The following is a 57,671-nucleotide window of genomic DNA, read 5'->3' on the forward strand; positions in this document are numbered from 1 at the left end:
GAGGCTGGGGGTTTTGTTTTTGTGGGGTTGAATTGCCCTCAAAAAGCGTAGCACTTGCGAATTGATTGGCTTGGGTTTCAAATAGAAGATTATTTGGAAGTAAGGCCGTGTGTGCTGAGCATGCTCTGGTTTTTGAATGTTCTGAAATGGATTGCGCAGGGCAATCGTGTGAGGTGGTGTTATGCAGTTGCAAGATATTCTGTATTCCCAGGGTTTTGGCATTCGCCGTGTGTGTTCTGGGCTGGTGCAGCAAGGCTGGGTCGAGGTGTGTGTCGATGGCGAGATGCAACGCGTGACCGACTCCACGCTGGATCTGGATCCGGAGGGTTTGAAATTCCGTGTGCAGGGCGTGGACTGGGAATACCACGAAAAAGGCTATGTGCTGCTGTACAAGCCGGCTGGCACGGAATGCTCGCAGAAGCCTTCAGCCCATCCCAGCATTTACACCTTGCTGCCACTGCCGCTGCGCCAGCGACCGAACAAGAATGCGATCCAGGGCCTGCAGGCGGTGGGGCGTCTGGACCAGGATACAACGGGCTTGCTGCTGCTCAGCGATGATGGCCAGTTCATTCACCGCATGAGTTCGCCCAAAAAGCATGTGCCCAAGGTCTACCGGGTACAGGCCAAGCATGCGGTGACGGCGCAGATGGTGGAGCGTCTGCTGGCCGGTGTGGTGCTGGACGATGACCCCAAGCCGGTGCGGGCGGCTGCCTGTGTACAGGTGGATGAATGCACGCTGGATTTGACGCTGACCGAAGGTAAATACCACCAGGTCAAGCGCATGCTGGCGGCGGTGGGCAACCGTGTGGAAGGCCTGCACCGCTGGAAGATCGGCGGTCTGGAGTTGCCGGCAGCCATGGAGCCGGGGCAGTGGCGCTGGTTGACGGCCGCTGATCTGGAGCTGCTGCGCCCCTGAAGATGCCGTGCATGGCATGCGAGGCCTGCCATTGATGACAAAGCCCATTCCTGTTTGGCAGGCAATGGGCTTTTTTCATGCTGTGTGCTGTGTGCTGGGCCACTGCGTGCGCACGGCGGTGGAAAGTTGCCGCAATCCTGTCCCAGTGCTGTCTGGCAGGGGCTTTTCCCGGGGTGGCTTGCCCCTGGCGTCTCGCATTGGCCAATGCACCGTGGGAGGGGAGTGGTGGAGTGTGCAGGCGACAAAAAAGGCGATTGCTGAAACAGCAATCGCCTGATGTGTCTGGTGCCCAGGAGAGGACTCGAACCTCCACGGAGTTACCCGCTAGTACCTGAAACTAGTGCGTCTACCAATTCCGCCACCTGGGCAAAAACAGATTGTGTTGAATGGGGTGTGGTAGCACGCCGCAATCTGCTTTTGGGTGATGTTTGCCGAAAAGCAAGCATCGCAAATTTTTGGTGCCCAGGAGAGGACTCGAACCTCCACGGAGTTACCCGCTAGTACCTGAAACTAGTGCGTCTACCAATTCCGCCACCTGGGCAAAAACAGACTGTGTTGAATGGGTGTGGTAGCACCCGCAATCCGTTTTTGGGTGATGTTTGCCAAAAGCAAGCATCGCAAATTTTTGGTGCCCAGGAGAGGACTCGAACCTCCACGGAGTTACCCGCTAGTACCTGAAACTAGTGCGTCTACCAATTCCGCCACCTGGGCAAAAGACAAATTGTGTTGAATGAAGTGTGGTAGCACCCCACAATTTGCTTTTGGTGATGTCTGCTGAACAAGCAAGCATCGCAAATTTTGGTGCCCAGGAGAGGACTCGAACCTCCACGGAGTTACCCGCTAGTACCTGAAACTAGTGCGTCTACCAATTCCGCCACCTGGGCTTGCATCTGTCAAAGACAGATCCATTTTTTCCTAAAGCGTCTCCGCCTTTATGCAAAACATGCTCACTGTGGTAGCAATGAACCTTGTTTTTACGAAAACCACAGCTGGTTGTCGTTAAACTTGGTGCCCAGGAGAGGACTCGAACCTCCACGGAGTTACCCGCTAGTACCTGAAACTAGTGCGTCTACCAATTCCGCCACCTGGGCGCCTCAGGAAAGATTTAGATTGTATAGTAAAAAAATGAACCTCCGCACAAAGACAGCCAACTTGTCCAAAGAAATTGAAGGTACCGTGCAGGGGCACCGCGATGGCCATGGCTTTGTCCTGCGCGACGACGGCGAAGGTGACATCTTTCTTCCTCCCAATGAGATGCGCGCGGTGCTGCACAAGGACCAGGTGCGGGTGCGCATCGTGGGCCAGGATCGCCGCGGCCGGCCCGAAGGCCATGTGCTGGAGATCGTCGAGCGTCCTACCAAGACCCTCATCGGCCGGCTGCTGCAGGAAAGCGGCGTGTGGCTGGTAGCGCCGGAAGACAAGCGCTATGGCCAGGATGTGCTGGTGCCGGGCACTGGCATCGGCACGGCCAAGGCTGGCCAGGTGGTGGTGGTGGAACTGACCGAGGCCCCGGCCTTGTTTGGCCAGCCGGTGGGTCGGGTGATTGAAGTGCTGGGCGAAGTGGATGACCCAGGCATGGAGATCGAGATCGCCGTGCGCAAGTATGGCGTGCCCCATATCTTCAGTGATGCCTGTCTGGCGGAAGCCAAGGCGCTGCCCGACAAGGTGCGTGCCGCGGACCGCAAGAATCGCGTGGACCTGCGCGATGTGCCCCTGGTCACCATCGACGGCGAAGACGCCCGGGACTTTGACGATGCCGTGTACTGCGAGCCCGCCAAGGTGGGGCGCAGCAAGGGCTGGCGCCTGCTGGTGGCGATTGCCGATGTGAGCCACTATGTGCAGAACGGCAATGCCATCGATATCGATGCCTACGACCGCGCCACCAGCGTGTACTTTCCGCGCCGCGTGATCCCCATGCTGCCGGAGAAGCTGAGCAACGGTCTGTGTTCATTGAATCCCGCCGTAGACCGCCTGTGCATGGTGTGCGACATGCTGGTCAACAGCAAGGGAGAGGTGCAGGCCTACCAGTTCTACCCGGCGGTGATGCACAGCCATGCCCGCTTCACCTATACCGAGGTGGCGGCCATTCTGTCCAACACCCGTGGGCCGGAAGCCGCGCAGCGCAAGGAACGCGTACAGGATCTGCTGAACCTGCACGATGTGTACCGTGCCCTGCTGCAGGCGCGCCAGGCGCGCGGTGCGGTGGACTTTGATACGGTGGAGACGCAGATCGTCTGCGACGACAACGGCCGGATTGAAAAAATCATCCCCCGCACCCGCAACGATGCCCACCGTCTGATCGAAGAAGCCATGCTGGCCGCGAATGTGTGCTCGGCCGATTTCATCGAAGAGAACGGCCAGAACGGTCTGTTCCGTGTGCATGACCGTCCTTCGGCGGAGAAGATCGACATCCTGCGTGGCTATCTGAAGGCGCTTGGTGTGGGTCTGTCGGTCAGCGACACACCGCACCCGCGTGAATTCCAGGCCATTGCCGATGCCACCAAGGACCGTCCGGACTCGCAGCAGATTCACACCATGCTGCTGCGCTCCATGATGCAGGCTTTCTACACGCCCGAGAATAATGGCCACTTCGGTCTGGCGTTCGAGGCCTACACCCACTTCACCAGCCCCATCCGCCGCTACCCCGACTTGCTGGTGCACCGTGTCATCAAGTCCATCTTGGCCGGTTCGCACTACCGCCTGCCGACCTTGCCGACGCCGGGGGAGGCCCAGGCCAAGCTGGCCAAGCGCTTGGCATCGCGCGTGACAGAGCCGAAGCAAAAATCCCGCAGTCGTGCTGCCCTGGCCGAGCTGCAAGGCTGGGAGGCCGCCGGCCTGCACTGCAGTGCCAACGAGCGGCGTGCCGACGAGGCCAGCCGCGACGTGGAAGCCTGGCTCAAGTGCAAATACATGCGCGACCATCTGGGCGAGGAGTTTGCGGGTACGGTGTCCTCGGTCACCACCTTCGGCATCTTTGTCACGCTGGATGCCATGTATGTGGAAGGTCTGGTGCACATCACCGAGCTGGGGGGCGATTACTTCCGCTTTGATGAGCACCGCCAGGAGCTGCGCGGCGAGCGCACCGGCATCCGCTACACCATCGGCACCCGCATGCGGGTGCAGGTGAGCCGTGTGGACCTGGATGGCCGCAAGATCGACTTCCGCATCGTGCACGATGAGGAAGAGATGGTCTTGCGCAATGCCACCCGCAGCCGTGCTGGCAAACGTGCCCGCCGTGAAACGGTCGGCGGCGACGACAACAACGAGGAAGCAGCGGCACCAGCCCGCGCTCCGGCGGAGGCCACGGACAACTGGAACCATGGCAAGTCCGGCCATTCCGGTTCCGGCAAGCCCGCGCGGCGTGACAACCGCAATGCCCACCAGGCGCCGCGTGAAGCGGCGGCGCCCGATATGCAGGATCTGCGTGCATCGGTGCAACAGGCTGCAGTGGCCAAACAGGGCAAGGCCACTGCCAAAGCCGTCAAAAACTCCCGGGCCAGCAAGCGCAAGCCAAGATCGGGCCGCTGAGGCGTTGGAGGGGCGGCCGCTTCGGCGGCTTGCACCAGGGCGGCTTCTGTGCCTGGCACCAGGGATTCACCAGCGGGATGCGGTGGATCCTTTTTTTTGTGTGCAGCCGCTCACATCGGGTGGATGGTGTGTACGGAGTCTGCTTGCCAGGCTGGCCTGTTGCTTGCCATTTGCCACTTGCCCGCTCTGGTGGTGGTGTTGCGGTGTGGGTCTTCTTGGTGGCCGGCCGGGAAGGTTGGAGCGCTTGGCGCTTATTCAGCCTGTGATCGCGGCTGTTTCTGGCCTGGGAAGCGTGGGTGAATTCACCGGCGCTGTGCTTTTTGTGTTCCAAAAAGATGGGTGGATCCAGCGGCATGGCAAGAAACCTGTTGATCGGCAGTGCCAGCGCTGTTGGATAGTGCAGCGCTGGTGCAGGGCGGTTGCTGCATCCACGGCAGGTATGGAGGCACTAGGGCGCACCATCGAGTCTGTGGCGGCAACTGCAGCAGCATCTGCTGCCAGCGTGTTCGCGGGCAGTGTGCATGCGGGATGGTGCAGTGGCCTGCGGTTTCAGCTGCAACGCGCCAGTGCACCGGCCGTCAGTGCCTGACCGGTCGGCCACTGGTCGGCCAGATGGCCATGGCGCCACACGGCCCATTGTGCGGCGGTGTGGGGCGGCAGGCCCTGTGCCCAGGCGGCACCCACCATGCCGGCCAGCACGTCGCCGGTGCCGGCCGTGGCCAGCAGTGCATTGCCGCTGCCATTGATGCACGGCAGCTGGTGGGGGCTGGCAATGATACTGCCCGAGCCTTTGAGCACCACGGTGCTGGACGTCTGTTGCGACAGCTGGTGCGCGGCCAGCAAGCGGTCGGCCTGCACGGCAGCGGTGTCGCTGCCCAGCAGGCGCGCGGCTTCCAGCGGGTGGGGGGTGAGGATGGTGTGCAGGCCGATGTGGGCGCGGCTGGCCAGCAAGTGCTGCAAGGCGCTGTCGGCGGCAATGGCGTTGAGGGCATCGGCATCCAGCACCAGGCGGTGGGCTTGTTCCAGCGCCTGGGGCAGCACGGTGGCCACGGCCTGACCACCGCCGCAGCCGCACACCACCACGCCCTGGTCCCAGTGCAGGGCGCTGACCTGGCGCAGCATCAGCTCGGGCTGGTGGGGCAGCAACTGGCAGGCGCCTTCGTCCAGCAAAGCCAGCATCACGCGGCCAGCGCCATGGTGCAGCGCCGCCGTGGCCGCCAGCACAGCGGCCCCCCCCATGCCCATGCCGCGCAGGTACAGGCCTTCGCCACCGATCACAGCCACATCGCCATAGCTGCCCTTGTGGCTGGCGTGGGCCCGGCTGCGCAGTGCCACGGCGCCGCCCAGCTGGGCGCAGGGGTGGTGGCCGGGGTGCTGGTTCAGGTCGATGCCCAGCTCATCCCACCAGATCTCGCCCGCCGCATCCCGGCCGGCGCCGGTGAAGAGGCCGGGTTTCAGGGTCAGAAAGCTCAGCGTGTGGCGCGGGCTGCGCGGGGCGCGCTCGAAGGCCATGCCAGGCAGATACTGGCCGGTGTCGGCCTGCAGGCCCGAAGGCAGGTCGGCACACAGTACCGGCGCCGGGCACAGGTGCAGCCATTGCAGCAATTGCACCAGCGGGTCGTTGGGGGGAAGGTGGCGTGTGCTGGCGCCAATGCCCAGCAGTGCGTCCACCGCCAGGTCATGGGCGTCCAGAACGGGTGGCGCACTGCCCAGAAAGCGCACGCCGGCCTGCTGGGCGGCCATCCATGCGGCGCGGGTGTCGCTGCTGCAGCGCTGCGGGTCCCCCAGCCAGTGCACGCTGGTGGCATAGCCGGAAGCCTGGAAGGCGGCGGCTGCCTGCAGCCCGTCTCCGCCGTTGTTGCCTGCGCCGCAGGCCAGCCAGACCTGGCGGGCATGGGGGGCAATGGCGCGACCCAGTTGGGCCAGTGCCGCACCTGCGCGCTGCATCAGGCTGGGGCTGGGGGCGGCATCCAGTGCGTGGGCTTCAATCAGGCGGGTGGTGGCCGTGTCATACAGCGGTTGACCGCCGGCAGCGCGTTGCAGACGGCGTGCTGCCGGGGGGAGGGAGGAGAGGGAGCGCATACCCCGCAGTGTGCACCCGATGGGTGCCGGGACAGGTGTGGGCTGTGGCAGATCGCCAACGGCCGAGCAAGCAAGCCGTGTGGCGGCGCTGGCCGCAGAAGTGCGGCGCGGAGCGTCGGCTGAAAAAGGGGGGGGAGGGGGGCGATCCACCCCGTCTGGGGTGGATCGCGTCACCGCGTCAGCTGGAAAACCGCATCGGCGACAAGGCCTGCACTTCCTGTGGCACTGCACGGCCGGCAATCTGGTCGGCCAGGATGCGGGCGCAGCCATTGGCCAGCGATGCGCCGTGGGCGCCATGGGCCAGGTTGAGCCAGATTTGGGGTTGCGAGCCCCGGCCCAGCAGCGGCGCACCGTCGGGCATGACGCCGCGGGTGCCGCGCCAGATCTGCACCTGGGGCGAGGACAGCTGGGCTGCCCCGGGGTACCAGTCGTTCAGCGCTTCGTACATGCGTGTCAGCGTGGCCTGGTTGTGGGTCTCGGGCGCGGTGCCCAGTTCGGCACCTCCGCTGATGCGGATGCGCTGGCCGATGCGGCTGATGACCAGTTGCTGGCCCCAGTCTAGTGCCGCCGCGCGGGGCGCATGGGTGGGCTCACGCAGCGGCGCGCTGATGGAGTAGCCGTGCAGCGGCATCATGGGCAGGCGCAGGCCGCTGGCGGCCAGCAGATCGGGGCTGGCGCCCGTGCACAGCACCACGGCATCGTGCAGGTGGGCGGCGTTGTCGCCTTCCTGTAGCAGGTGCACCTGCTTGCCCACACTTTGCACGCTGCGGATGGTGGTGTGGGGCTGCAGGCGCACACCGCGGTGCATGGCCAGCTGGCGCAACTGCTGCGTCCACTGGCGGCAGTTGATGGTCTCGCCTTCGCTCAGTTGCAGGGCGCCGGCCAGCGTGGCCTCGGGGGACAGACCGGGTTCCACGGCACGGGCGTCGGCTGCGTCCAGCAACTGGGCGGACACGTCCATCTCACCCAGTGCGGCCAGCAGCGGTTGCATGGCTTGCACCTCCTTGGCACTGCGCAGCAGCACCAGGTGGCCCTGGTGGGATTCGGTGCTCAGTTCATGGGCGGCCGAGATTTCGTGGCGCAGCTGCTGGCTGAATGCGCTGAGCTGTTCCAGCGCACTGGCGGTGGTGGTGAGCAGGCCAGTCTTGTGGGCACTGCGCTCGGCGGTCTTCCAGCGGCGCAGCCAGCGCCAGTTCTGTCCCAGCCAGGGGCCGGCAGCCTGCACCAATGTCTGGCTGGTGCCGCCCGGGGTCCAGCCGGGGGTGGACCAGGGTTGCAGCAGGGTGGGGGACAGCCAGCCCGCATTGGCAAAGCTGGCACCTTCGGCGGCAGCATTGTGTTGTTCATAGACCGTCACCGTATGGCCGTCCTGGGCCAGTTCGTAAGCGGTCGCAATGCCGGCAATGCCGGCACCGACTATGGCGATGTCCATGGAAAAGGGTGTGACGCCGGGCGGTCCAGGCCGCCGGCAACATGTATCAATACGAAAGAAGCACGGATTCTGCCTGCAAAGCCAGGTCCAGGATCGCATCATCGTGCATGGCACTGTGCCAAAGCATGACGCCCATAGGCAATTCCCCTGGCATATGGCAGGGCAGGCTGATGGCGCAGCCATCCAGCTGATTGACCACACTGGTGTTGCGCAGCAGCAGCATATTGGTGCGGGTGAACGCGGCGTCGCGCTGGGCATCGCGTGCGGCGTCCTGTCCATCAGCCGGTGCCACATCGGCAATCAGCGGAGCGGTGATGGGCACGGTGGGCGAGATCAGGGCGTCAAAACCCTGGAGGGTGGCTTCCATGCGCTGCTGCCAGTCGCGGCGCAAATGCAACAGGTCGATATAGTCGGCTGCGCTCAGCAGTTCACCCTTCTCGATGCGGCTGCGCACACGGGGGTCGTACAGATCGGCCTTGCTGGCCAGCAGGTGGCGGTGCCAGGCATAGCTTTCCGCAGCGGTCAGGCCGCCGGCCGCGTTGATGGCGGCCAGTTCGGCGGTCTCGGGCAGGTCGATCTCCACCAGCTCGGCGCCGGCGTCACGCAAGCGCTGCAGGCTGCGGGCAAAGGCGGTGGCCACAGCGGGCTCCAGCTCATTCAGGAACACCGTGGTGGGCACGGCCAGGCGGCTGCCGCGCAGGCTGCGCCGGCCGGTGTGTACGGGCTGTGCGGTCAGTATCTGGTGGGCGAGCACGGCGTCGCGCACGCTGCGGGTCAGGGCGCAGGCTGTGTCCAGCGAGGGGGCCAGCGGCACCGTGCCATCCAGCAGGGAGAGGCGGGCTGTGGGCTTGAATCCCACCAGGCCGTTGAGGGCGGCGGGGATGCGGATGGAGCCGCCGGTGTCTGACCCCAAAGCCAGCCAGGCGGCACCGGTGGCGACCGAGACCCCTGCACCGGAGGATGAGCCGCCCGGAATGCGTGCTGTATACCCTGGTGTGGCGTCGCCATGCAGGGCATCCACTGCCGCCGGTGTGCCGAAATGCGGGTTGACTCCCACGCCTGCGTAGGCAAACTCCACCATGTGGGTGCGACCGATGATGCTGGCGCCGGCGCGGCGCAGGCGGGTCACGGCACCGCTGTCCTGGCGGGCGGCGGGCGCGTGGGCCAGCACGCAGGAGCTGGCGGTGCTGGTGCAGCCCTGCATGTCAAACAGGTCCTTGACCGAGACAGCCAGGCCTGCCAGCGGCAGGGCGGGGTCGGTTGTCGCCGCGGTGGCGCGCGCGCTGTCGAGCAGCGTCTGTGCAAACACATGCTGGCAGGCTGGGGATTGGGCGGCGGCGATGGATTTTTCCAGCTCCCGGGAGGCGGTGGAGCGGCCTTCGCGCAGCAAAGCACGCGTGGCAAGGAGGTCAGGCTTCATGGGCTGTGCTAAAATCTTTCGGCTTTGCGCAATGCGACCCGGCTTGCTTTCAGGTTTTGAAGGAAGGCTGTGGGCTGCAGGGATGCAAAGTAAATCGCAAACCAGTCTCTTCAAGGTGTTGCAGTCACGCAGTGGCTGCAATGGTTGGGCTGGATTTTAGACACAACCTTTGAGGTAATTTTCATGGCAGTAACAATGCGCGAGATGCTGGAAGCTGGCGTCCACTTCGGTCACCAAACCCGCTTCTGGAACCCCAAGATGGCTCCGTTCATCTTCGGTCACCGCAACAAGATCCACATCATCAACCTGGAAAAGTCGCTGCCGATGTTCCAGGATGCCCAGAAGTTCGCCAAGCAACTGGCTTCGAACGGTGGCACCGTGCTGATGGTGGGTACCAAGCGCCAAGCTCGTGAGCTGGTGGCTGCAGAAGCCCAGCGCGCTGGCGTGCCTTTCGTGGACCAACGCTGGTTGGGTGGCATGCTGACCAACTTCAAGACGGTCAAGACCTCCATCAAGCGCCTGAAGGACATGAAGGCTCAGCAAGAAGCTGGTCTGGAATCCATGTCCAAGAAGGAACAGCTGATGTTCGTGCGCGAACTGGAAAAGCTGGAAAAGGACATCGGCGGTATCCAGGACATGAACACCCTGCCCGATGCCATCTTCGTGATCGACGTGGGTTACCACAAGATTGCCATTTCCGAAGCCAAGAAGCTGGGCATTCCTCTGATCGGTGTGGTGGACTCCAACCACAACCCCGAAGGCATCGACTATGTGATCCCCGGTAACGACGACTCGGCCAAGGCCGTGGAACTGTACGCCCGCGGCATGGCAGACGCGATCCTGGAAGGCCGCGAAGCCCGTCTGAACGACGTGGCCAAGGCTGCTGCTGGCGAAGGCTCCGACGAATTCGTGGAAGTGGAAAACACCGCTGCCTAATTCCCGGCTGCGCGATACGTCGCGATAAAAAAGCGGGGCTCTGGTAGCCCCCTTTTTTTAGCTGAAATCCTGTAACGAACTGAATACTGAAGACGGAGAAACAAGATGGCTGCAATTACCGCAAGCATGGTCGCCGAACTGCGCGCCAAGACCGACGCCCCGATGATGGAATGCAAGAAGGCACTGACTGAAGCCGAAGGCGACATGGCCAAGGCGGAAGAGCTGCTGCGCGTCAAGCTGGGCACCAAGGCTGGCAAGGCTGCTTCGCGCGTGACCGCCGAAGGCGTGATCACTGCCTTCATCGAAGGTGGCAAGGGTGGCATGATCGAAGTCAACAGCGAAACCGACTTCGTCTCCAAGAACGACAGCTTCATCAACATGGCCAACGCTGCTGCCAAGCTGGTGGCTGAGCACAACCCTGCTGACGTGGAAGCCCTGGGCGCTCTGGCCTACGAGCAAGACGGCTACGGCCCCACCCTGGAAGATGTGCGCAAGGGCCTGATCGGCAAGATCGGCGAAAACATGTCTTTCCGCCGCTTCAAGCGCTTCGAAGGCACGCTGGCTTCCTACCTGCACGGCACCCGTATCGGTGTGATCGTCGAGTTCGACGGTGACGCAGTGGCTGCCAAGGACGTGGCCATGCACATCGCTGCCATGAAGCCCGTGGCCGTGACTTCCGCCGACGTGCCTGCCGACCTGATCGCCAAGGAGCGTTCGGTGGCCGAAGCCAAGGCAGCCGAATCCGGCAAGCCCGCAGACATCGTCGCCAAGATGGTGGAAGGCTCTGTGCAGAAGTACCTGAAGGAAGTGTCCCTGGCTGACCAGGTCTTCGTGAAGGCTGCCGACGGCAAGCAGACCGTGGCCCAGATGCTCAAGGCTGCCAACACCAATGTGAAGGGCTTCACCATGTTCGTGGTGGGCGAAGGCATTGAGAAGAAGGTGGACGACTTCGCCGCCGAAGTGGCTGCCCAAGTGGCTGCAGCCAAGGGCGCCTAAAGCGCCGAAGCCGCACCGCTGATTACCCCGCAACCACCCCCTCACTTATTTGAATCGAACGGAGTTCCCCATGTCCCAAGCCAAACCAGCCCACAAGCGTATCTTGCTCAAGCTGTCAGGCGAAGCGCTGATGGGGGATGACCAGTTCGGTATCAACCGCGCCACGATCGAGCGCATGGTCTCCGAGATCGTCGAGGTGACCAAGGTGGGGGTGGAAGTGGCGGTGGTCATCGGCGGCGGCAACATCTTCCGTGGTGTGGCGGGCGGCTCTGCCGGCATGGACCGCGCCACGGCAGATTACATGGGCATGCTGGCCACCGTGATGAACGCGCTGGCTCTGGCCGATGCCATGAACAAGCAAGGCCTGACGGCCCGCGTGATGTCGGCCATCGGCATCGAGCAGGTGGTCGAGCCCTATGTGCGCCCCAAGGCGCTGCAATATCTCGAAGAGGGCAAGGTGGTGGTTTTCGCTGCCGGCACCGGCAATCCCTTCTTCACGACCGACACTGCCGCTGCACTGCGTGGCGCAGAAATCGGTGCCGAGGTGGTGCTCAAGGCCACCAAGGTGGACGGTGTGTACACTGCAGACCCCGTCAAGGATCCTTCCGCGACACGCTATTCCTCGCTGTCGTTTGATGAAGCGATCTCGCGCAACCTGGGCATCATGGATGCCACGGCTTTCGCTCTGTGCCGTGACCAGAAGCTGCCTATCCGCGTGTTTTCCATCGTTAAGCCCGGCGCATTGCTGCGCGTGGTGATGGGGAATGACGAAGGCACCCTGGTGTCCGCTTAATTGCGAAGACCGCGCGCCCGCCCGGTGAGTGCGGGCGGACATTGGCTTCCCGAGGTAAACACATGACGATCGCTGACATCAAGAAGAGTACCGAAACCAAGATGGGCCAGTCCATCGAGGCGCTCAAGAACAATCTCTCGCGCATCCGCACCGGCCGTGCCAATCCGGCCTTGCTGGATGCCATCCATGTCGAGTACTACGGCTCCATGGTGCCGCTGTCCCAGGTGGCGAATGTGTCGCTGCTGGACTCGCGCACCATCAGCGTGCAGCCCTGGGAAAAGAACATGGCCGCCAAGGTGGAAAAGGCCATCCGCGAAAGCGATCTGGGTCTGAACCCCGCCTCGCTGGGCGACCTGATCCGCGTGCCGCTGCCGCCGATGAGCGAAGAGCGCCGCAAGGAAATGACCAAGCTGGCGCGTACCGAGGGTGAAAACTCCAAGATCGCCATCCGCAACCTGCGCCGCGACGCCAACGAAGGTGTGAAGAAGCTGGTCAAGGACAAGGAAGCTTCGGAAGACGATCAAAAGCGTTCGGAAGCCGAAGTGCAGAAGCTGACGGACAAGTTCATTGCCGAAGTGGACACCCTGGTGGCCGCCAAGGAACAGGACATCCTGGCTGTCTGAGCCTGGCTTGTTAGCGATTTCGACTGCATGACCGTGTCATCCGTGGTGCCGCACCACGTAGCCATCGTGATGGATGGCAATGGCCGCTGGGCCACCAAACGCTTTCTGCCGCGGCTGGCGGGGCACAAGCAGGGTGTGGATGCACTGCGCCGCTGCGTGCGGGCCTGCATCCAGCGTGGCGTGCGCGTACTGACCGTGTTCGCGTTCTCGTCAGAGAACTGGAATCGTCCTGCGGATGAGGTGTCGGGCCTGATGTCGCTGCTGGCGACGGCGCTGGGCCATGAAGTGCCCAGCCTGTCCAAGGAAGGTGTACAACTGCACTTTGTGGGTGAGCGCCAGGGCCTGAGTGCCAAGGTGGCGGCTGGCCTGGTACAGGCCGAGCAGGCCACCGCGCACAATGAGCGCCTGATCCTGAACGTCTGCTTCAACTACGGCGGCCGCTGGGATGTGGCCCAGGCGGCAGCGCAGCTGGCTGCGCGTGGCGAAGCCATCACCGAAGCCAGTCTGAACGCTGCCATGGCCCTGGCCCATGTGCCCGATCCGGACCTGTTCATCCGTACCGGGGGCGAGCACCGCATCAGCAATTTTTTGCTGTGGCAGTGTGCCTACTCCGAGCTGTTCTTCAGCCCCAGCCTGTGGCCCGACTTTGACGACGCGGCCCTGGATGCGGCGCTTCATGATTACGCCAGCCGGGAGCGACGCTTCGGCAAGACTTCCGCGCAGGTGCAGACAACCGACGCATCCACGATGCGCGCCTGAAAGGGGAGTGCAACATGCTCAAGCAGCGTGTGATTACCGCCATGGTCCTTCTGGCCATCTTGCTGCCCGCGCTGTTCGCCAGCACGCCCCTGCCCTTCACCTTGCTGGTGCTGGTCATGGTGGCGGCTGCTGCCTGGGAGTGGGGGCGCCTGAATGGCCTGGGGCGGGCGGGCAGCGTGCTGACGGCAGTCGTTTGCCTTGCGCTCTGTGGTCTGGCATGGCAACAAGGCTGGCTGGCGCGCAATCTGCAGGTGCTGTGGATCGTGGCGGGCGCCGCCTGGGTGCTGGGCAGTGTGGCACTGATACGGGCAGGGGTACCGGGCTGGTCTACCATCCCCCGCAGCATCCGGCTGGTGGGCGGCGTGCTGGCGTTGTGGGCGACCTGGCTGGCCGTGGCCCAGGCCCGGGCGATGGGCGTGAATTTTCTGCTGTCCATCATGGTCCTGGTCTGGGTGGCCGATATCTTTGCCTATTTCGCCGGTCGCACGTTCGGTCTGAAGTTCACCAAAAACAAGCTGGCGCCAGCAATCAGTCCCGGCAAGAGCTGGGAAGGGGTGTGGGGTGGTGCTGCCGGTGTGCTGGTGCTGGCGGTGGGCTGGGCCTTGCTGGACCGCCACTACGGCGCGACCGTGCCGAGTTTTTACAGCCATCTGGTGCAGGCCGGCTGGCCGCTGCTGCTGGTGGCAGCCTTGTTCATGGCGGCCATGAGCGTGGTCGGGGATCTGATTGAGTCTCTGATCAAGCGCAGTGCAGGTGTCAAGGACAGCAGCAACCTGCTGCCTGGCCATGGTGGCGTGCTGGACCGCATCGACGCGCTGCTGCCCACGCTGCCGCTTGCCATGATGCTGACAACTTTGGTGCATTGATGAAACAACGTTTGACGGTGCTGGGCTCCACGGGCTCGATTGGCACCAATACCCTGGACGTGGTGCGCAGGCACCGCGCCGAATACGAGATTTATGCGCTGAGCGCCGCCACCCAGGTGGACCTGATGCTGGCGCAATGCGCGGAATTCGCGCCCCGGTTTGCCGTGATGGCCAGCGCACCGCATGCACGCCAACTGGAAGAGAAGCTGAAGGCCAACGGGCTTGCGACGCAGGTTTTGCATGCGGTGGATGCCCTGGAGCGCATCGCATCCGACGCACCTGTCGATGCGGTGATGGGTGCCATTGTGGGGGCCGCGGGTCTGGCGCCTTGCCTGGCGGCTGCCAAGGCGGGCAAGCGCCTGCTGCTGGCCAACAAGGAGGCCCTGGTGGTCGGGGGCGCGCTGTTCATGGACACGGTGCAGCAGCACGGCTGTACCCTGCTGCCGATTGACAGTGAGCACTCCGCCATCTTCCAGTGTCTGCCGGAAGATCGCAGCACCTGGGCGAGCCGTGTGGACAGCCTGCTGCTGACCGCATCGGGCGGACCTTTCCGCCAGCGCGACCCGGCCACACTGGCGCAGATCACGCCGGACCAGGCGTGTGCCCACCCGAACTTCGCCATGGGGCGCAAGATTTCGGTGGACTCCGCCACGATGATGAACAAGGCGCTGGAAGTGATCGAGGCGCGCTGGCTGTTCGGCATGGAGCCGGACCGCATCAAGGTGGTGGTGCACCCGCAGCAGATCGTGCACTCCATGGTGCAGTTCAAGGATGCGTCCATCCTGGCCCAGCTGGGAACGCCCGACATGCGCGTGCCCATCGCCTGCGGTCTGGCCTGGCCCGAGCGCATCGACAGCGGTGTACAACCGCTGGACTTTGCGAAGCTGACCGCACTCACCTTTGAAGAAGCCGATGCACAGCGCTTCCCGGGCCTGCACCTGTCCTGGCACGCGCTGAAGGCGCCGGAAGGCACGACCACGGTGCTGAATGCGGCCAACGAGGTGGCGGTGGCCGCATTCCTGGGCGGCAAACTGCGTTTTGACCGCATCCATGCGGTGAACCTGGAGGCGCTGGAGGCCGTGGTGCCGCCGCGTTGCCCGGGATCGCTGGGCGATCTGATGGCGCTGGACCAGGAAGCCCGCGCACGGGCCGCCCATACCGTTCAGCGCTGGGCCGCTTGATTGCTGCTGCCGCCCGCACGCTCAGTGAGCACTTCCTGAAAACCACCGCGAAAGAGACGCCCTCATGCTGACCGTACTTGCTTTTGTTGTGGCTCTGGGCATCCTGATTGCCGTGCATGAGTACGGCCACTACCGCATGGCTGTGGCCTGCGGGGTCAAGGTGCTGCGTTTTTCCGTGGGCTTTGGCAAACCCTTGCTGCGCTGGCAAAGCAAGAAATCGTCGACGGAATTCGTGCTGGGTGCACTGCCCCTGGGGGGCTATGTGCGCATGCTGGATGAGCGCGAAGCGCCGGTGGATTCCGACGAGCGGCATCTGGCCTTCAACCGCCAGCCCTTGCGCTCGCGGGTGGCCATCGTGGCCGCTGGTCCTGCCGCCAATCTGCTGTTGGCTGTGCTGTTGTATGCCTTGGTGAACTGGGTTGGGCTGGAAGAGCCGCGCGCCGTGCTGGCTGCTCCGGCGACCGGTTCGGTGGTGGCGCAGGCGGGGTTGCGCGGTGGTGAGCGAGTGACCGCTGTGCAGGTGGGGCAGGAGGCGGCGCAGGATGTGCGTTCCTTCGAGCACCTGCGCTGGGCGCTGACGCAGGCTGCGCTGGAAAAGCAGGATGCGCGCATCACCTGGCAGCGTGCCCTCGGCGAGGGGGTACAAACGACGGAATTGCCCTTGTCCACACTGCCAGGCACCGCGCTGGATGCCAGTTTGGGCGCTGCGATCGGTGTGCAGGTGCCCTGGACCCCGGCGCAGGTGGAGCGTGTGATGGACGCTGGAGCCGCCGCAGCTGCAGGCTTGCAGCCTGGCGATGTGGTGACGCAGGCTTTCGGCGTGCCGGTGATGGATGGCTTTCAGCTGCGCCAGCTGATACGCCAGCATCCCGAACAGGCCAGTGACTGGACGGTGGTGCGCAGCGGGCAGCCAATGCAGTTGTCGGTGAAGCCCGAAGCCGCGCAGGAACAGGATGTGCGCATCGGGCGTGTGGGGGCTTACATCGGCGGTGCGCCGGAGATGGTCATCGTGCGCCTGGGGGCTGTGGAGGGTCTGTGGGCCGGTGTGACCAAGACCTGGGACGTGTCGGTGCTCAGCCTGAAGATGATGGGACGGATGCTGATCGGTGAGGCGTCACTCAAGAATCTGAGCGGGCCTTTGACCATTGCGGATTACGCCGGAAAGTCGGCCAGCATGGGGTGGGTACAGTATCTGGCTTTCCTGGCGCTGATCAGCGTGAGTCTGGGTGTGCTCAACCTGTTGCCACTGCCTGTTCTGGATGGTGGGCACCTGATGTATTATCTTTGGGAAGGTGTCACAGGACGCGCCATCTCCGAATTGTGGATGGAACGGCTGCAAAGGGCCGGCGTCAGTGTGCTTCTCGTCATGATGTGCATCGCTTTTTTTAACGACATCAGCCGCATATTGGGCTAAATTTACGGCCTTCCAGAATTCTGGCGGCGTTCGCTTTCATTCATGAATCAACACTTCAAACGCTTCGGCGCACGCACGGCCACGGCTGCTGCTGCATTGCTTTGCCTGGCACAGGCTGCTTGGGCGCTTGCGCCTTTCAAGGTTCAGGATATTCGTGTGGAGGGCCTGCAGCGTGTGGAGGCAGGCACCATCTTCGCCTCCATGCCGCTGCGCGTCGGCGAACAGTACGATGACGAAAAAGGTGCAGCTGCGATCCGCTCGCTGTTTGCCCTGGGTCTGTTCAAGGATGTGCGCCTGGAAGCCGATGGCGACGTGCTGGTGGTGGTTGTGGAAGAGCGTCCATCGATTGCCGATGTGAACTTTGTCGGTACCAAGGAGTTCGACAAGGACACTTTGGTGAAGGCCATGCGCGATGTGGGCCTGGCCGAAGGGCGTCCTTTCGACAAGGCGCTGGCCGATCGCGCGGAGCAGGAACTCAAGCGCCAGTACATCAACCGCAGCCTGTATGGTGCGGACGTGGTGACCACGGTCACGCCGATCGAGCGCAACCGCGTGAATCTGACGTTCTCGGTCACCGAGGGCGAGCCGGCCAAGATCAGCGAAATCCACGTGGTGGGCAACAAGGCTTTCAGCGAATCCACGCTGAAGAAGCAGCTGGATCTGGATACCGGTGGCTGGATGAGCTGGTATACCAAGTCGGACCGCTATGCGCGCAGCAAGCTGAATGCCGACCTGGAAACCCTGCGCTCGTACTATCTGCAGCGCGGCTACCTGGATTTCCGCATCGATTCGACCCAGGTGGCGATCTCTCCGGACAAGGAAAAGATCACCCTGACCATCAATGTGCACGAAGGCGAGCGCTTCGTGGTCTCGGGCGTGTCGCTGGAAGGTAATTACCTCAACCGTGACGATGAGTTCAAATCGCTGGTGAAGGTGCGCCCCGGTGAGCCGTACAACGCAGACCTGGTGACCGAAACCACCAAGGCCTTCTCGGACCACTTCGGCAACTTTGGCTATGCCTTTGCACGGGTGGAAGCGGTGCCGGAAGTGGACCGTGAAAACAACCGCGTGCACTTTGTGCTGCGTGCTGATCCTTCGCGCCGTGCCTATGTGCGCCGCATCAATGTCAGCGGCAACGAGCGCACGCGCGATGAGGTGCTGCGCCGCGAATTCCGCCAGTACGAATCGTCCTGGTACGACGGTGACAAGATCAAGCTGTCGCGTGACCGCGTGGACCGTTTGGGCTATTTCACCGAAGTCGATGTGGAAACCCAGGAAGTCCCAGGCTCGCCCGACCAGGTGGACCTGGTGGTCAACGTGAAGGAAAAGCCCACCGGCTCCATCCAGCTGGGTGCAGGTTTCTCCAGCGCAGAAAAGGTGACGCTGAGCTTCGGTATCAAGCAGGAGAACGTGTTTGGCTCCGGCAACTACCTGGGTCTGGATGTCAACACCAGCAAGTACAACCGCAACCTGGTGGTGAGCACGACCGATCCCTACTTCACGCAAGACGGCATCTCGCGTACCGTGGATCTGTACTACCGTACCAGCCGCCCCTACTCGTACTACTACGATGGCGTGAGCGTGGATACGGACGATATGTACAAGATCGTCAGCAAGGGCGCATCGATCAAGTTTGGCGTGCCTTTCAGCGAGATCGATACCGTGTTTTTCGGTGTCGGCTTTGAACAGACCACCATCAAGGATGGTCTGTACATGCCGGTGGAGTACCAGAGCTACATCAACCAGTTTGGCTCTACCAGCAATGCCATTCCTTTGACGGTGGGCTGGTCGCGCGACAGCCGCGACAGCGCGCTGGCGCCCAATTCAGGTCGTTACCAACGTTTCAATGCTGACTGGTCTGCAGCCGGAGATGCACGCTACATTCGGGGTAACTACCAGATCCAGCAGTATGTGCCGCTGTCCAAGAGCTTCACCTTTGCCTTCAACGGTGAGCTGGGCTGGGGCAAGGGCTTGAATGGCCGTCCTTTCCCGCTGTTCAAGAATTTCTACTCCGGTGGTCTGGGGTCGGTGCGTGGTTTCGACCAGGGCAGCCTGGGTCCGCGTGGCCAATCCATCAATGGCTATGATGGTACGTATCTGGGTGGTGCCAAGAAGCTCACCTTGAATGCCGAATTCATCGCGCCTTTCCCCGGTGCGGGCAACGACAAGACGCTGCGCTGGTTCACTTTCGTGGACGTGGGTAATGTCTTCGGCGAGAATGAGAAATTCACGGCGAGTGATTTGCGTGCGTCGGCGGGTATTGGTCTGAGCTGGATTTCTCCCCTGGGGCCGCTGCGTTTGGCATGGGCCAATCCGATCCGTAAAAAGCCGGAAGATCGTCTGCAAAAAATTCAATTCCAAATCGGAACATCGTTTTAAACATGAAAATCTATCAACCCATCGCAGTGGCTTTGCTGTGCGGCGCAGCCGCTGTGTCGGCACAGGCTCAGGATTTCAAGGCCGGCTTTGTCAATACCGACCGCATTTTCCGCGAGGCCAATTCGGCCAAGGCTGCGCAAGCGAAGCTGGAGCAGGAGTTCTCCAAGCGCGAGCGTGAATTGGTGGATATCGGCAACCGTCTGAAGGCGGATTCCGAGAAGTTCGAGCGCGAAGCGCCCACCATGGCAGAAAGCCAGCGTTCGGCCAAGCAGCGTCAGCTGATCGAGCAGGACCGCGAATTCCAGCGCAAGCGCCGTGAATTCCAGGAAGACCTGAATGCCCGCAAGAACGAAGAGCTGTCGCAGGTGCTGGATCGCGCCAACAAGGTCGTGATGCAAGTGGCGGAAGCAGAGAAGTACGATGTGATCCTGCAAGAAGCCGTGTATGTGAACCCCAAGCTCGACATCACGGACAAGGTCATCAAGGCCTTGAACGGCGGCAAGTGATGTAAGTCAGGCTGTTCGACGTGAGTTTGACCTTAGGACAAATAGTCGAAAGCTTGGGGGGGACACTGGTGGAGGGGCAGCCGGATCGCTTGATCCGGCGTATCGCTCCACTGGAGTCTGCGGATGCCGATTCCATCAGCTTTCTCAGCAATCCCAAGTATTTGCCACAACTGGCCGCCTCTCAGGCGGCCTGTGTCGTTGTGGCGCCTGCCCAGCAGGCGGCTGCACAAGCCCGTGGCGCCTGCATCGTTGCAGACAATCCGTATCTGTACTTCGCACGACTGACGCAGCTGTGGAAGCGTGCGCACGCGGATGCAGCCGCTGCGGGCGTGCATGCCAGCGCTGTCGTTCACCCGGAGGCGGTGGTGCATCCCTCGGCCACGATCGGTCCGCTGTGTGTGGTCGAACGCGGTGCTGTCGTGGGGGCGGGCACGGTGCTGAAGTCGCGTGTCACCATCAGCGAATACTGCCAGGTGGGTGAGCGCTGCCTGTTGCACCCCGGTGTGGTGATCGGTGCGGATGGCTTTGGCTTTGCACAGGAGCGGGGCGTCTGGGTCAAGATCGAGCAACTGGGGCGCGTGCGCATCGGCAACGATGTGGAGATCGGGGCCAACACCTGTATCGACCGCGGTGCACTGGATGACACCGTGATCTCGGATGGGGTGAAGCTCGACAACCTGGTGCAGATCGGTCACAACGTCCATGTGGGTGAGCACACGGCCATTGCCGGCAATGCCGGTGTGGCCGGGAGTGCGCATATCGGCGCACATTGCAGCATCGGTGGTGCGTCCAATATCCTGGGGCATTTGAAAATTGCCGACGGTGTGGCGATTTCTCCGACTTCGGTCGTCATGCGCTCGGTCACGCAGCCGGGCCTGTACACTGGCATTTTTCCGCTGGCCACGAATGCCCAGTGGGAAAAAAACGCTGCAACACTCAAACAATTGCATGCACTGCGCGAGCGGATCAAGGCGCTGGAAAAAGCCTTGGACGTCCCGCGCAGCACAAACGGAAATTGATGATGGATATTCAAGAAATTCTCAAGCAACTGCCCCACCGCTATCCTTTTTTGCTGGTGGACCGCGTGCTGGAGCTTGAGCGCAATACGCGCATCAAGGCGATCAAGAACGTAACGTTCAACGAGCCCTTCTTTACCGGGCACTTCCCTGGCCGCCCGGTGATGCCGGGTGTGTTGATCCTGGAAGCGCTGGCCCAGGCTGCTGGCCTGCTGGCGTTCGACGCCATGGGGCAGGTGCCGGATGAAAACAATATCTACTATTTCGTAGGTATCGACTCCGCCCGTTTCAAGCGCCCCGTGGTGCCGGGTGACCAGCTGGCCCTGGAAATCACGATCGACCGTGTGCGTGGTGGTATCTGGAAGTTCAATGCCGTCGCCAGCGTGGACGGCGAAGTGGCTGCAGAAGCCCAGTTGATGTGCACCATGCGCCACGTGGGTTGAGTGAGGTCCTGTGGAACAAGACTGCCTGATTCATCCCAGTGCCATCGTCCATCCCCAGGCGCAGCTCGATAGCACTGTGCGGGTGGGGCCGTACGCCGTGGTGGGGCCCAAGCTGCGCATTGGTGCGCACACCACGGTGGGGCCGCATTGCGTGCTGGAAGGCGACACGGAAATTGGGTGCCATAACCAGATCTTTCAGTTCGCCTCGCTGGGGGCGCAGCCGCAAGACAAAAAGTATGCGGGCGAACCCACGCAACTGATCATCGGCGACCGCAACACCATCCGTGAGTTCTGCACCTTTAATACCGGAACGGTGCAGGATGGCGGTGTGACGCGCATCGGCAATGACAACTGGATCATGGCCTATGTGCACATAGCACACGACTGCGTTGTTGGCCACAACACCATTTTGGCCAACAACGCGACCCTGGCGGGCCATGTGCATGTGGGGGATTGGGTGATCCTGGGTGGCTTGACCGGAGTGCACCAGTTCACCCGGATCGGTGCCCATGCCATGGCCGGCTTTGCCAGCCATATCTCGCAGGATGTGCCGCCCTTCATGATGGTGGATGGCAATCCACTGGCCGTACGCGGTTTCAATATCGAAGGTCTGCGCCGCCGGGGCTTTGGCGAGCAGCGCCTGCGTGCGGTCAAGCAAATGCACCGTCTGTTGTACCGCCAGGGGCTGACCCTGGAGGCTGCGCGTGCAGCCATTGCGGCGCTGGCCGTCGAGTTGCCGGAGGCAGCAGCCGATGTGCAGGCCATGCTGGACTTTCTGGCGGCTTCCCAACGCGGCATTGCCCGCTGATAGCCTGTGACTAGCGATAGCAATGCCCGACTGGCCATGGTGGCCGGCGAGACATCCGGTGACCTGCTGGCCGGCTTGCTGCTGGACGGTGTGCACGCCCGCATGCCCCAGGTGCAGGCAGCGGGCATTGGTGGTCCGCAGATGGCGGCGCGTGGCTTCGATGCCTGGTGGCCCAGCGAAAAACTGGCCGTGCATGGCTACAGCTGGGAGCTGGTGCGCCGCTTGCGCGAAATCCTCTCCATCCGCAAGCAGTTGCGCCAACGCCTGCTGGTGGAAAAGCCTGCAGTGTTCGTGGGAGTGGATGCGCCGGACTTCAACCTGGGGCTGGAGCGGGATCTGCGCACTGCGGGCATCAAGACGGTGCACTTTGTGTGCCCTTCCATCTGGGCCTGGCGTGCCAACCGGATCGACAAGATCCGTGCTGCAGCAGACCATGTGCTGTGCCTGTTTCCGTTCGAGCCAGCCTTGCTGCAGCAGCATGGCATTGAGGCTACCTATGTCGGCCACCCGCTGGCGGCCGTGATCCCGATGGAGCCTGACAAGGCGGCGGCGCGTGCCAGACTGGGCCTGGCCTTGGACCGCAAGGTGCTGGCTTTGCTGCCGGGCAGCCGTTCTGCGGAAGTGCAGTACATCGCCAAACCGTTTTTTGCGGCGGCGGCGTTGGTGCGGGCGCAGATGCCGGAGGTCCAGGTGGTGGTGCCGGTCGTACCCCAGCATTGGCAGCGCATGCAGCAAGCCGTGCGTGAAGCCGGTGTGCAGGAGTGGGTGCAACTGGTGCAAGGGCAGTCACACGATGTGCTGGCCGCCTGCGATTGCACCTTGATCGCCAGCGGCACGGCCACGCTGGAGGCGGCGCTGTTCAAGCGACCGATGGTGATTTCTTACCGCATGCACCCCATCAGCTGGCGGCTGATGCGGCGCAAGCAATTGCAGCCCTGGGTGGGGCTGCCCAATATTTTGTGTTCTGATTTCGTGGTTCCCGAATTACTGCAAGACGCTGCCACGCCCGAGGCGCTGGCGGCTGCAAGCCTGGACTGGCTGCAGTCCTATGACCAGCAGCCTTCCAAGATTGCTGGGCTGCAAGCGCGTTTCAGCGCGCTGCACCACACCCTGTTCCGCGACACTTCTGCGCTGGCTGCCGATGCGATCCAAAAACTCATGTGCCGCTGAGCAGGCTTGCCTGCAGTGGCACGCGCCTGGCCTGGTGGCCGGTGTGGATGAAGCTGGACGCGGCCCCTTGGCGGGCCCGGTGGTGGCGGCGGCGGTGATTCTGGATGATCTGCATCCGATTGCCGGCCTGGCGGACTCCAAAAAGCTCACTGCTGCACGGCGTGAGGCCTTGTTCGATGAAATTCGTGCCAAGGCGCTGTGCTTCTGTATTGCCGAAGCGTCGGTGGAAGAGATCGATCGCCTCAACATCTTGCAGGCCACGATGCTGGCCATGCAGCGCGCCGTCCTCGGCCTGCGTCTGAAGCCTGTGCGTGCGCTGGTGGATGGCAACCGTCTGCCGGTGCTGGAGATGCAGGGCGAAGCCATTGTCAAAGGCGATGCACTGGTGCCGGCCATCTCGGCTGCGTCCATTCTGGCCAAGGTGCACCGCGATCGCTGGTGTGATGGATTGCACGCCCGCTTTCCGCACTACGGTTTTGCCACGCACAAGGGGTACGGGACAGCGGCGCATCTGCTGGCTTTGCGTGAGTTTGGCGCGTGCCCGGAGCACCGCACTTCATTTTCTCCGGTGACCAAGGTCTTGCAGGCTGCGGCGCTCTCAGTGGGGGTTGGCGCATGATGCAGCACACCATGATTCAGTCGCGTGACAACGCCTTCGTCAAAGAACTGCGCCGTCTCTCCCAGGAAAGTACCGCCTACCGCAAGCAAGGCCAGGTCTGGCTGGAGGGCGACCACCTGTGCCGTGCGGCACTGGCCCGGGGCTTGCGTCCCAAGGTGGCGGTGTTTGCCGAGTCGGTCTGGCCGCAGGTACCGGCGGAGTGGGTGCAGTCCGCCGGCAAGGCGGTGGTGCTGGCGGACAGCCTGTTTGCGGAGATCAGCAGCCTGGAGTCGCCTGCGCGCATGGGCTATGTGATGGAATGGGATGCGGGTGCACAGGTCCAGCCAGGTGTGGCCGCCGTGGTGCTGGACCGGGTGCAGGACGCGGGCAATGTGGGCTCCATTTTGCGCAGTGCGTCCGCCTTCGGTTTTGGCCAGATTGTGGCGCTGAAGGGGACGGCAGCGCTGTGGAGCCAGAAGGTGCTGCGTGCCGGCATGGGGGCGCATTTCGGCCTGCATCTGGTGGAGGCCGCTTCCATCGCGGAGGTGCAGGCCTTGCAGCTGCCGCTGGTGGTGACCAGCTCGCACCAGGGGACCTTGATCCACGAGGCGGCCTTGCCCTGGCCCTGCGCCTGGGCCATGGGGCACGAAGGGCAGGGTGTGGGCGATGCCCTGATGGAGATGGCTGAGCACCGCATCAGCATTGCCCAGCCCGGAGGGGAGGAGTCGCTGAATGTGGCTGCTGCAGCGGCGATCTGCCTGCATGCCAGCAGCGTAAGCATGTTGCGTGCGCTCGGGTAATCCCGCAGCAAGTCAAAGGGCTGAAGCGGAGAGAGCCTATAATGGGCGGCTTTCAAGCATTCCTTCATACGCCTAGCGACGCTCCCTCGCCATACCCTGCTGACACAAACACTGTCCCCACGCACGCGCGGGGGCTGCGTTGGGCGTAACCGTAATAAAAAACCGGAGAACCCAGTGCTTTTGTCTCTCAAGGGAGCCTTCCCACCCGCCATCCTGGCGCTCGCAGACGGCACGGTCTTTATTGGCAACTCGATTGGTGCGCAAGGCACCACGGTGGGTGAAGTCGTTTTCAACACTTCGCTGACCGGCTACCAGGAAATCCTCACCGACCCCAGCTATTGCCAGCAGATCGTGACGCTCACGTATCCGCACATCGGCAACTATGGTGTCAATCCTGAAGACGTCGAAGCCGACAAGATCCATGCCGCAGGTCTGATCATCAAGAACCTGCCATTGCTGGCCAGCAACTTCCGCAGCACCCAGACACTGTCCGAGTACCTGGTGGATGGCAAGACGGTCGCCATCGCCAATATCGATACCCGCAAGCTCACGCGTCTGCTGCGTGACAAGGGTGCGCAAAATGGCGCGATTGTCGGCCTGGCGGCTGGTGAGGAAGTGACCCAGGCCAAGATTGACGAAGCCATTGCTGCTGCCCAGGCTGCGCCCGATATGAAGGGTCTGGATCTGGCCAAGGTGGTGACCACGGCCAAGCCGTATCCCTGGACCGAGGCCGAGTGGACGCTGGGTGAAGGCTACGGCCAGCTCGAATCGCCCAAGTTCAAGGTCGTGGCCTATGACTTCGGCGTGAAGAAGAACATTCTGCGCATGCTGGCCGAGCGTGGCTGCGATGTGACCGTGGTGCCTGCCCAGACGCCCGCCAAGGATGTGCTGGCGCTGAATCCCGATGGCGTTTTCCTGTCCAACGGCCCTGGCGACCCGGCCCCCTGCGACTATGCGATTGCTGCGGCGCAAGAGATCATGGCCTCCGGCAAGCCGCTGTTCGGTATCTGCCTGGGGCACCAGATCATGGCCCTGGCCTCCGGTGCCAAGACCTTCAAGATGCAAAACAGCCACCACGGCGCCAACCATCCCGTGAAGGACCTGGATTCCGGCCGGGTGAGCATCACCAGCCAGAATCACGGTTTTGCGGTGGAGCTGGAGTCGCTGCCCGCCAACGTGCGCGCCACGCACATCAGCCTGTTTGACGGCACGCTGCAAGGTCTGGAGCGCACCGATGTGCCCGCCTTCTGCTTCCAGGGCCACCCCGAGGCATCGCCCGGCCCGCACGATATTGGCTACCTGTTCGACCGCTTCACAGCGCTGATGGAGAAACACAACAATGCCTAAGCGCAACGACCTTCAAAGCATTCTGATCATTGGCGCCGGTCCCATCGTGATCGGTCAGGCCTGCGAGTTTGACTACTCCGGCGTGCAGGCCTGCAAGGCCCTGCGCGAAGAGGGTTACAAAGTCATTCTGATCAACAGCAACCCTGCCACGATCATGACCGACCCGGCCACCGCCGACGTCACCTACATCGAGCCCATCACCTGGCAGACGGTCGAGAAGATCATCGCCAAGGAACGTCCTGATGCCATTTTGCCCACCATGGGTGGCCAGACCGCTCTGAACTGTGCGCTGGACTTGTGGAAGCACGGCGTGCTGGACAAGTACCAGGTGGAGCTGATCGGTGCCAAGCCGGAAGCCATCGACAAGGCCGAAGACCGCCTGAAGTTCAAGGACGCCATGACCAAGATCGGTCTGGGCTCCGCGCGCTCCGGTATCGCCCACACCATGGACGAAGCCTGGGATGTGCAAAAGAAGGTGGGCTTCCCCACCGTGATCCGCCCCAGCTTCACGCTGGGCGGCACGGGCGGCGGTATCGCCTACAACTCGGAAGAGTTCGAAACCATCTGCAAGCGCGGTCTGGAAGCCTCCCCCACCAATGAGCTGCTGATCGAAGAGTCGCTGCTTGGCTGGAAAGAGTACGAGATGGAAGTGGTGCGTGACACCGCGGACAACTGCATCATCGTCTGCTCCATCGAAAACCTGGACCCCATGGGGGTGCACACCGGTGACTCCATCACCGTGGCGCCGGCACAGACTCTGACCGACAAGGAATACCAGATCATGCGCAATGCATCGCTGGCGGTTCTGCGTGAAATCGGTGTGGACACCGGCGGCTCCAACGTGCAGTTCTCGGTGAACCCCAAGGACGGTCGCATGATCGTCATCGAGATGAATCCCCGCGTGTCGCGTTCCTCGGCGCTGGCGTCCAAGGCCACCGGCTTCCCCATCGCCAAGATCGCGGCCAAGCTGGCCGTGGGCTTCACGCTGGACGAGCTGAAGAACGAAATCACTGGCGGCAAGACCCCGGCGTCGTTCGAGCCCTCGATTGACTACGTGGTCACCAAGATCCCGCGTTTTGCGTTTGAGAAGTTCCCCGCTGCCGACAACCGCCTGACCACGCAGATGAAGTCCGTGGGCGAGGTGATGGCCATCGGCCGTACCTTCCAGGAATCCTTCCAGAAGGCCCTGCGCGGTCTGGAAGTGGGCGTGGACGGCATGAACGAAAAGACCCAGGACCGTGAAATCCTGGAAAAGGAACTGGGCGAGCCCGGTCCAGACCGCATCTGGTATGTGGGTGACGCGTTTGCGGCCGGCTGGACGCTGGACGAAGTGCACAGCATCACCAAGATCGACAAGTGGTTCCTGGTGCAGATCGAAGAGATCGTGAAGATCGAGCTCGAGCTGGACCAGTTGGCTGCAGCCAAGGGCGACGGCGCGCTGGCATCGCTGGATGCACAGACCTTGCGTACCCTGAAGCAAAAGGGCTTCTCGGACCGCCGTCTGGCCAAGCTGCTGCACACCACCGACCAAGCCGTGCGTGAAGCACGCAAGGCCCTGAAGGTGCGTCCCGTGTTCAAGCGCGTGGACACCTGCGCGGCCGAATTTGCCTCCAACACGGCGTACATGTACTCCACGTACGACGAGGAGTGCGAAGCCGCGCCCACGGACAAGAAGAAGATCATGGTGCTGGGCGGTGGCCCGAACCGCATCGGCCAGGGTATCGAGTTTGACTACTGCTGCGTGCACGCCGCCATGGCCATGCGCGAAGATGGTTATGAAACCATCATGGTCAACTGCAACCCCGAAACCGTGTCGACCGACTACGACACCTCCGATCGCCTGTACTTCGAACCGCTGACGCTGGAAGACGTACTGGAGATCGTGGCGGTCGAGCAGCCCGCTGGCGTGATCGTGCAGTACGGCGGCCAGACGCCGCTGAAGCTGGCCCTGGGGCTGGAAAAAGAAGGCGTACCCATCATCGGCACCTCGCCCGACATGATCGATGCGGCGGAAGACCGCGAGCGCTTCCAGCGCCTGCTGCAACAGCTGAACCTGCTGCAGCCGCCCAACGCCACGGCCCGTACCGAAGCCGAAGCGCTGGAAAAGGCGGCCGGCCTGGGTTATCCGCTGGTGGTGCGTCCTTCCTATGTGCTGGGTGGCCGTGCGATGGAAATCGTGCACGAGCAGCGCGATCTGGAGCGCTACATGCGCGAAGCCGTGAAGGTCTCCAACGACTCTCCCGTGCTGCTGGACCACTTCCTGTCCAACGCCATCGAGTGCGATGTGGACTGCGTGCGCGACCGCGAAGGCAAGGTGTTCATCGGTGGCGTGATGGAGCACATCGAGCAAGCTGGCGTGCACTCCGGTGACTCTGCCTGCTCGCTGCCCCCTTACTACCTGAAGGCCGAGACCGTGGCCGAGATCAAGCGCCAGACGGCCGAGATGGCCCATGGCCTGAACGTGGTCGGTCTGATGAACGTGCAGTTCGCCATCAAGGAAGTGGACGGCAAGGACGTGATCTACGTGCTGGAAGTGAACCCCCGCGCGTCGCGCACGGTGCCGTTCGTCTCCAAGGCCACGGGCATCCAGCTGGCCAAGGTGGCTGCACGCTGCATGGTGGGCGATACGCTGGCCGAGCAGGGCATCACCAAGGAAGTGACGCCGCCGTACTTCAGCGTCAAGGAAGCCGTGTTCCCGTTCGTGAAGTTCCCCGGTGTGGACACCATCCTCGGTCCTGAAATGAAGTCCACCGGTGAAGTCATGGGCGTGGGCAAGACCTTTGGCGAAGCCTTTGTGAAGAGCCAACTGGGCGCCGGCGTCAAGCTGCCGACCGAAGGCAAGGTGTTCCTGACCGTGAAGAACAATGACAAGTCCCGCGCCGTGGCGATTGCCAAGGAGCTGGTGGCCATGGGCTTCACGCTGTGCGCCACGCGCGGCACGGCCGCTGCCATCGCCGAAGCCGGTGTGGAAGTGCAGACCGTGAACAAGGTCACCGAAGGCCGCCCCCACATCGTGGACATGATCAAGAACGACGAGATCGCCCTGGTCATCAACACGGTGGAAGAGCGCCGCAACGCCATCGCCGACTCGCGCGCCATCCGTACCAGCGCCTTGCTGGCCCGGGTGACCACCTTCACCACCATCTTTGGTGCGGAAGCGGCGGTGGATGGCATGAAGGCCCTGCGCGGCAATCTGGATGTGTACTCGGTACAAGAGCTACACGCCCAGCTGACGCATTGACAGGGCACGGCCCGGACAGCCCGACGGGACTGCCGGGTTTTACCGGAGGGATGCCGTGGCAAACACGGCATAATGGCCGGTAATGAATTGACAAGAACCGCCGCGCGGCAACGTGCGGCGGTTTGCTTTTGGGGCACGGGCCCCTGTCCGGCGTGGTCCGGCAAGGCCCTGCCAGGAGTGCCGCGTGCTGCGCGGCGTTTGCTGAATTTGGAGACTTGACTATGGCCACCATCCCCATCACCAAGCGCGGAGCGGAAAAGCTCAAGGTGGAACTGCAGCGCCTGAAGACGGTGGAGCGTCCTGCCGTGATCCAGGCCATCGCCGAAGCGCGCGCACAGGGCGACCTGAGCGAAAACGCCGAGTACGAATCCGCCAAGGAACACCAAGGCTTTGTCGAAGGCCGCATTGGCGAAATCGAAGGCAAGCTGTCGGCTGCCCAGATCATCGATCCTTCGGCCCTGGACGCTGGAGGCCGTGTGGTGTTTGGCGCCACGGTGGATCTGGAAGACGAAGACAGCGGCGTGGCGGTGACCTACCAGATCGTGGGCGAGGATGAGGCCGACCTGAAGCTGGGCCTGATCAACGTGTCCAGCCCCATTGCCCGTGCCCTGATCGGCAAGGAAGAGGGCGATGTCGCTGTGGTGCAAGCCCCGGGTGGCGAGCGCCGCTACGAAGTGGTCGCGGTCAAGTACCTCTAAACACGGTTTCACCCCACCGGCATGACCCCGCTGCAAGCACGCCTTCCGCTGCTGCTGGCTGCCCTGTGGTGGGGGAGCCTGACGGCCATGGGCGGCGTGGCCGTTCCGGTGCTGCAGGCACACCTGTCATCGCCCACCCAGGCGGCGGCGGCGTGCGCTGCGCTGCTGGCCGCGCAGACCTGGATTTCCATCGCATGCTGCGCGCTGCTGCTGGTGGTTTCCAAGCGGAAGTACGCCGAACGGCAGGAGGCCTGGGCGCAAGCTGTCATGGTGTTTGTGCTGGGCGGGCTGTTGCTGGCACTGGTGGCGCAATACGGCATGGCGCCGCGTGTGGCAGCCAGACAGGGCGCCGTCTGGCAGTACGCTGCAGTGGCCATGCAGGTGCTGCAGTGGCTGTGCGCGCTGTGCACCTTGTGGAAGGTGGCCGCGTTGGCGGGACGGGGCGAGGAGGAGGCCACGCTGCCGGCTTGATGTCCCGCAGATGGGGCGCATGCCTGCGGCAGTGCTGCCGGATGGTCAGTGACCAGGGCAGCGTGCAATCGGTCACCGGCAGGCCATAAAAAAAGCAGTCCATCGGACTGCTTTTTTTATGGGGTCATGCCCCCCATCAGCGGCAGGGGGCTTTCCTGTGGCGCTTATTCGCGCCAGTGTTCGGCCACCCAGCGGGCGGGCTTGATGAAGCGAAAACGCCGGTTGCGCCGACCAGCCAATGCGTCGGGCGGGTTGCACTCTCCGTGGAAGATGACGATGCGCGCGCCTTCGGGCACAAAGGGCTCTTTCCAGTAGTTGGTGGGCCAGCTCGGAATGCCGTGGTACTTGAAGCTGGGGCACCATTCGGCGGGCCAGTACTGGAGCTTGCCTTGCTTGTGCAGAAAGTCCGACAGATAGGCCTGTTCGTTGCGGAACTGCTTGCGGATTTCCTCGAAGTGGCCACGGAAATATTCCAGCACATCCGGGTGGGCGCCCAGCTCGAAGCGGTACACCGACGAGTTGCCTGTGATGCGCCAGGGGCGTTTGTGGTCGTGGATGATGAGGAATTCACCGGGGTAGGTGAAGAACTCGTCCAGCGGGCCGGTGATGACCACATCCACGTCCAGGAACAGGGCCGTGCCTTTCAGCCCGTGCAGATCGGCGGAGAAGGTGGTCAGCTTCGTCCAGCCGCGCTCGGGAATGCCAGCGGGCAGGTCCAGCGAGGGAATGGGCAGGCATTCCACCTCGGAACGAATCCCTTCGCTGTTGTCGGTCAGGCAGACAAAGCGAAAATCTCCCTTGAGATGGCGGCGCACCATGGCGTAGAGACGGTTGACGTACTCCGGGCCGTACTTGGTGCCCCACTTCATGCAGAGGATGTGGCGCTCAGGCGTCGCCGATGTCGTATTCAGTGCCATGGCAGGTGTGTCGTGGGCGTGCGCGGCAGCGCTCAACCCAGGCGGCTTTTCTTGACCGATTTTTGCTTGGGCTTGGCGCGCTTGATCTGGCCGCCGGCGGTCAGGCGCTGGTTGCCCAACACGCGCAGCTGCTTGACTTCAGGGCGCTGGCCGGCTTTGCCGAACTTCAGCACCTTCACGTCGCGTGGGCCGGGCATGCGGTCTTCATCGAAGGCCTTTTCCTTTTCAGGAATCGGGCGCCACAGCACCAGCAGCTTGCCGATGTGCTGGATGGGGGCTGCGTTCAGCTCGTCGCACAGCTGTTGGTAGATCTGGTCGCGGGCAGCGCGTTCGTCGCCGAAGACGCGGACCTTGATCAGGCCATGGGCATTCAGTGCCGCATCCACTTCTTTCTGGACTGCGGGTGTGAGGCCGTCACCACCGATCAGGACCACGGGGTCCAGGTGGTGGGCGTTGGCGCGGTGTTCCCGGCGCTCTGCGGGAGTCAATTCAATTTGGGGCATGGGCCGTATTATCGAGGCAGGAAGAATTTCGCATGAAGATCAATACCAAAAGCAAGAAAGTGGATAAGGCATGGCTCAACAACCATGTCAACGATCCCTATGTACAGGCCGCACAGAAAGACGGCTACCGGGCCCGTGCGGCCTACAAGTTGAAGGAGATCGATGAGGCACTCAAGCTGATCCACCCTGGTGACATTGTGGTGGATCTGGGATGCGCACCCGGTGCGTGGAGCCAGTACCTGCGCCGCAAGCTGGCCCCCAAGGGGGCCGCCGTGGGAGGCTTGAATGGCACCATCATCTCGCTGGACCTGCTGCCGATGGAGTCGATTGAAGGCGTGCACTTCATTCAGGGCGACTTCCGCGAGGAATCGGTGCTGGCGCAGCTGGAAGAAGCGGTGCAGGGACGGCTGGTGGATGTGGTGGTGTCGGACATGGCCCCGAATCTGTCGGGCAATTCCACGACGGACGGCGCACGCATCACCCACCTGATCGAGCTGGCGGTCGATTTTGCCACCCACCACCTCAAGCCCGAGGGGGCGTTGGTGGTCAAATTGTTTCACGGTCCCGGTTATGAAGAGCTGGTGGGCCTGTTCCGCCAGACTTTTCGCACGGTCAAGACGTTCAAGCCTAAATCTTCGCGCATCCGCTCATCGGAAACATTCCTGATTGGAATGGGTCTCAAGACCTGATGCCGCTTTGATGTGGATCAATCGCGGGTGTTGTCCCCTCCGCTGGGCGGATATTTCACGGAGACCTATCGCCTTGGCAGGAATAAGGTTTCGATCCACATGCTTGAAACACCTAAAATGCATCCCATATGGATGACATCGTCCGTATGTGCATGAATTTCGCCTTTTTCATTGGAGCCCCGCTTGAACAATCAGTGGTTTTCTAAAGTTGCCGTATGGCTGGTCATCGCCATGGTGCTGTTCACGGTGTTCAAGCAGTTTGACACCCGTGGTGGTGCTAGCGCTGGTTATGTCGGCTATTCCGACTTCCTCGAAGATGTGCGCAGCAACCGCATCAAGAGTGTCACCATCCAGGAAAGTCCTGGCGGCACCGAGATCATGGCAGTCACCAATGACGACCGCCGTGTGCGCACGACCGCGACCTACCTGGACCGAGGTCTGGTGGGCGACCTGATCAACAACAACGTCAAGTTCGACGTCAAGCCGCGTGAAGAAGGCTCGCTGCTGATGAGCCTGCTCATCAGCTGGGGTCCGATGCTGCTGCTGATCGGCGTGTGGGTGTACTTCATGCGCCAGATGCAGGGTGGTGGCAAGGGCGGCGCGTTCAGCTTTGGCAAGTCCAAGGCGCGCATGCTCGACGAGAACAACAACACCGTCACCTTCGCCGACGTCGCAGGCTGCGACGAGGCCAAGGAAGAAGTCAAGGAAGTCGTCGACTTCCTGAAGGATCCCAACAAGTTCCAGAAGCTGGGTGGCCGTATTCCGCGTGGTCTGCTGCTGGTGGGCCCTCCCGGTACGGGCAAGACGCTGCTGGCCAAGTCGATTGCGGGCGAAGCCAAGGTGCCGTTCTTCTCGATCTCGGGCTCCGACTTCGTGGAAATGTTCGTCGGCGTGGGTGCTGCCCGTGTGCGCGACATGTTCGAGAACGCCAAGAAGAATGCGCCTTGCATCATCTTCATCGATGAAATCGATGCGGTGGGCCGCCAACGCGGCGCCGGCATGGGCGGCGGCAACGATGAGCGCGAGCAGACACTGAACCAGATGCTGGTGGAGATGGATGGTTTCGAAACCAACCTGGGTGTGATCGTGGTGGCGGCCACCAACCGTCCCGACATCCTGGATGCCGCTCTGCTGCGTCCCGGTCGTTTCGACCGCCAAGTCTATGTGACCTTGCCGGACATCCGCGGCCGTGAGCAGATCCTGAACGTGCACATGCGCAAGATCCCTGTGGCGCAGGACGTGAACCCGGCCATCATTGCCCGCGGCACGCCCGGCATGTCGGGTGCTGATCTGGCCAACCTGTGCAACGAGGCGGCCCTGATGGCTGCGCGCCGCAATGCGCGTACCGTGGAGATGCAGGACTTCGAAAAGGCCAAGGACAAGATCATCATGGGTCCCGAGCGCAAGTCCATGGTCATGCCCGAGGAGGAGCGTCGCAACACGGCTTACCACGAAGCAGGCCATGCCCTGATCGGCAAGCTGCTGCCCAAGTGCGACCCGGTACACAAGGTCACCATCATTCCGCGCGGCCGTGCGCTGGGGGTGACCATGAGCCTGCCGGAGAAGGACCGCTACTCCTATGACAAGGAGTTCATGCTCAACCAGATCGCGATGCTGTTCGGTGGCCGCATTGCCGAAGAAGTGTTCATGAACCAGATGACCACGGGGGCATCGAACGACTTTGAGCGTGCGACGCAGATTGCCCGTGACATGGTGACGCGCTATGGCATGACCGATGCGCTGGGCCCCATGGTCTATGCCGAGCAGGAAGGCGAGCCTTTCCTGGGCCGCTCCATGAGCAAGCCCAGCGGCATCAGCGAAGAGACCATGCAGAAGGTGGATGCCGAAGTGCGCCGCATCATCGACGAGCAGTACCATCTGGCGCGCAAGCTGATCGAGGACAACTCGGACAAGATGCATGCCATGGCCAAGGCCATGCTCGATTGGGAAACCATCGATGCGGAGCAACTGGACGACATCATGGCGGGCAAGGAGCCACGTCCCCCCAAGGACTGGACGCCACGCAATCCCCCCTCGTCGGGTGACAGCGGCCACGGTGGTGGAACCCCTGCGGTAGACACCGATACAGCACCTACGGCGGTGTGATCGGGGTGCCGACAGGCACCGGAAAAGCGGGACTCTGTGGAGTCCCGCTTTGTTTTTTCAGATGAAATCCAAGGACGGGCGATGAATACATGCTGGCAGGTGACGCGCTTTGACATTGATCTGCGCCAACCGCGCGTCATGGGCATTGTGAATGTGACGCCGGATTCTTTTTCGGACGGTGGGCAGCATGCAGGTACCAGTGCTGCCATGGCACATGCGGAGCAGTTGCTGAAAGAGGGGGCTGACATCCTGGATATCGGAGGCGAATCCACGCGCCCCGGCAGTCCGGCGGTGTCCCTGGATGAAGAGCTGGCGCGGGTGCTGCCAGTGGTCAAGGAGGCCGTGCGCCTACAGGTGCCGGTGTCCGTGGACACCTACAAGCCGGAGGTGATGCAGGCGGTGCTGGATGCAGGCGCCGACATCATCAATGACATATGGGCTTTGCGCCAAGCGGGTGCCCGCGAGATCATTGCGGCGCATCCGCGCAGTGGCGTATGCCTGATGCACATGCACCAGACGCCGCAGACCATGCACCTACAGCACATGCAAGGCGATCCCGTTGCCCAGGTGCGCCTGTTTCTGGCGGAGCAGGTGGCATGTCTGGAGCAGTTGGGGGTTGCGCGCGAGCGCATCACGCTGGACTACGGCATTGGTTTCGGCAAGAGCGTGGAACAAAACTTTGCACTGCTTGCTAGGCAGCAAGAATTGCTGGCCCTAGACTTGCCGCTGCTGGCGGGGTGGTCTCGCAAGGGCTCGCTGGGAACGGTGACGGGCTTGCCCGTGCAAGAGCGCATGGTGCCCAGTGTGACGGCCGCCGTGCTGGCAGTGGAACGCGGCGCACGTGTCGTGCGTGTACACGATGTGGCGGACACGGTGGCCGCGTTGAAAATCTGGAATGCCATGCATGCACACGATGCGGCGTGAGCAACGGGTAGAGCCATAAAACGAGGAGGAGCGCCATGGCGCGTCAATATTTTGGTACCGATGGAATTCGGGGCACTGTCGGCAAGGCACCGATCACGGCCGATTTCGCACTGCGCCTGGCGCATGCGGTGGGCCGCGTGCTCAAGCGGACGCAAGATCGTCCGACGGTGCTGATTGGCAAGGACACCCGTATTTCGGGCTATATGCTGGAAGCTGCCATGGAGGCCGGCTTCAACGCGGCGGGGGTGGATGTCATCCTGCTGGGCCCGCTGCCCACGCCTGGCGTGGCCTATCTGACGCGCGCGCAGCGTGCCAGCCTGGGGGTGGTGATCAGCGCCAGCCACAATCCTTACCCGGACAACGGCATCAAGTTCTTCAGCGCGCAAGGCACGAAGCTGCCCGATGCCTGGGAGGAAGAGGTGGAGGCATTGATCGATGCTGAGCCCGCGTGGGTCGATTCGCGCAATCTGGGCAAGACGCGCCGGCTCAACGACGCGGCAGGCCGCTATATCGAATTCTGCAAAAGCACGTTTGCCAATGATTTGAGCCTGCGCGGTCTCAAGATCGTGGTAGATGCCGCCCATGGCGCAGCCTACCAGATTGCTCCGCAGGTGTTCCATGAACTGGGCGCCGACGTGGTGGCCATTGGCTGCCAGCCGGATGGGCTGAACATCAACGACGGTGTGGGGGCCACGTATCCGCAGGCACTGGCCGAGGCCGTCCGCGCCAACCACGCAGACTACGGCATTGCGCTGGATGGCGATGCCGACCGTCTGCAGATGGTGGATGCGCAAGGGCGCATCTTCAATGGCGATGAGGTGCTGTTCCTGATGGTGCAAGACCGCTTGCGACGCAGCGAACCGGTGGGCGGTGTGGTGGGCACCCTGATGACCAATATGGCGGTGGAAAAAGCCCTGGAAAGCCAGGGCGTTCCCATGGTGCGCGCCAAGGTAGGCGACCGCTATGTGTTGGAGGAACTGCAGCGGCGCCAATGGATTCTGGGCGGAGAGGGGTCGGGACATTTGCTGGCCCTGGACAAGCACACCACCGGTGATGGCCTGGTGAGTGCACTGCAGGTGCTGCAGGCCTGCGCACGCAGCGGCAAGACCATGGCAGCGCTGCTGGATGGGTTGACGCTGTATCCCCAGGTCATGGTCAACGTGCGCTTGCAGCCTGACCAGGATTGGAAGTCCAACACGGCATTGGCACAAGCGCAGACCATTGCCGAGAACGAGCTGGGCCATTATGGGCGGGTGTTGATTCGCGCCAGCGGCACGGAGCCTTTGCTGCGCGTGATGGTGGAAGCTCAGGATGCTGCGCTGGCAAACCGCTTGGCGCAAGGCCTGGCGGATGCTGCCCGTGCAGGATGATGGTGCATTTGGGGGGAGCCGACTGGGCCACCCCTCATAAAAAAACGGGGCCCTTCGTGGGCCCCGTTTTTTTATGATCCGCGCTTCAGTGAGACTGTGCGTAGCTGCGGAAGAAGTGCTCGAAGTCTCCTGCCTGCAGCGGCCGGCTGAAATGGTAGCCCTGCGCCTCGTCACAGCCTTGCTGTTGCAGAAATTCCAGTTGCGCCTGTGTCTCTACGCCTTCGGCCGTGGTTTGCATGCCCAGGGCCTGCGCCATGCGGATGATGGCGCTGACAATGGCGCGGTCATTGCTGTCGTGGTCAATGTCGCGGATGAATGACTGGTCGATCTTGAGCTTGTAAATCTGGAACCGTTTGAGCTGGCTGAGTGACGAGTATCCGGTGCCAAAGTCATCCATGGACAGCCGGATGCCGTGGGAGTTCAGGCGGTCCATCGTGGCTGTGGCCGTGCGGGGGTCCTGGACGGCGACACCTTCGGTCAGCTCCAGCTCCAGCAGGTCGGGCGAAATACCGGATTCGGTCAGGATGCGGCTGACCATTTCAGGCAGCTGGGGCTGGTGGAATTGAATCGCCGACAGATTGACGGCCACCTTGATGTTGCCCAGTCCCTGTTGGTTCCATTGCTTGAGCTGTTCCACGGCGGTCTTCAGCACCCACTCACCGATCTGCAGGATCTGTCCGCTGTCTTCGGCCACAGGAATGAATTCCGCCGGGGAAATGGAGCCCAGTTCAGGGTGGTGCCAGCGCAGCAGCGCTTCTGCGCTGCGAATCGATCCGGTGCGCAGGCACACCTGGGGCTGGTAATGCAGCTGGAATTGCTTGCGCTCCAATGCCCGGCGCAAGGCGTTCTCCAGCTGCAGTGCGCGCAATGACTTGGCGCGCATCTCCGGGGTGAAGAAGCGGTAGGTGTTGCGGCCATCCAGCTTGGCGTGGTACATGGCCACATCGGCCGCCTGGGTCAGGGCATCGAACTCCGTGCCGTCCTGCGGGTGCAGGGCGATGCCCATGGAGGGCGCAATGGTCAGCTCGTGGTGCTCGATCTGGTAGGGGCGCTGCGATGCCTCCTGCAGCTTGGCGGCCACGCGGGCAGCTCCCTGGGCGTTGGCTCCGGGCAGCAGTAGCACGAATTCGTCCCCCCCCAGACGCGCCACGGTGTCGCGCTCGCGCACGATAGAGCGCAGGCGCTTGCCGATTTCCACCAGCAGGGCATCGCCGACCTTGTGGCCCAGCGAGTCGTTCACATGCTTGAAATGGTCCAGGTCCAGAAAGATCACGGCCAGCGGCGTGCTGTTTTCGGTGGCGGTCTGGATGGCCCCGGCACTGCGCTGGGCCAGCAGCGTGCGGTTGGGCAGGCCGGTGAGTGGGTCGTAATGGGCCAGCCAGTAAATGCGTTCCTGGTCCTGCAGGCGGTCCTGCACTTCACGGTGCAGGTCGGCCACCGTGGAGCTCAGCTCCAGGGTGCGTTCACGCACCTGTTGCTCCAGCTGGTTCTGTACCTGTGCCAGATGCTGCTGCGCCAGCTTGCGGTCGGTGATGTCTTCGATGATCCAGACGCTGCCTTGCGAAAGATCGGAGGCATCCAGCAGCTTGCAGCGCATCTCGCATTCCAGCACGGAGCCGTCCTTGCGTTGCAGGGCGACTTCGGCCTCGAAGCGCAGGCCGTTCAACAGCACGCTCTGGCTTTTGTGCTGCAACTGCTCCCACGCCTGGGCGCTGGGGATGAAGCTGGTGGGGTCGATGTTCTGCAGCTCGCCAGGGTCGTAACCCAGCATCTGTTCCAGATGGGGGTTGCAGCGGGTGATTTTGCCTTTGCGGAAGAACGCAATGCCAATGGCCGCGTGGTCGAACAGCAGCTGCTTTTCCCGCAAGGCATTGCCCAGCAGCGACTGGGAGCGCTTTTGCTCATCAATGTCATCGATGATCCAAATGGAGCCTTCGCGCGTGTCGTCCGGGTTGATCAGGCGTCCGGTGAGCGCGCCCCAGAAAAGCCGCCCGTTCTTGCGGCGCATGAGGCGTTCGGTTTTGAAGACTTCACCGCGCGACAGCGTGGGGTAGGCGGTACGCCCCAGTTCGCGAAATTCGGTACGGGTCGGATGGAAGTTGGCACTGCTGATGCCTTCCATGTCCTGTGGATGCAGGTAGCCAAAGATTTCCGCGTAGCGCCGGTTGCAGCGCACGACCACCCGCTGGCGAATGAAGACGATGCCGACGTCGGCGCTTTCCAGCAGCGTCTGATGTTCCCGCAGCAGGCGTTGAACGGCATTCGACTCCGCACTTTCAAGGGGCAAGGCGTGCGAAGGCGCATTCAGCAAAGTGGACATGTGTGCGGAAGACACAAAAAGGGAAGCGACCCTGACCCGTCATGCGGGCAGGGGAGGTAAATGTGTACTTATGTTACACGCGCGCGTTATGCGCGGCGAATCTTATCCGTCAGGATGTTTGTCGGTTTGCACACTGGCTTGACTGCGCACAAAAAATACGCAAGTCCACTTTGCAGGGCGCTTTTTCAGGATGTCGGCGTGCAGGCCAGCAGCAGGGCTTCAAATTGCGGCGCGGGCAGCGGGCGGCTGAACAGATAGCCCTGCACAAAATTGCAGCCCTGTGCCTGCAGAAAATCCAGCTGCGCTTCGCTTTCCACGCCTTCGGCCAGGGTGTCCATGCCGAGCGCCTTGGCGATATGGATGATGGCCACAATGATGGCCCGGTCGTTGGCGTCCTGCTCCAGATCACGCACGAAGGACTGGTCGATCTTGAGCTTGTGAATCTGAAAACGCTTGAGGTAGCTGAGCGAAGAGTACCCGGTGCCGAAGTCGTCCAGCGCAATGCGCACGCCCTGGCGATTGAGCCTGTCCAGCATGTCAATGGCGGCGGCCGGGTCATCGACAGCGGCACTTTCGGTCAGTTCCAGCATCAGATGCTGTGCCGGCAGCCGGGCATGGGCCAGATTGCGGGCCACCTGCTCGGGCAGGTGGTGGTGCTGGAACTGCAGCGGTGACAGATTCACGGACACGGTGCGCAGCGCCATCCCCATGTCCAGCCAGCGGCGCATGTCCTGGGCCGCCGTGCGCATCACCCAATCGCCGATGCCGATGATGAGACCGGTGCTTTCCGCAATGGGTATGAACTCTGCGGGCGAGACCTGGCCCAGCTCGGGGTGGTACCAGCGGATGAGCGCTTCCGCGCCGATCACGGCTTTGGTGTGGGTATCCAGCTGGGGCTGGTAGTGCAGCGCGAACTGCTCTCGCTCCAGTGCGCGGCGCAGGGCATTGGCAATGTGCAGTGTGCGGGCGCTGCGCGCTTCCAGCTCGGCAGTGAAGAAACTGTAGCGGTTGCGGCCTGACTGCTTGGCACGGTACATGGCCGCATCGGCGCGCTGATAGAGGGTGTCAAAGCCATCGCCGTCCACGGGGTAGGTGGCGATGCCGATCGACAGCGAGATGGTGAGTTCGTGCCCATCGATTTGAAAGGGGGTGGTTGTGGTGTCCAGCAGCTTTTGCGCCAGCGCCTCCACATCGGCCATCTGCCGGCCGTAGATCAGTACCACGAATTCGTCCCCACCCATGCGCGCCACCGTGTCCTGGGGGCGCAATTGGAGTTGCAGCCGGCGGGCCAGGGCCACCAGTACACGGTCGCCGACACGGTGGCCCAGCGAATCATTGATGTTCTTGAAGTGGTCCAGATCCAGGAATAGCAAGGCGGCGCAGCCTTCGGCGGTACGCTGGTTCTGGATGGCTTGCGTGACACGTTCGGACAGCAGGCTGCGGTTGGGCAGGCCGGTGAGGGCATCGAAATGCGCCAGGTGCCGGATGCGCTCCTGGTCCCGGCGCTGCTGCGTGATATCGCGGAACAGGGTGATGCAGTGCGTCAGCCTGCCTTGCTCATCCCGCAAGGCCGTGATGGTCCGGTACTGCTGGTAAGCGGTGCCGTTGCGGTGCAGTCCCTGGGTTTCACCTTCCCATTGGCCGGTGCGCTGCACGATCAGATAGGGCTCGGCGGGTAGCTCGCTGGGTGCGCCGGATTGCGCCATGTCCAGGCTGGCCAACTGGCCGATGGCTTCGGCAGCTCCGAAACCACTCAGGCGGCAGTAGGCCGGGTTGATTTGGACGATGCGGTGCATGGCATCCGAAATGACAATGGCTTCACTGCTTTGGCGAAACACCTGGGAGGTCAGGTGCAGTTCTTGCTCGGCTTGTACCCGTTCGGTCACATCGCGCGACAGCACCATGAAGTGCGCTTCGGTGGCAAATGCCGGGCTTTTGCGGGCCACCGAGAGTTCGAACCACTTGCTGTGCCCATCGCGGGTTGGCACCTGCAGCCTGAACCCACTGGCCCAGCCAGATGTTTCGGCGATCTGCAAGGCATTGAATACGATCCGGCTGTCTTTTTCGGGCAGAAATTCCGTAAAGCGCTTGCCAATCAGAGTCTCCTGGGTGGCCGCCAGCATGTCGGGACGCGGGCTGTGCACACTGATGTAGTGCCCTTCGCGATCCAGTTCCATCAGTACGTCGGGGATGGCGTCGATGGTGGCGCGCAGCTGGCGTTGGGCGTCCTGAAGCTGCTGGGTGCGCTGGTTCACCACCCGCTCCAGATTGGCTTCATGGGCTTTCAGATGCAGCAACAGCTTGGTCAAGGCGCCGGTCAAGGATGCAAACAACAGGCCTGCCAAGGCCCGCATCAGCAAGGTGGTGGGATTGAGCCAGCCGCTGCGGGGCATGACGCTGAGCATCCATTCGCTGTTGGGCAATTCGATGCGCTGGTGCACGGTGGCGGCCGACAGGGTGGTGCCAGCCGCCTGGATGATCTGCGGGGTATCGCTGCCCGGCGGGACACGCCAGAGCACATAGTCGTAGCCGCGCGCGGTCAAGCGCTCCAGACGGGCTGTTTTCAGGACTGCTTCCAGGCGCAGGGTGACATTGGTGAAGCCCCAGAATTTACCGGCTTCCAGAAACACCGGCATGCGCCCCACGATGCCGGTGCCGCCCTGCGCCAGGGGCATGGGGCCGGCCAAGGTCAGCTGGTTGCTGTCGCGTGCCCGTTCGGCTTCGCGCTGCTGCAGGGGGGAGTTCAGCTGGTTGAAGCCCAGTGCCCCCTCGTTGCCCACCAGGGGCACCACGACCTGGATCACCCCGTTGGGCGCCAGGGACATGGCGCTGATTTCCGGGTACATCACGATCAGGTGGCGGGCCGTCTCTTCAAACGCCTGGATGGAGCCGTGGGTCTGCGCCACCGCGGCGGCCAGGGCTTTGTTGGCGGCCAGGGCCTGACCGATTCCGCGCTCCAGATAGCGCGCGTGGTCGGTGGCGACATCATTGGCCAGGGCGCGGGCCTGCTGCTGGTCCTGGCGTTCAAGGTGCCAGATCAGTGCGGTTGACAACAGCAAACCCAGGGTGAACACCAGCCACGCAACCGTGTTGGTGCGTCCGGCGTTCAGCAGCGGGGGGGCAGATGTGGAAGGTTCGGCCACAGTGGTCTCTTTCCCGAAGCATTATCACGGTGAGGGCCGGGATGGCAAGTCGCTGCGGCAACGCCTGTCCTGCCGCGGCTGGACTTGCGGTGGGGTCAGAGGTGCAGATGCTGCAGTTGCCCGGAAAAGCAAAACTTCCTCGGTACGTCGGGAGCCAATCTCATGCAGCAATCCGCTCGAGATTGACTGCACATGCGCGAAATCGGTGCATTCTTCAGCAATCCTGCCGGCCGGCTTGTGACAGGCTGACCAGCAGCCCGTGCCGCAGCGCGCCCTGGGCCATGCGCATCTGCTGCAGCCCCAGCAGCTCGAACACCGCACACATCACGCTGATGCCGCCGCCGATGACCGGCAGCAGCTCGGGGCGCAGCCCCTGCAGGGAAGTCAGGTGGCGTACATGGCCCCAGGCCTGCAGTTGGTCGCGCAGCGCCCACAGCGCATCGCGGCTGATGCTGCCCGGCGCATGGCCCTGGGACGTCAACACCTTGCTGATGGCGCCCGCCGTGCCCGAGGCGCCGTACACCTGGGCGTTGGGGGCAGTCGCCAACTGGTCGGCCAGGGAGAGCGCCGGGGCCAGCACGGACCGTGCCGCCTCGCGTGCCTGGCCGAAAGCGGCGGCAGACAGCGTGCCATCGGGGAAGAAGGCCTGCGCCCAGCCCACGCTGCCCAAGGGGTAGGAGCTGGCGTGTCGCAGCTCGCTGCCCTGGCCCCAGCCCAGCTCGGTGGAGCGGCCTCCTATGTCCACCACCAGCCGGGGGGAGTGGTCATCGGGCAGGAACAGGGCCACGCCCTGGTAGATCAGCTGCGCTTCCTGCTCGCCGGTGATGACTTCCACCGGGCATTGCACAATGGATGCGGTACGTTCCAGAAAGACTTGGCGGTTGGTGGCTTCGCGCAGGGTCTGGGTGGCCACCACCTTGCGCTGCGAGGGCGGCACATGGGCCATCAGCTGGGCGTAGCGTTGCAGACAGTCCCAGCCACGCTCCATGGCTTCGGGCTGCAGGCGGCCATCGGCATCCAGGGCGCCTCCCAGGCGGATGGTTTCCTTGCGGTGCAGCTGCAAGCGGATATGGCCACGTTCCATGCGCGCGGTCTCCAGCAGAATGCTGTTGGAGCCGATGTCGATTGCGGCCAGCGCGCTTCCCTCTTTCATGTGCATGTGTCCCCAAACCAAGCTGCGCAGATTACCACCGAAGCCTGTGCCAGCCCTGACAGAACGACCAAAGTCCCAGTGCCTGCAGCGGGCGGACGGCAGGGCGTCAGGGCCGCATGGCAGAGTGTGTCATGCCGTTGTCATGGGTTTGTCACATTGACCGCCAATACTGGACGCTTCACCACTCGGGTTTCTTGTATGCATGCCGCTTCCACCGCCTTCGATGACAACGCGATGACAGAGGACGCCGTTGTCAGCGAGGTCCCCATGCGCGGGAGTGCAGGCGTTGTGGCGCTGGAGCTGGGTGCAACGCCAACGCCCAGCACGCCCGTGGAAACGGCGGCCCTGTTGTCCGTTCCGGTGCCATCGGTGCTCCCGCTGCTGGACCGGGATCTGTGCATTCTGGCGTTCAACGAACGCGTGCTGGCCTGGGCCATGCGCGACGATGTGCCGCTGCTGGAACGGCTGCGGTTCCTGACCATCGTTTCCTCCAATCTGGATGAATTCTTTGAAGTGCGCGCTGCCCCGCAGGTCACGGCCATGCGTGCGGCCATCGAGCAGGGTGCAGCCATGCCGGCACCGCTGCAGGCCCTGGCCGACCATTCCCATGCCCTGGTGACGCAGCAGTACCGGATCTACAACGAAGAGATTGGCCCCGCCTTCGGGCGCGTCGGCATCCGCGTGGTGGCCAATCGTGACCGCACGGCGGCCCAGCGGGAATGGGTGCACAGCTATTTCGCCAAGGAAGTGCAGCCGCTGCTGGTGCCGGTTGGGCTGGATCCGGCCCATCCTTTTCCCAAGGTGGCCAACAAGACGCTGAACTTCATCGTGCGGCTGCAGGGCAATGATGCTTTTGGTCGCCACAACGATGTGGCCATTTTGCGCGTACCGCGTGCGCTGCCGCGCCTGGTGCCCATGCCGGCCAAGGTCACGGAAGGCAAGCGCCTGTTCGTCAGTCTGACCAGCATCGTGCGTGCCCATTTGAAAGACTTGTTTCCGGGCCGCAAGGTGCAGGAATTTTCGCAGTTCCGTGTTACGCGGCACTCCGACCTCTCGGTGGACGAGGAGGATGTGCCTGACCTGCGGACCGCGCTGCGCCAGGGGCTGCACCACCGGCATTACGGCATGGCCGTCCGGCTGGAGGTGGACTTTGGCTGCTCCGACACGCTGGCGCAGATGCTGCTCACCCAGTTCTCGCTGCCGCCGCAGGTGCTGTTCCGCGTCAAGGGGCCGGTGAATCTGGGGCGGCTGGCGCAACTGATCGAGCTGGTGGATGCGCCGCAACTGCTGTTCCCTGCCTGGCGCCCGGTCTGGCCGCGCCAGCTGGCGCAAGGCAGCTCCATCATGGCGCAGATGCGACAGCGCGATGTGCTGATGCACCAGCCTTTCGAGAGCTTTGATGGTGTGCTGGCGCTGCTGCGCGAGGCCGTGAACGATCCGCAGGTGCTGGTGATCAAGCAGACCATCTACCGCACCGGTGCCGATTCCGAGCTGATGCGACTGCTGACCGAAGCGGTGCGCCGTGGCAAGGAAGTCATGGCGGTGGTGGAGCTCAAGGCCCGCTTTGACGAGGAAGCCAACATCAACTGGGCCGAAGCGCTGGAGGATGTGGGGGCTCAGGTGGTGTATGGCGTGGTGGGGCTCAAGACCCATGCCAAGATGCTGCTGGTGACGCGGCGCGAAGGCAAGCGCCTGCGACGCTATGGCCATCTGTCCACCGGCAACTACAACATGCGCACGGCACGCCTGTATACCGATCTGGGCTATCTGACCTGCGACGCCAGCACCACGGCCGATATGGATGCCGTCTTCAGCCATCTGGCCAACCAGAACCACATGCCGCAGTTGCGGCGTCTGGTGATGGCGCCGTTTGCGCTGCATGACCACCTTGTGGCGCTGATGGGCAAGGCGGCCGACGCTGCACGCCAGGGCAAGCCCGCGCGCATCGTGGTGAAGATGAATGCGCTGACCGATGAGGCCCTGATCCGCGGTCTGGTGGCGGCCGGGCAGGCCGGGGTGCAGATCGATCTGATTGTGCGCGGGGCCTGCATGCTGCCGCCGCAGGTGGCCGGGCAAACCGACAACATCCGCGTGCGATCGGTGATTGGTCGCTTTCTGGAACACACCCGCGTTTTCTATTTTGCCTGGGGTGTGCACGAACAGGTTTACCTGTCCAGTGCCGACTGGATGAGCCGCAACATGCTGCGGCGTGTGGAACTGGCCTGGCCGGTGACGGATGCGGCGCTGCGCCAGCAGATCATCGACGAATGCCTGGTGGCCTATCTGCACGATGACCGGGATGCCTGGAGCCAGCAGCCCGATGGCTGCTATCTGCCACCCCCGCATCCTCAGACCGGTCTGTGCGCACAGCACGCATTGATGCAGCGCTACGCGGGCGCCTGACGCCGGCTGCGGCTGCAGGCGATCCTGCCCGTTCCCTGTGGCAGGGGCTGTGCACCCTGATGTCGATTGCGGGCCGGCCGCACGCCCGAGCGACCGTTGGGTGGCATTGTCGTGCGGCTGTGCGGCCTTGCTTAGGTGTTGCGCGGAAGGCCTTCCGTTGCCGGTGCGTGTGCAGCGCACGCCAGCAACTGTCTTGCAGCCATTGTCAGACGGGCTGTACGGCGCCCCCGCTCAGTTCAGCAGGAGTTGCAGTTTCCATGGTGTCCTGGACCAGGCGTCCACCTCTTCTGCCAGCAGATGGGCGGATTGGGGAAACTGCTGCGACCAGTGGGCCGGCGCACGCAAGGTGAAGCTGGCACCGCGGCGCAGCAGTTGCATGCCCTGCAATTGGGGAGGCTGGCGGGCGTGGCACAGGATCACGGCCAGGCGCAGGGCCAGCAGCTCCATGGCGCCAGGGGCCTGGCCGATGAAGTCTTCCACCTTCTTGAGCTTGCCGCGGTGGCCCAGCACCAGCAGGGCCAAGTGCAGCAACTCGTCCTCGGCAAAGCCTTTGGCGCCGCTGTACTGCAGGATGTAGGCGCTGTGGCGGTGGTAGTCGCTGCGGTTGATGCGCTGGCCCACCTCGTGCAGCAGGCCGGCCCATTCCAGCAGGTGGTGCTGCGGCTGGGTGCCTCCGGTCAGCTCGCGCCATAGGTGCTGGGCCGTATCGGCCACATGGCGACCATGGGCGGTGTCCACGGCAAAGCGGTTGGCCAAGGCCTGCACACTGGCAGTGCGCAGATCGCCCGTGGGGAGATCTGCATCGATCAGGTCATGCAGCACACCCTGGCGCAGTGCGCCCTGGGCAATCTGCATGGAGTCAATGCCCAGCAGGTGGAAAGCCGCACGCATGATGCTGATGCCTCCGGCCAGCATGGGGCGGCGGTCTTCGCGCATGCCTTCCAGCCGGATGCGGTCCACGGTCTGGGCGCGCAGAAGCTGCTGCAGCAGCCAGTCCAGGCCGTCACGGTCGATCACGCCCTGGCTGCGGCCGTTGGCAATCAGAACCTCGCCGACGGCATTGGCCGTGCCAGCCGAGGCATAGGCGCAATCCCAGCTGCCGGGACGGAAGGTGTCAAGCGCCTCGTCCAGCACGGCGCGGGCGGCCAGTTCCGCGTTGGCAAAGGCTTCTGCAGTCAGCACGCCCTGGGGAAAGTAACGCATGGACCAGGCCACGCTGCCAATGCGGTAGGACGCCAGGGCTTCGGCCTGCACGCCGTGGCCCAGCACGAATTCGGTGGAACGGCCGCCAATATCCATCACCAGGCGCCGTTCATCGCTCATCGGCAACTGGCTGACCACGCCGCGGTAGATCAGGCGTGCTTCGTCTTCGCCGCTGATGACATCGATGGGGAAGCCCAGCAGCTCGCTGCCGCGCTGCACAAAAGCCTCACGGTTGCGGGCTTCGCGCAGTGTCTGGGTGGCGACCGCGCGCACATGCTGGGGGTCGAAGCCGCGCAAGCGTTCACCAAACCGTGCCAGGCAGGCCCAGCCGCGCTCCATGGCTTCCGGTGTCAGGTTGCGCTCTTCATCCAGTCCATTGCCCTGGCGCACGGTTTCTTTGAGGTATTCGACCCGCTGGATCTGCAGGTGCTCATAGCTGCCAATTTCCAGCCGGAAACTGTTGGAGCCCAAGTCGATGGCGGCGAGTGTCGTGGCGTGTGGCATGAAGCGAAAAACAGGTACGGGCGAAAAGGGGACAAGCTTAGCAGCGTCGCTGACGCGGAGATGACATCCGCGCGAAAGCCTATGGTGCTTGCTTGACAGAAGTGCAGAGGGCGCACGCTACGCCGACTGTGTGACAGATTGGTGACGTGCTGTGGGGCGGTGCAGAACCCCTGTTGCGCCAGGGGTGTGAAGGCTTGTGACTTCTTTTTTATGTCACGACACTGTCACAAAGCCTTTTTACATTCACGTCTATCACTTTTTCATAACCGAGAGGTTCCTCATGAAGTTGTCTGTGTTGCGTGGTGTGGTGACGGGTGTGGTGGCTGTGGCCGGTGTGTCTGCTGTGTGGGCACAGCAAGAAGCCACGGGTGCTGGTGCCAGTTTCCCCGCACCTCTGTACTCCAAATGGGCTGCGGATTATCACAAGGCCACTGGCGTGAAGATCAACTACCAGTCCGTGGGCTCCAGTGCCGGCATCAAGCAGATCGAAGCCAAGACGGTGGACTTCGGTGCCTCGGACGAGCCGCTGAAGGACGACGAACTGGCCAAGAAGGGTCTGGTGCAGTTCCCCACCGTGATCGGCGGCATCGTGCCTGTGGTCAACATCAAGGGCATTGCTCCCGGCCAGCTCAAGCTGAGCGGCCAGGTGCTGGGTGACATCTATCTGGGCAAGATCACCAAGTGGAATGACGCTGCCATCGTGGCTCTGAATCCCGGTGTGGCACTGCCGGACGCCACCATCGCTCCGGTGCGCCGTGCCGACGGCTCGGGCACCACCTTCGGTTTCACCAACTACCTCTCCAAGGTGAACGCCGAGTGGAAGGAAAAAGTGGGTGAAGGCAAGGCCGTGAACTGGCCCACCGGTGCCGGCGGCAAGGGCAACGAAGGCGTGGCCGCCTTCGTGGGTCGCCTGCCCAACTCCATCGGTTACGTCGAGTACGCCTATGTCAAGCAAAACAAGCTGACCTTCACGCTGCTGCAAAACAGCAGCGGCGCTTTCGTGACGCCGGATGACGCCACGTTCAAGGCGGCGGCTGCCGGTGCCGACTGGTCCAAGAGCTTCTTCCAGATCCTGACCAACCAGCCTGGCAAGGACGCCTGGCCCATCACCAGTGCTACTTTCATCCTGATGCACGCCAAGCAGGAAAAGCCCGAGCAGGCGGCTGCTGCGCTGAAGTTCTTCCAGTGGGCCTACCAGTCGGGCGACCAAACGGCTGCCGGTCTGGACTATGTGCCCATGCCTGAACCCGTCAAGCAAGTGATCTACAAGTCCTGGGGCAACATCAAGAATGCTGCAGGCCAGACCATCGCTGTGAAGTAATCTTTCCTTCTTCTCCTGCCGCGGGTGCCTCTGGTGTCTGCGGCAGGCCAGCTTCTTCTCAAGGTGCCCGCTGTGTCACAAACGACTTCGGCCTCCGGTTTGACGAACGCGCAAGCGTCGGACCGCCGTGCCAGTACCCCGTCTCCCCGCCGTTCGCCCCTGATCACCGGGGTGATGGCGGATCGTCTGTTTGCGTTGCTGGCCAAGGCGGCCGCATGGGTGACCCTGGGTTTGCTGGCGGCCATTCTGGTGTCGCTGCTGTTTGGTGCCTGGCCGGCCATCAAGGAATACGGTCTGGGCTTTCTGGTCAACAGCGAGTGGGATCCCGTGCAGGACAAGTACGGCGGTCTGGTGATGATTTATGGCACCTTGATGACCTCGCTGATCGCGCTGGTGATCGCGGTGCCGGTGAGTTTCGGCATTGCACTGTTCCTGACCGAGCTGTCGCCCGCCTGGCTCAAGCGCCCGCTGGGCACGGCCATTGAATTGCTGGCTGCCGTGCCGTCCATCGTGTACGGCATGTGGGGCCTGATGGTGTTCGGCCCCGTGCTGGCCACCTATGTCCAGCAGCCGCTGCAGTCCCTGCTGGATGGTGTGCCCTATCTGGGCGCCCTGGTGTCGGGCCCGCCCGTGGGCATCGGCATACTGTCGGCGGGCATCATCCTGGCCATCATGATCATTCCGTTCATCGCCTCGGTGATGCGCGATGTGTTTGAAGTCACCCCCGCATTGCTCAAGGAGTCGGCCTACGGTCTGGGCTCCACCACCTGGGAAGTGGTGTGGAAAGTGGTGCTGCCCTATACCAAGGCCGGTGTGCTGGGCGGTGTCATGCTGGGCCTGGGGCGTGCGCTGGGTGAGACCATGGCCGTGACCTTCGTGATCGGCAATATGAACCAGCTGAACTCGCTGTCGGTGTTCGAGGCCGCCAACAGCATCACTTCGGCCCTGGCCAACGAGTTTGCCGAAGCCGGTGAAGGTCTGCACCAGGCATCGCTGATCTATCTGGGGCTGGTGCTGTTCTTCATCACCTTTGTCGTGCTGTCGCTGTCCAAGATGCTGCTCAACCGCCTGAAGAAGAATGAAGGAGCACGAGCATGAGCACCACCAGCCAACGCATGCTGCAAGATGCCGACCTGGCCGCACGCCGCCAGGCCAAATATGCCAAGCGCAAGCGCCTGAACCGCATTGCCTTGACCCTGTCGCTGGCCGCCATGGCCTTTGGCGTGTTCTGGCTGATCTGGATCCTGTGGGAAACCGTCAGCCTGGGGCTGGGCGGCCTGAATGCGGCGCTGTTCACCGACATGACGCCGCCGCCGAATGAAGAGGGCGGGCTGGCAAATGCCATCTTCGGTTCTCTGACCATGGTGCTGATGGCCACGCTGGTGGGCACTCCCATCGGTGTGATGGCCGGTGTGTACCTGGCCGAGTACGACCCGCGCAGCTGGCTGGCCAGCACCACGCGGTTTGTGAACGACATCCTGCTGTCAGCCCCTTCCATCGTGATCGGTCTGTTTGTCTATGCCGTGGTGGTGGCGCGCTTCAAGAGCTTTTCGGGTTACGCCGGCATCGTGGCGCTGGCGCTGCTGGTGATCCCGGTGGTGATCCGCACCACCGAGAACATGCTCACCCTGGTGCCGTCCAACCTGCGGGAGGCCGCCTATGCGCTGGGCACGCCCAAGTGGAAGGTCATCAGTCGCATCACCCTGCGTGCGGCCCGTGCCGGCGTGATCACCGGGGTGCTGCTGGCCGTGGCCCGCATTGCCGGGGAAACGGCACCGCTGCTGTTCACGGCGCTGAACAACCAGTTCTGGAATGCCGACTTGTCCAAGCCCATGGCCAGCCTGCCGGTGACCATCTTCAAGTTTGCGATGAGCCCGTACGAAAACTGGCAGCAACTGGCATGGGCGGGCGTGTTCCTGATCACCATGGCCGTGCTGGCACTGAATATCCTGGCGCGTGTGTTGACCCGCCAAAAGTAATAGCAAGGAAACCTGCAGATGACTGCGACTACCCTGAATCCGGTGAACACCGCCAAGCTGTCGGTGCGTGATCTGAACTTCTACTATGGCAAGTTCCACGCCCTCAAGAACATCAACCTCGAGATCCCCGAAAAAAAGGTCACCGCCTTCATCGGGCCCTCGGGCTGTGGCAAGTCCACCTTGCTGCGCACCTTCAACCGCATGTACGAGCTCTATCCCGAGCAGCGTGCGGAAGGCCAGATCATGCTGGACGGCGAGAATCTTCTGACCAGCAAGCAGGACGTGGCGCTGATCCGTGCCAAGGTGGGCATGGTGTTCCAGAAGCCCACGCCGTTCCCGATGTCCATCTACGACAATATCGCCTTTGGCGTGAAGCTGTTTGAAGACCTGAGCGCTGCCGACATGGACGACCGTGTGGAATGGGCGCTGCGCAAGGCGGCGCTGTGGACGGAAGTGAAAGACAAGCTGCAGCAAAGCGGTTCCGGCCTGTCCGGTGGCCAGCAGCAGCGGCTGTGCATTGCGCGCGGCATCGCCATCAAGCCGGAAGTGCTGTTGCTCGACGAGCCCTGCTCGGCCCTGGACCCGATTTCCACTTCCAAGGTGGAAGAGCTGATTGCGGAACTCAAGAGCGACTACACCGTGGTGATCGTGACCCACAACATGCAGCAGGCTGCACGTTGCAGCGACTACACGGCCTATATGTACCTGGGCGATCTGATGGAGTTCGGCGAAACGGAACAGATGTTCTTCAAGCCCCAGCGCAAAGAAACCGAAGACTATATTACCGGCCGCTTCGGCTGAGGAGCAACTACATGCCAGACAAGCATCTTTCCTCGCAGTTTGACTCAGAACTCAACCGCGTCTCGGCCCGTGTCATGGAGCTGGGCGGTCTGGTGGAGCAACAGATCCACCAGGCAGTCCATGCCCTCACGCAGTTCAGTACCGATTCGATCGCACAGATCAACGCCAATGAAACGCGTGTGAATGCGATGGAAGTCGAGATCGACTACGAACTCTCCTCCATCATCGGTCGACGCCAGCCCACGGCCCGCGATCTGCGCATGCTGATGGCCTTTTCCAAGGTCACCGCCAATCTGGAACGCATGGGTGATGAAGCCCACAAGATTGCCCGCATGGTGCAGTCCATCATCGAGAGCGGTGCCGCGCGATCGCTGCCCGCCGGTGAGCTGCGCGTCGCGGCCGAGATGGCGTCGAGCATGCTGCGCAAGGCGCTGGATGCGCTGGCGCGGCTGGACACCAAGTCGGCGGTGGTCATCCTCAAGGAGGACGACCTGATTGACCATGAGTTCGATGGTTTTGTGCGCAAGCTCATCACCTACATGATGGAAGATCCGCGCAAGATTTCCCCCAGCCTGGACCTGCTGTTCGTGGCCAAGGCCATCGAGCGCATCGGTGACCACTCCAAGAACGTGGCCGAGCAAATCATCTACCTGGTCGAAGGCAAGGACATCCGCCATGAAACCATGGATGTCATCGAATCGACGGTGAAGTAATCGAGGACGGTGTTTCGGGTATGAAGAAGAACCCCCAAATCCTGATCGTGGAGGACGAGCCGGCGATTGCGGAGCTGATCGCCGTCAACCTGCGCCACAACGGTTTCCAGCCGGTGTGGGCCGAGGACGGTGCCAGTGCCCAGCGCGAGCTGGATGCCGTGCTGCCCGACGCGATCTTGCTGGACTGGATGCTGCCCGGGGCCAGTGGTCTGGCCCTGGCGCGCAAGTGGCGTACGGATCCGCGTACCAAGCAGATACCCATTCTGATGCTGACGGCGCGTGGTGACGAGCCGGACAAGGTGTCGGGTCTGGATGCCGGTGCCGATGACTACATCACCAAACCCTTTTCCACGCAGGAGTTGCTGGCGCGCATCCGTGCCGTGCTGCGCCGCCGGGCCCCGGAGCAGGTGGCCACACGCGTGACCATGGGCACCCTGGAGCTGGATGCGTCGACCCACCGCGTGTCGTATGCGGGCGAAGCGCTGAAGCTGGGCCCCACAGAGTTCAAGCTGCTGAACTATCTGCTGAACCATCCGGAGCGTGTGCACAGCCGCGCACAGCTGCTGGACAAGGTCTGGGGTGACCATGTCTTCATCGAGGAGCGTACGGTGGACGTGCACGTCAAGCGCCTGCGCGAAGCGCTGGGCGAAGCGGGCGGCATGGTGCAGACCGTGCGGGGTGTGGGCTATCGCCTGAGCGCACCACAATCCGCGGCAGGTGCCTGATACGACAATGCACAACAAGCCTGGTGGCTGAGCCGCCGCCGGGCATGCACAACACACAGAAAAGAGTGCAGACATGACGTGGCGTGGATTGGCCCTGGCTTTGCTGCAAGCAGCGTTGATGGGCCTGGGGTGGTGGCTGGGGCAAGCCTGGGGCGTGGCCGCTGGCGCGCTGCTGGCCACCTGGCTGTGGATGGCCTGGGACATGTGGCATGCGCGCAAGCTGCTGGTATGGCTGCGGTCGACCGAGCTGCAGCAGGCGCCCACCATGTCCGGGCTATGGGGAGAGCTGTCCACCCGCATGCGCCGCTGGCTGCGTCTGGGTACCCAGCAGGTGCAGCAAAGCGAGCAGCGTCTGCAGGACATCTTTGCGGCCTTGCAGGCCAGCCCCAATGGCCTGATCTTGCTGGATGCCACCGGCCACATTGAATGGTGCAACCAGATGGCGGAGCAGCAGTTCGGTCTGGATGCGCAGCGCGACATGCTGCAGTCCATGGGCAATCTGGTGCGTGATCCGGCTTTCAGTGCCTATTGGGCGCGGCATGACTTTGCGCAGCCGGTGCTGCTGCAGGGGCGTGACAGCACCGCAGCGCGGCCGGTGCGCCTGTCGGTGCAGCTGTATGCCTATGGCGATGGGCGGCACCTGCTGCTCTCGCGCGACATCACCTCGCTGGAACAGGCCGAAGCCATGCGCCGTGACTTCGTGGCCAATGTGTCGCATGAAATCCGCACGCCGTTGACGGTGTTGGTGGGGTTTGTGGAAACGCTGCAGACTCTGCCGCTGGAAGAAGACGAGCGCAAGCGTTTTCTGGGCCTGATGGCGCAGCAGGCGACGCGCATGCAAAGCCTGGTGCAGGACCTGCTGACCCTGTCGCGGCTGGAAGGCAGTCCGCTGCCCGCGCGCGGGGAATGGACGCCGCTGGCGCCGTTGCTGCGCCAATGCGAGGACGAGGCCCGCGCCCTGTCCGACATGGTGACCCGCAAAAGCGGGCAACCCCATGCACTGGAGTTTCCCCCTGCATCGGCCGTGCAGATCGACGTGGCGGGCATTCCCGCCGAATTGCAAAGTGCGTTCTCCAACCTGATCAGCAATGCCATCCGCTACACACCGGCGGGAGGCCAGATTGTCGTGACATGGACTTCCCATGCCGATGGCAGTGCCACGTTTGCGGTGCAGGATAGCGGCCGGGGTATCGACCCAGAGCATGTGGGGCGCCTGACGGAGCGCTTCTACCGCATTGACCGCAGCCGTTCGCGCGAGACGGGGGGGACGGGCTTGGGTCTGGCCATCGTCAAGCATGTGCTGCAGCGCCATGGCGCACAGTTGCACATCAGCAGTGCCTTGGGCAAGGGCTCGACTTTTTCTGCCACGTTCCCGGCCCAGCGCCTGCGTGCGCACGCGATCGGTTTTGCCGGCAACTGAAAGCTGTCTGTGTGGCCGTCCGATGAAGCCGGTGCGGCCTCATCCGGGGTGAATGGCGGAGTTCGGGTTGCGGCGAGACTGCGGCAAGAGCCGTAGGTGGCGCTGCAGCATGGCGACAAAGACCAGGGCCGTCACGGCCAGCGCCAGCACGCTGGAAGCCCAGAAAGGGGTCGGGGTTCCCTGCCATGCCGGTGGCCACCCCCACAGGTAGGCCAGGGCGTAGCCGCCGCCCAGGCCCACGCCCCACAGCATGGTGCTGTAGGTGACCAGCGGCGCCAGGGTGATGCGCAGGGCACGCAATACAAAGATGCAATAGCACTGGATGCTGTCGGCCAGGTGGTAGGCGGCAATCCAGCCCAGCAGGCTGGCGGTCAGGGCGGCCACGGCCGTATCCTGGGTGTAGAGCGCCGCAATCGGGCTGCGCAGCAGCCACACCGTCAGTGCCAGCACGGCACCCAGGCCGGCGGCCAGGCGCAGGCCCTGCCGCGCCATCTGCGCCGCCTGGGCCGCATGCCCGGCCCCCAGCCAGTAGCTGACCCGGGCGCTGGTGGCAATGGCCAAAGACAGGGGCACCATATAGCACAGCGCGGCCAAATTGGCTGCGATCTGGTGGCTGGCCGAGGACAGGCTGCCTTGGCGGGCGATGAACAAGGCCATCAGCGTGAAGGAGGTCACCTCCACCGAGATGGACAGGCCAGCCGGTATGCCCAGCCGTGCAAACTGGCCCAGTTGTTGCCGGTTTGGCCGTTCCATGGGGCACCACAGTTGCAGCGGGGCATACAGCGACTGCCGGCGCAGCAGTGCAATGGCCAGCAGCACGGTGGCGTACTGCACCAGCAGCGTGGCCCAGGCACAGCCTGCAGCGCCCATGGCGGGCAGGCCCAGGCCGCCAAAGGTGAACCAGATGGACAACAGCACCTTGGGCAGCAGCGACAGTAGCTGCAGCCAGGTCACCAGTTGCGGATGCCCCAGCGCCTGGTTGAGGGTGGTGAACAGCCGGAAGAACAGGGCGGCTGGCAATGCCATGGCCACAATGCGCAGATAGCTGCGCACTTCGGGCTGCAATGCCGGCGGCACTTTGGCCCAGTCCAGCAACAGACCCGGGGCCAGCAGCGTGGCCATGCCGACGGCGGTCACCAGCAGGTAGAGGTACAGCGACTGGCGAAAGGACTGGCCAATCAGCATGGGCTGCCGGCGGCCATGCTGCTCGGCCCAGATGGGGAGCAGCGCCTGGAGGATACCCATCAGCGAGATGTACACGCTGACAAAGATGGCGCTGGCCACGGACAGGGCGGCCAGTGCGTCGGAGGCATAACGGCCCGCCACCACGGTGTCCGTGACGCCGAAGGCCATCACGGCCAATTGTCCTGCCAGCACCGTGCCGGCATGCCGTGCCACAGTGCGTATTTCGCTCATGGGCTCAGCGGCGCTGCAGGATCAGCAGGCGGTCTTTTCTGTCTGTGGGACGGGCGGCGATCGCATGCTGCTTCCATTGGGCGGTGGCGGCGGGCGACAGCGTGGCCCAGTAGGCGGGTTCGGTGATCGTCCATTCGCATTGCCGGGCGCGGTCCACCCGGAACAGCTGCAGCTGCCACGGGGTGTAGTACAGCAAGGCGGCGACTTCCGCACGGCCCAGGCCGGCCACGTTCACGCAGGCTGAGTCATCCGCAGGAATCGCTGCCAGCACCTGGCGCATGTGGGGTGCATCGCTGCGCCCATAGTCCAGCGCAGGCAACCACAGTGTCATCAACAGCACCCAGCCCAGCGTGGCACCGCCTGCCGGCAGTACCAGGCTCTTCCAGATGGCCGCGCGGTGGCGGCGCGTGCGCCAGGCCACCAGCAGCAGCCATGCGATCGTGGCTGCCAGAGCGACGGCAAAGGGAAACCAGGAGAACGTGGGCGTGAAGCCGGGAGCCAGCCTGGCCACATTGGCTGCGGGCTTGGCCGGAAAGCCGGTCTGCATGGAGATCCAGATCACCCAGATGGCAATGCCGGAGATGGTGAAGAAGATCAGGGTGAACCAGTCAATCAGCGCACCCAGGCTGCGGCGGAGTGTGGGCAGTGCAAAGGCGGCCAGCATCGAAATGGCCGGCAGGCCCAGCAGCAGTGCACGGTCGGCGGGCTGGGTGGTCAGGGTGGCGCCCACTGCCAGAACCCACAGCCACAGAGGCAGGGTCAGGTGGGTGTGGCGAGCAGGCTCCGCCAGCTGATGGCGCCAGCGCCACAGGGTCCACAGCGCCAGGGGCCAGGCGGGCCAGCTGAACCAGGTCAGCAACCGGCCCAGGCTTTGCCATTCCTTGCCTTCCACCCAGGGGTTGATCAGGCGCCACTCCCACAGGCCCAGTTTCCAGGCGATGAAGGAGGTGAACGCCACGGCACACAGCCACCAGATCGCCCAGGTGCCCTGACGCTGCAGTTCGGTACCACGGGTGTGCCAAGTCAACAGCGCAATGCCCAGGCCCAGGATGGACGCTAGCGACGGAGCACCGCTGAGGGCCAGACCCAGCAGGCCGATGCCCGTCAACGCTGCCGCCAGCCGGGGGTGGTAGGCCATGGCCGCTGCGGCCAGCAAGGTGATGGTACCGAATGCCAGCTGGGCCAGATAGCTGCTGGTTTCGTGCGAAAACTGGGCCAGGCCCAGGCAGGCCATCAGGGCCAGCAGGCCGCCGTCGGCAATGGCGCGGGCATAGTCCTGCGGGCGCGCCTCGCCGCCGAAGGCGAACGCCACGGGCTGTGCTCCCGGGGTGCGTGCCAGGTAGTACACCGCCCACCACATGGACATGAAGGTCAGCACCAGCAGCCCGATGAAGGGCAGGCGCACCACCCATTCCGGGCTCCAGCTGGAGGGAAAGATCTGCAATGCCCAGGCGCCGAGCCAATAGGGCAGCAGCCCTTCTGTCGACGGGGAGAGTCCCAGCATCGAAGGGCGCAGCCAGCTGGTATCCCCGGCCGCCAGGGCGCGCATATAGCCGAACGATGCGATGTCCGTCTCCCGCCAGGGCGAACGGCCGATAAAGCCTGGAAAGACATAGGCGGCGCACAGCAGCCACAAGG

General features: G+C 63.0%; 46 protein-coding genes and 5 tRNA genes (1 of these 51 running past the window's edge). 34 read left to right on the forward strand and 17 right to left on the reverse strand.

Translation table 11 applies throughout. The features are described from left to right. A partial coding sequence (locus tag B3349_RS01855) for a hypothetical protein (RefSeq protein ID WP_291585925.1) occupies positions 1-193 on the reverse strand: 193 nt, incomplete at its 3' end. Here B3349_RS01855 and B3349_RS01860 point away from each other — a divergent pair. Continuing rightward, positions 182-916, forward strand: coding sequence for a 16S rRNA pseudouridine(516) synthase (locus B3349_RS01860; protein ID WP_291585927.1), 735 nt, complete (start codon positions 182-184; stop codon positions 914-916). The genes B3349_RS01855 and B3349_RS01860 overlap by 12 nt on opposite strands. Before the next feature lie 283 nt (positions 917-1,199). Here the strand turns inward: B3349_RS01860 and B3349_RS01865 are convergent. The 5 genes from B3349_RS01865 to B3349_RS01885 all read right to left on the reverse strand — a co-directional run bounded on the left by B3349_RS01865 (position 1,200) and on the right by B3349_RS01885 (position 2,007). Continuing rightward, positions 1,200-1,284 (reverse strand) — tRNA-Leu (locus B3349_RS01865). Between the two features lie 88 nt (positions 1,285-1,372). Next, positions 1,373-1,457 (reverse strand) — tRNA-Leu (locus B3349_RS01870). An 85-nt stretch (positions 1,458-1,542) separates the two neighbouring features. After that, positions 1,543-1,627, reverse strand: a tRNA-Leu gene (locus B3349_RS01875). A gap of 88 nt (positions 1,628-1,715) precedes the next feature. Beyond that, a tRNA-Leu gene (locus tag B3349_RS01880) sits at positions 1,716-1,800 on the reverse strand. 122 nt (positions 1,801-1,922) lie between these two features. Continuing rightward, a tRNA-Leu gene (locus B3349_RS01885) sits at positions 1,923-2,007 on the reverse strand. 34 nt (positions 2,008-2,041) lie between these two features. Between B3349_RS01885 and rnr the strand changes: the two genes are divergently transcribed. Further along, complete coding sequence (gene rnr, locus B3349_RS01890) at positions 2,042-4,444, forward strand: ribonuclease R (RefSeq protein ID WP_291585930.1); 2,403 nt, start codon at positions 2,042-2,044, stop codon at positions 4,442-4,444. Positions 4,445-4,993: 549 nt separating this feature from the next. On the opposite strand, the gene B3349_RS01895 is transcribed toward rnr, so the two are convergent. The 3 genes from B3349_RS01895 to B3349_RS01905 all read right to left on the reverse strand — a co-directional run bounded on the left by B3349_RS01895 (position 4,994) and on the right by B3349_RS01905 (position 9,378). After that, positions 4,994-6,526 (reverse strand): NAD(P)H-hydrate dehydratase, encoded by a 1,533-nt coding sequence (locus B3349_RS01895; RefSeq protein WP_291585932.1) that lies wholly within the window; start codon positions 6,524-6,526, stop codon positions 4,994-4,996. Between the two features lie 178 nt (positions 6,527-6,704). Next, a complete protein-coding gene (locus tag B3349_RS01900) occupies positions 6,705-7,958 on the reverse strand; it encodes an FAD-dependent oxidoreductase (RefSeq protein WP_291585935.1) in 1,254 nt (417 codons plus the stop codon). Positions 7,959-8,004: 46 nt separating this feature from the next. Further along, the gene (locus tag B3349_RS01905) at positions 8,005-9,378 is read right to left on the reverse strand and encodes an amidase (protein WP_291585938.1); all 1,374 of its coding nucleotides are present in this window, start codon (positions 9,376-9,378) and stop codon (positions 8,005-8,007) included. Positions 9,379-9,561: 183 nt separating this feature from the next. On the opposite strand from B3349_RS01905, the gene rpsB reads away from it, so the two are divergent. From rpsB to B3349_RS02005, 20 genes are all read left to right on the forward strand, one after another. Then, positions 9,562-10,314, forward strand: coding sequence for a 30S ribosomal protein S2 (rpsB, locus tag B3349_RS01910; protein ID WP_291585939.1), 753 nt, complete (start codon positions 9,562-9,564; stop codon positions 10,312-10,314). A gap of 105 nt (positions 10,315-10,419) precedes the next feature. Continuing rightward, a complete protein-coding gene (gene tsf / locus B3349_RS01915) occupies positions 10,420-11,310 on the forward strand; it encodes a translation elongation factor Ts (protein WP_291585941.1) in 891 nt (296 codons plus the stop codon). Between the two features lie 70 nt (positions 11,311-11,380). Next, the gene (gene pyrH, locus B3349_RS01920) at positions 11,381-12,103 is read left to right on the forward strand and encodes a UMP kinase (RefSeq protein WP_066536273.1); all 723 of its coding nucleotides are present in this window, start codon (positions 11,381-11,383) and stop codon (positions 12,101-12,103) included. Between the two features lie 62 nt (positions 12,104-12,165). Then, on the forward strand, positions 12,166-12,726 hold the full coding sequence (gene frr / locus B3349_RS01925; protein WP_066536272.1) for a ribosome recycling factor: 561 nt from the start codon (positions 12,166-12,168) through the stop codon (positions 12,724-12,726). 27 nt (positions 12,727-12,753) lie between these two features. After that, positions 12,754-13,485, forward strand: a complete 732-nt coding sequence (gene uppS / locus B3349_RS01930) for a polyprenyl diphosphate synthase (protein ID WP_291585949.1) — start codon at positions 12,754-12,756, stop codon at positions 13,483-13,485. A 14-nt stretch (positions 13,486-13,499) separates the two neighbouring features. Further along, positions 13,500-14,351, forward strand: a complete 852-nt coding sequence (locus B3349_RS01935; protein WP_291585951.1) for a phosphatidate cytidylyltransferase — start codon at positions 13,500-13,502, stop codon at positions 14,349-14,351. After that, positions 14,351-15,532: a 1-deoxy-D-xylulose-5-phosphate reductoisomerase gene (ispC, locus tag B3349_RS01940; protein ID WP_291585955.1), complete on the forward strand. Its 1,182-nt coding sequence runs from the start codon at positions 14,351-14,353 to the stop codon at positions 15,530-15,532. The genes B3349_RS01935 and ispC overlap by 1 nt, the downstream gene beginning before the upstream one ends. A 64-nt stretch (positions 15,533-15,596) precedes the next feature. Then, a complete protein-coding gene (gene rseP / locus B3349_RS01945) occupies positions 15,597-16,946 on the forward strand; it encodes an RIP metalloprotease RseP (protein ID WP_291585958.1) in 1,350 nt (449 codons plus the stop codon). Positions 16,947-16,988: 42 nt separating this feature from the next. Further along, positions 16,989-19,325, forward strand: coding sequence for an outer membrane protein assembly factor BamA (gene bamA / locus B3349_RS01950; protein WP_291585960.1), 2,337 nt, complete (start codon positions 16,989-16,991; stop codon positions 19,323-19,325). A 2-nt stretch (positions 19,326-19,327) separates the two neighbouring features. Beyond that, entirely contained in the window at positions 19,328-19,831 is a 504-nt protein-coding gene (locus B3349_RS01955) for an OmpH/Skp family outer membrane protein (protein ID WP_066536253.1), read from the forward strand. 20 nt (positions 19,832-19,851) lie between these two features. Beyond that, positions 19,852-20,850: a UDP-3-O-(3-hydroxymyristoyl)glucosamine N-acyltransferase gene (gene lpxD, locus B3349_RS01960; RefSeq protein WP_291585964.1), complete on the forward strand. Its 999-nt coding sequence runs from the start codon at positions 19,852-19,854 to the stop codon at positions 20,848-20,850. Beyond that, on the forward strand, positions 20,850-21,290 hold the full coding sequence (gene fabZ, locus B3349_RS01965; RefSeq protein ID WP_003053425.1) for a 3-hydroxyacyl-ACP dehydratase FabZ: 441 nt from the start codon (positions 20,850-20,852) through the stop codon (positions 21,288-21,290). Before lpxD ends, fabZ begins: the two co-directional genes overlap by 1 nt. Positions 21,291-21,300: 10 nt before the next feature. After that, entirely contained in the window at positions 21,301-22,098 is a 798-nt protein-coding gene (gene lpxA, locus B3349_RS01970; protein WP_291585985.1) for an acyl-ACP--UDP-N-acetylglucosamine O-acyltransferase, read from the forward strand. A gap of 36 nt (positions 22,099-22,134) precedes the next feature. Continuing rightward, the gene (gene lpxB, locus B3349_RS01975; RefSeq protein WP_291586301.1) at positions 22,135-23,268 is read left to right on the forward strand and encodes a lipid-A-disaccharide synthase; all 1,134 of its coding nucleotides are present in this window, start codon (positions 22,135-22,137) and stop codon (positions 23,266-23,268) included. Next, a complete protein-coding gene (rnhB, locus tag B3349_RS01980) occupies positions 23,240-23,887 on the forward strand; it encodes a ribonuclease HII (RefSeq protein ID WP_291586302.1) in 648 nt (215 codons plus the stop codon). Before lpxB ends, rnhB begins: the two co-directional genes overlap by 29 nt. Next, entirely contained in the window at positions 23,884-24,666 is a 783-nt protein-coding gene (locus tag B3349_RS01985; protein WP_414646836.1) for a TrmH family RNA methyltransferase, read from the forward strand. The genes rnhB and B3349_RS01985 overlap by 4 nt, the downstream gene beginning before the upstream one ends. Positions 24,667-24,840: 174 nt before the next feature. Then, positions 24,841-26,013: a glutamine-hydrolyzing carbamoyl-phosphate synthase small subunit gene (gene carA, locus B3349_RS01990; protein ID WP_291585989.1), complete on the forward strand. Its 1,173-nt coding sequence runs from the start codon at positions 24,841-24,843 to the stop codon at positions 26,011-26,013. Beyond that, complete coding sequence (carB, locus tag B3349_RS01995) at positions 26,006-29,254, forward strand: carbamoyl-phosphate synthase large subunit (protein ID WP_291585991.1); 3,249 nt, start codon at positions 26,006-26,008, stop codon at positions 29,252-29,254. Before carA ends, carB begins: the two co-directional genes overlap by 8 nt. A 221-nt stretch (positions 29,255-29,475) precedes the next feature. Beyond that, positions 29,476-29,952, forward strand: a complete 477-nt coding sequence (gene greA, locus B3349_RS02000) for a transcription elongation factor GreA (protein ID WP_066535897.1) — start codon at positions 29,476-29,478, stop codon at positions 29,950-29,952. 21 nt (positions 29,953-29,973) lie between these two features. After that, complete coding sequence (locus tag B3349_RS02005; protein WP_414646837.1) at positions 29,974-30,423, forward strand: DUF4149 domain-containing protein; 450 nt, start codon at positions 29,974-29,976, stop codon at positions 30,421-30,423. A gap of 164 nt (positions 30,424-30,587) precedes the next feature. Here the strand turns inward: B3349_RS02005 and B3349_RS02010 are convergent, their stop codons facing one another. Together B3349_RS02010 and B3349_RS02015 are read right to left on the reverse strand one after the other, a co-directional pair. Then, positions 30,588-31,340 (reverse strand): glycosyltransferase, encoded by a 753-nt coding sequence (locus B3349_RS02010; protein ID WP_291585993.1) that lies wholly within the window; start codon positions 31,338-31,340, stop codon positions 30,588-30,590. 32 nt (positions 31,341-31,372) lie between these two features. Then, positions 31,373-31,843 (reverse strand): YhbY family RNA-binding protein, encoded by a 471-nt coding sequence (locus B3349_RS02015; protein ID WP_280012621.1) that lies wholly within the window; start codon positions 31,841-31,843, stop codon positions 31,373-31,375. Between the two features lie 32 nt (positions 31,844-31,875). On the opposite strand from B3349_RS02015, the gene B3349_RS02020 reads away from it, so the two are divergent. From B3349_RS02020 to glmM, 4 genes are all read left to right on the forward strand, one after another. Further along, complete coding sequence (locus B3349_RS02020; RefSeq protein WP_291585997.1) at positions 31,876-32,532, forward strand: RlmE family RNA methyltransferase; 657 nt, start codon at positions 31,876-31,878, stop codon at positions 32,530-32,532. 183 nt (positions 32,533-32,715) lie between these two features. Beyond that, on the forward strand, positions 32,716-34,638 hold the full coding sequence (gene ftsH / locus B3349_RS02025; RefSeq protein ID WP_291585999.1) for an ATP-dependent zinc metalloprotease FtsH: 1,923 nt from the start codon (positions 32,716-32,718) through the stop codon (positions 34,636-34,638). A gap of 81 nt (positions 34,639-34,719) precedes the next feature. Then, entirely contained in the window at positions 34,720-35,562 is an 843-nt protein-coding gene (gene folP / locus B3349_RS02030) for a dihydropteroate synthase (protein WP_291586001.1), read from the forward strand. A gap of 35 nt (positions 35,563-35,597) precedes the next feature. Next, on the forward strand, positions 35,598-36,932 hold the full coding sequence (gene glmM / locus B3349_RS02035; RefSeq protein WP_291586002.1) for a phosphoglucosamine mutase: 1,335 nt from the start codon (positions 35,598-35,600) through the stop codon (positions 36,930-36,932). Between the two features lie 85 nt (positions 36,933-37,017). Here glmM and B3349_RS02040 read toward each other — a convergent pair whose 3' ends face one another. The 3 genes from B3349_RS02040 to B3349_RS02050 form a co-directional block, all read right to left on the reverse strand. Next, a complete protein-coding gene (locus tag B3349_RS02040; RefSeq protein WP_291586004.1) occupies positions 37,018-39,252 on the reverse strand; it encodes a sensor domain-containing protein in 2,235 nt (744 codons plus the stop codon). A gap of 185 nt (positions 39,253-39,437) precedes the next feature. Then, complete coding sequence (locus B3349_RS02045; protein WP_291586006.1) at positions 39,438-42,395, reverse strand: bifunctional diguanylate cyclase/phosphodiesterase; 2,958 nt, start codon at positions 42,393-42,395, stop codon at positions 39,438-39,440. 214 nt (positions 42,396-42,609) lie between these two features. Then, a complete protein-coding gene (locus B3349_RS02050) occupies positions 42,610-43,548 on the reverse strand; it encodes a Ppx/GppA family phosphatase (protein ID WP_291586008.1) in 939 nt (312 codons plus the stop codon). Positions 43,549-43,815: 267 nt separating this feature from the next. Between B3349_RS02050 and ppk1 the strand changes: the two genes are divergently transcribed. After that, a complete protein-coding gene (ppk1, locus tag B3349_RS02055) occupies positions 43,816-45,951 on the forward strand; it encodes a polyphosphate kinase 1 (protein WP_414646843.1) in 2,136 nt (711 codons plus the stop codon). A 231-nt stretch (positions 45,952-46,182) separates the two neighbouring features. On the opposite strand, the gene B3349_RS02060 is transcribed toward ppk1, so the two are convergent. Beyond that, complete coding sequence (locus B3349_RS02060; protein WP_291586012.1) at positions 46,183-47,658, reverse strand: Ppx/GppA phosphatase family protein; 1,476 nt, start codon at positions 47,656-47,658, stop codon at positions 46,183-46,185. Between the two features lie 280 nt (positions 47,659-47,938). Between B3349_RS02060 and pstS the strand changes: the two genes are divergently transcribed. The 7 genes from pstS to phoR all read left to right on the forward strand — a co-directional run bounded on the left by pstS (position 47,939) and on the right by phoR (position 54,617). Further along, entirely contained in the window at positions 47,939-48,979 is a 1,041-nt protein-coding gene (gene pstS, locus B3349_RS02065; protein ID WP_066535857.1) for a phosphate ABC transporter substrate-binding protein PstS, read from the forward strand. Positions 48,980-49,153: 174 nt separating this feature from the next. Then, positions 49,154-50,077, forward strand: a complete 924-nt coding sequence (gene pstC / locus B3349_RS02070; protein ID WP_291586304.1) for a phosphate ABC transporter permease PstC — start codon at positions 49,154-49,156, stop codon at positions 50,075-50,077. Then, positions 50,074-50,958 (forward strand): phosphate ABC transporter permease PstA, encoded by an 885-nt coding sequence (gene pstA / locus B3349_RS02075; protein ID WP_066535847.1) that lies wholly within the window; start codon positions 50,074-50,076, stop codon positions 50,956-50,958. Before pstC ends, pstA begins: the two co-directional genes overlap by 4 nt. Before the next feature lie 18 nt (positions 50,959-50,976). Further along, positions 50,977-51,759 (forward strand): phosphate ABC transporter ATP-binding protein PstB, encoded by a 783-nt coding sequence (gene pstB / locus B3349_RS02080; protein ID WP_291586015.1) that lies wholly within the window; start codon positions 50,977-50,979, stop codon positions 51,757-51,759. An 11-nt stretch (positions 51,760-51,770) separates the two neighbouring features. Further along, positions 51,771-52,472, forward strand: coding sequence for a phosphate signaling complex protein PhoU (phoU, locus tag B3349_RS02085; protein ID WP_291586017.1), 702 nt, complete (start codon positions 51,771-51,773; stop codon positions 52,470-52,472). Positions 52,473-52,492: 20 nt separating this feature from the next. Continuing rightward, positions 52,493-53,197: a phosphate regulon transcriptional regulator PhoB gene (gene phoB / locus B3349_RS02090; RefSeq protein WP_291586019.1), complete on the forward strand. Its 705-nt coding sequence runs from the start codon at positions 52,493-52,495 to the stop codon at positions 53,195-53,197. 73 nt (positions 53,198-53,270) lie between these two features. After that, positions 53,271-54,617, forward strand: a complete 1,347-nt coding sequence (gene phoR, locus B3349_RS02095; protein ID WP_291586021.1) for a phosphate regulon sensor histidine kinase PhoR — start codon at positions 53,271-53,273, stop codon at positions 54,615-54,617. 39 nt (positions 54,618-54,656) lie between these two features. Here the strand turns inward: phoR and B3349_RS02100 are convergent, their stop codons facing one another. Further along, positions 54,657-56,033 carry an MATE family efflux transporter gene (locus B3349_RS02100; protein WP_291586023.1) on the reverse strand — a complete coding sequence of 459 codons (1,377 nt, stop codon included), beginning with the start codon at positions 56,031-56,033 and terminating at the stop codon, positions 54,657-54,659. Positions 56,034-56,037: 4 nt separating this feature from the next. Continuing rightward, positions 56,038-57,671, reverse strand: the 3' portion of a protein-coding gene (locus tag B3349_RS02105; RefSeq protein WP_291586024.1) for a glycosyltransferase family protein. It continues 61 nt past the right edge of the window; the window shows 1,634 of its 1,695 coding nt (coding positions 62-1,695); the start codon falls outside the window, past its right edge; it ends in the stop codon at positions 56,038-56,040.

Origin of the sequence: Comamonas sp. UBA7528 (genome assembly GCF_002479375.1) — a bacterium.
GTDB lineage: Bacteria > Pseudomonadota > Gammaproteobacteria > Burkholderiales > Burkholderiaceae_C > Comamonas.

What these genes read in the sequence shown, in the direction of transcription:
- B3349_RS02050 (WP_291586008.1), bottom strand. Translation starts at nt 43,548, where the DNA reads ATGAAAGAGGGAAGCGCGCTGGCCGCAATCGACATCGGCTCCAACAGC.
- pstC (WP_291586304.1), top strand. Translation starts at nt 49,154, where the DNA reads ATGGCGGATCGTCTGTTTGCGTTGCTGGCCAAGGCGGCCGCATGGGTG.
- pyrH (WP_066536273.1), top strand. Translation starts at nt 11,381, where the DNA reads ATGTCCCAAGCCAAACCAGCCCACAAGCGTATCTTGCTCAAGCTGTCA.
- B3349_RS02100 (WP_291586023.1), bottom strand. Translation starts at nt 56,033, where the DNA reads ATGAGCGAAATACGCACTGTGGCACGGCATGCCGGCACGGTGCTGGCA.
- folP (WP_291586001.1), top strand. Translation starts at nt 34,720, where the DNA reads ATGAATACATGCTGGCAGGTGACGCGCTTTGACATTGATCTGCGCCAA.
- rseP (WP_291585958.1), top strand. Translation starts at nt 15,597, where the DNA reads ATGCTGACCGTACTTGCTTTTGTTGTGGCTCTGGGCATCCTGATTGCC.
- B3349_RS02005 (WP_414646837.1), top strand. Translation starts at nt 29,974, where the DNA reads ATGACCCCGCTGCAAGCACGCCTTCCGCTGCTGCTGGCTGCCCTGTGG.
- B3349_RS01860 (WP_291585927.1), top strand. Translation starts at nt 182, where the DNA reads ATGCAGTTGCAAGATATTCTGTATTCCCAGGGTTTTGGCATTCGCCGT.
- uppS (WP_291585949.1), top strand. Translation starts at nt 12,754, where the DNA reads ATGACCGTGTCATCCGTGGTGCCGCACCACGTAGCCATCGTGATGGAT.
- B3349_RS01955 (WP_066536253.1), top strand. Translation starts at nt 19,328, where the DNA reads ATGAAAATCTATCAACCCATCGCAGTGGCTTTGCTGTGCGGCGCAGCC.
- lpxB (WP_291586301.1), top strand. Translation starts at nt 22,135, where the DNA reads ATGGTGGCCGGCGAGACATCCGGTGACCTGCTGGCCGGCTTGCTGCTG.
- B3349_RS02040 (WP_291586004.1), bottom strand. Translation starts at nt 39,252, where the DNA reads ATGTCCACTTTGCTGAATGCGCCTTCGCACGCCTTGCCCCTTGAAAGT.
- B3349_RS01900 (WP_291585935.1), bottom strand. Translation starts at nt 7,958, where the DNA reads ATGGACATCGCCATAGTCGGTGCCGGCATTGCCGGCATTGCGACCGCT.
- phoR (WP_291586021.1), top strand. Translation starts at nt 53,271, where the DNA reads ATGACGTGGCGTGGATTGGCCCTGGCTTTGCTGCAAGCAGCGTTGATG.
- B3349_RS01895 (WP_291585932.1), bottom strand. Translation starts at nt 6,526, where the DNA reads ATGCGCTCCCTCTCCTCCCTCCCCCCGGCAGCACGCCGTCTGCAACGC.
- bamA (WP_291585960.1), top strand. Translation starts at nt 16,989, where the DNA reads ATGAATCAACACTTCAAACGCTTCGGCGCACGCACGGCCACGGCTGCT.
- phoB (WP_291586019.1), top strand. Translation starts at nt 52,493, where the DNA reads ATGAAGAAGAACCCCCAAATCCTGATCGTGGAGGACGAGCCGGCGATT.
- pstB (WP_291586015.1), top strand. Translation starts at nt 50,977, where the DNA reads ATGACTGCGACTACCCTGAATCCGGTGAACACCGCCAAGCTGTCGGTG.
- B3349_RS01985 (WP_414646836.1), top strand. Translation starts at nt 23,884, where the DNA reads ATGATGCAGCACACCATGATTCAGTCGCGTGACAACGCCTTCGTCAAA.
- glmM (WP_291586002.1), top strand. Translation starts at nt 35,598, where the DNA reads ATGGCGCGTCAATATTTTGGTACCGATGGAATTCGGGGCACTGTCGGC.
- B3349_RS02010 (WP_291585993.1), bottom strand. Translation starts at nt 31,340, where the DNA reads ATGGCACTGAATACGACATCGGCGACGCCTGAGCGCCACATCCTCTGC.
- ispC (WP_291585955.1), top strand. Translation starts at nt 14,351, where the DNA reads ATGAAACAACGTTTGACGGTGCTGGGCTCCACGGGCTCGATTGGCACC.
- fabZ (WP_003053425.1), top strand. Translation starts at nt 20,850, where the DNA reads ATGATGGATATTCAAGAAATTCTCAAGCAACTGCCCCACCGCTATCCT.
- B3349_RS01905 (WP_291585938.1), bottom strand. Translation starts at nt 9,378, where the DNA reads ATGAAGCCTGACCTCCTTGCCACGCGTGCTTTGCTGCGCGAAGGCCGC.
- ppk1 (WP_414646843.1), top strand. Translation starts at nt 43,816, where the DNA reads ATGCGCGGGAGTGCAGGCGTTGTGGCGCTGGAGCTGGGTGCAACGCCA.
- B3349_RS02060 (WP_291586012.1), bottom strand. Translation starts at nt 47,658, where the DNA reads ATGCCACACGCCACGACACTCGCCGCCATCGACTTGGGCTCCAACAGT.
- tsf (WP_291585941.1), top strand. Translation starts at nt 10,420, where the DNA reads ATGGCTGCAATTACCGCAAGCATGGTCGCCGAACTGCGCGCCAAGACC.
- rnhB (WP_291586302.1), top strand. Translation starts at nt 23,240, where the DNA reads ATGCGATCCAAAAACTCATGTGCCGCTGAGCAGGCTTGCCTGCAGTGG.
- rpsB (WP_291585939.1), top strand. Translation starts at nt 9,562, where the DNA reads ATGGCAGTAACAATGCGCGAGATGCTGGAAGCTGGCGTCCACTTCGGT.
- B3349_RS01935 (WP_291585951.1), top strand. Translation starts at nt 13,500, where the DNA reads ATGCTCAAGCAGCGTGTGATTACCGCCATGGTCCTTCTGGCCATCTTG.
- rnr (WP_291585930.1), top strand. Translation starts at nt 2,042, where the DNA reads ATGAACCTCCGCACAAAGACAGCCAACTTGTCCAAAGAAATTGAAGGT.
- pstA (WP_066535847.1), top strand. Translation starts at nt 50,074, where the DNA reads ATGAGCACCACCAGCCAACGCATGCTGCAAGATGCCGACCTGGCCGCA.
- greA (WP_066535897.1), top strand. Translation starts at nt 29,476, where the DNA reads ATGGCCACCATCCCCATCACCAAGCGCGGAGCGGAAAAGCTCAAGGTG.
- frr (WP_066536272.1), top strand. Translation starts at nt 12,166, where the DNA reads ATGACGATCGCTGACATCAAGAAGAGTACCGAAACCAAGATGGGCCAG.
- B3349_RS02015 (WP_280012621.1), bottom strand. Translation starts at nt 31,843, where the DNA reads ATGCCCCAAATTGAATTGACTCCCGCAGAGCGCCGGGAACACCGCGCC.
- phoU (WP_291586017.1), top strand. Translation starts at nt 51,771, where the DNA reads ATGCCAGACAAGCATCTTTCCTCGCAGTTTGACTCAGAACTCAACCGC.
- pstS (WP_066535857.1), top strand. Translation starts at nt 47,939, where the DNA reads ATGAAGTTGTCTGTGTTGCGTGGTGTGGTGACGGGTGTGGTGGCTGTG.
- carB (WP_291585991.1), top strand. Translation starts at nt 26,006, where the DNA reads ATGCCTAAGCGCAACGACCTTCAAAGCATTCTGATCATTGGCGCCGGT.
- B3349_RS02020 (WP_291585997.1), top strand. Translation starts at nt 31,876, where the DNA reads ATGAAGATCAATACCAAAAGCAAGAAAGTGGATAAGGCATGGCTCAAC.